Source organism: Palleronia aestuarii, from assembly GCF_003253995.1.
In the GTDB taxonomy this organism is placed as follows: Bacteria; Pseudomonadota; Alphaproteobacteria; order Rhodobacterales; family Rhodobacteraceae; genus Palleronia; species Palleronia aestuarii.
In genome coordinates, this window is record NZ_QKZL01000015.1 from 3,915 (window position 1) to 60,946 (window position 57,032).

Annotated in this window: 55 protein-coding genes and 2 pseudogenes; 24 read left to right on the forward strand and 33 right to left on the reverse strand. The window is 63.5% G+C overall.

Going from position 1 to position 57,032, the window contains the following annotated elements; all coding sequences use genetic code 11:
• Positions 1-381 precede the first annotated feature (381 nt).
• The 4 genes from LX81_RS14590 to LX81_RS14605 all read left to right on the forward strand — a co-directional run bounded on the left by LX81_RS14590 (position 382) and on the right by LX81_RS14605 (position 2,168).
• Positions 382-666 carry a hypothetical protein gene (locus LX81_RS14590; protein ID WP_111538065.1) on the forward strand — a complete coding sequence of 95 codons (285 nt, stop codon included), beginning with the start codon at positions 382-384 and terminating at the stop codon, positions 664-666.
• On the forward strand, positions 666-1,055 hold the full coding sequence (locus LX81_RS14595; protein ID WP_111538066.1) for a hypothetical protein: 390 nt from the start codon (positions 666-668) through the stop codon (positions 1,053-1,055). Before LX81_RS14590 ends, LX81_RS14595 begins: the two co-directional genes overlap by 1 nt.
• Positions 1,052-1,495: a hypothetical protein gene (locus tag LX81_RS14600; protein ID WP_111538067.1), complete on the forward strand. Its 444-nt coding sequence runs from the start codon at positions 1,052-1,054 to the stop codon at positions 1,493-1,495. Before LX81_RS14595 ends, LX81_RS14600 begins: the two co-directional genes overlap by 4 nt.
• A 100-nt stretch (positions 1,496-1,595) precedes the next feature.
• Positions 1,596-2,168, forward strand: coding sequence for a hypothetical protein (locus tag LX81_RS14605; RefSeq protein WP_211322782.1), 573 nt, complete (start codon positions 1,596-1,598; stop codon positions 2,166-2,168).
• Positions 2,169-2,377: 209 nt separating this feature from the next.
• Here LX81_RS14605 and LX81_RS21910 read toward each other — a convergent pair whose 3' ends face one another.
• Both LX81_RS21910 and LX81_RS14615 read right to left on the reverse strand, forming a co-directional pair.
• Entirely contained in the window at positions 2,378-3,166 is a 789-nt protein-coding gene (locus LX81_RS21910) for a hypothetical protein (RefSeq protein WP_146259439.1), read from the reverse strand.
• Positions 3,163-3,948, reverse strand: a complete 786-nt coding sequence (locus LX81_RS14615; protein WP_170133959.1) for a nucleotide-binding protein — start codon at positions 3,946-3,948, stop codon at positions 3,163-3,165. Before LX81_RS14615 ends, LX81_RS21910 begins: the two co-directional genes overlap by 4 nt.
• Positions 3,949-4,480: 532 nt before the next feature.
• Between LX81_RS14615 and LX81_RS14620 the strand changes: the two genes are divergently transcribed.
• The 3 genes from LX81_RS14620 (at position 4,481) to LX81_RS14630 (ending at position 9,110) form a co-directional block, all read left to right on the forward strand.
• Positions 4,481-5,065: a DNA mobilization endonuclease VirD1/MobC family subunit gene (locus tag LX81_RS14620; RefSeq protein WP_234822625.1), complete on the forward strand. Its 585-nt coding sequence runs from the start codon at positions 4,481-4,483 to the stop codon at positions 5,063-5,065.
• Positions 5,066-5,349: 284 nt separating this feature from the next.
• Positions 5,350-6,858: a relaxase/mobilization nuclease domain-containing protein gene (locus LX81_RS14625; RefSeq protein WP_170133960.1), complete on the forward strand. Its 1,509-nt coding sequence runs from the start codon at positions 5,350-5,352 to the stop codon at positions 6,856-6,858.
• 17 nt (positions 6,859-6,875) lie between these two features.
• Positions 6,876-9,110, forward strand: coding sequence for a type IV secretory system conjugative DNA transfer family protein (locus LX81_RS14630; RefSeq protein WP_111538071.1), 2,235 nt, complete (start codon positions 6,876-6,878; stop codon positions 9,108-9,110).
• Here the strand turns inward: LX81_RS14630 and virB11 are convergent.
• From virB11 to LX81_RS14705, 16 genes are all read right to left on the reverse strand, one after another.
• A complete protein-coding gene (virB11, locus tag LX81_RS14635) occupies positions 9,095-10,054 on the reverse strand; it encodes a P-type DNA transfer ATPase VirB11 (RefSeq protein WP_234822626.1) in 960 nt (319 codons plus the stop codon). The genes LX81_RS14630 and virB11 overlap by 16 nt on opposite strands.
• Before the next feature lie 65 nt (positions 10,055-10,119).
• On the reverse strand, positions 10,120-11,424 hold the full coding sequence (locus LX81_RS14640) for a TraB/TrbI/VirB10 family type IV secretion system protein (protein ID WP_111538072.1): 1,305 nt from the start codon (positions 11,422-11,424) through the stop codon (positions 10,120-10,122).
• A complete protein-coding gene (locus tag LX81_RS14645) occupies positions 11,421-12,218 on the reverse strand; it encodes a TrbG/VirB9 family P-type conjugative transfer protein (protein ID WP_111538073.1) in 798 nt (265 codons plus the stop codon). The genes LX81_RS14640 and LX81_RS14645 overlap by 4 nt, the downstream gene beginning before the upstream one ends.
• Before the next feature lie 3 nt (positions 12,219-12,221).
• A complete protein-coding gene (locus LX81_RS14650) occupies positions 12,222-12,896 on the reverse strand; it encodes a VirB8 family type IV secretion system protein (RefSeq protein WP_111538074.1) in 675 nt (224 codons plus the stop codon).
• A gap of 75 nt (positions 12,897-12,971) precedes the next feature.
• The gene (locus LX81_RS14655) at positions 12,972-14,129 is read right to left on the reverse strand and encodes a TrbL/VirB6 family protein (RefSeq protein ID WP_111538075.1); all 1,158 of its coding nucleotides are present in this window, start codon (positions 14,127-14,129) and stop codon (positions 12,972-12,974) included.
• Positions 14,130-14,144: 15 nt separating this feature from the next.
• Positions 14,145-14,561 carry a hypothetical protein gene (locus tag LX81_RS14660; RefSeq protein WP_111538076.1) on the reverse strand — a complete coding sequence of 139 codons (417 nt, stop codon included), beginning with the start codon at positions 14,559-14,561 and terminating at the stop codon, positions 14,145-14,147.
• Complete coding sequence (locus LX81_RS14665) at positions 14,558-15,259, reverse strand: type IV secretion system protein (RefSeq protein WP_170133961.1); 702 nt, start codon at positions 15,257-15,259, stop codon at positions 14,558-14,560. The genes LX81_RS14660 and LX81_RS14665 overlap by 4 nt, the downstream gene beginning before the upstream one ends.
• Positions 15,256-15,384, reverse strand: a complete 129-nt coding sequence (locus LX81_RS23165) for a hypothetical protein (RefSeq protein WP_272939490.1) — start codon at positions 15,382-15,384, stop codon at positions 15,256-15,258. Before LX81_RS23165 ends, LX81_RS14665 begins: the two co-directional genes overlap by 4 nt.
• A complete protein-coding gene (locus tag LX81_RS14670) occupies positions 15,384-17,744 on the reverse strand; it encodes a VirB4 family type IV secretion/conjugal transfer ATPase (protein WP_111538078.1) in 2,361 nt (786 codons plus the stop codon). The genes LX81_RS23165 and LX81_RS14670 overlap by 1 nt, the downstream gene beginning before the upstream one ends.
• On the reverse strand, positions 17,737-18,012 hold the full coding sequence (locus tag LX81_RS14675; RefSeq protein WP_111538079.1) for a VirB3 family type IV secretion system protein: 276 nt from the start codon (positions 18,010-18,012) through the stop codon (positions 17,737-17,739). The genes LX81_RS14670 and LX81_RS14675 overlap by 8 nt, the downstream gene beginning before the upstream one ends.
• A 3-nt stretch (positions 18,013-18,015) precedes the next feature.
• Positions 18,016-18,315: a TrbC/VirB2 family protein gene (locus tag LX81_RS14680; RefSeq protein ID WP_111538080.1), complete on the reverse strand. Its 300-nt coding sequence runs from the start codon at positions 18,313-18,315 to the stop codon at positions 18,016-18,018.
• A complete protein-coding gene (locus tag LX81_RS22535) occupies positions 18,303-18,971 on the reverse strand; it encodes a lytic transglycosylase domain-containing protein (RefSeq protein ID WP_373280286.1) in 669 nt (222 codons plus the stop codon). The genes LX81_RS14680 and LX81_RS22535 overlap by 13 nt, the downstream gene beginning before the upstream one ends.
• Entirely contained in the window at positions 18,968-19,474 is a 507-nt protein-coding gene (locus LX81_RS22540) for a hypothetical protein (protein ID WP_146259441.1), read from the reverse strand. Before LX81_RS22540 ends, LX81_RS22535 begins: the two co-directional genes overlap by 4 nt.
• Positions 19,458-19,787: a hypothetical protein gene (locus LX81_RS14695; RefSeq protein ID WP_111538082.1), complete on the reverse strand. Its 330-nt coding sequence runs from the start codon at positions 19,785-19,787 to the stop codon at positions 19,458-19,460. The genes LX81_RS22540 and LX81_RS14695 overlap by 17 nt, the downstream gene beginning before the upstream one ends.
• Positions 19,788-20,307: 520 nt before the next feature.
• Positions 20,308-21,315, reverse strand: coding sequence for an alpha/beta hydrolase family protein (locus LX81_RS14700; RefSeq protein ID WP_111538083.1), 1,008 nt, complete (start codon positions 21,313-21,315; stop codon positions 20,308-20,310).
• Positions 21,305-22,918, reverse strand: coding sequence for an RcgA family putative transporter (locus tag LX81_RS14705; protein ID WP_111538084.1), 1,614 nt, complete (start codon positions 22,916-22,918; stop codon positions 21,305-21,307). The genes LX81_RS14700 and LX81_RS14705 overlap by 11 nt, the downstream gene beginning before the upstream one ends.
• Before the next feature lie 728 nt (positions 22,919-23,646).
• Between LX81_RS14705 and repC the strand changes: the two genes are divergently transcribed.
• The 5 genes from repC (at position 23,647) to LX81_RS14730 (ending at position 30,222) form a co-directional block, all read left to right on the forward strand.
• A complete protein-coding gene (gene repC / locus LX81_RS14710; RefSeq protein ID WP_170133963.1) occupies positions 23,647-24,840 on the forward strand; it encodes a replication initiation protein RepC in 1,194 nt (397 codons plus the stop codon).
• A gap of 41 nt (positions 24,841-24,881) precedes the next feature.
• Positions 24,882-25,370, forward strand: a complete 489-nt coding sequence (locus LX81_RS14715) for a thermonuclease family protein (protein WP_170133964.1) — start codon at positions 24,882-24,884, stop codon at positions 25,368-25,370.
• The gene (locus LX81_RS14720; protein WP_211322783.1) at positions 25,371-27,839 is read left to right on the forward strand and encodes a tetratricopeptide repeat protein; all 2,469 of its coding nucleotides are present in this window, start codon (positions 25,371-25,373) and stop codon (positions 27,837-27,839) included.
• Between the two features lie 121 nt (positions 27,840-27,960).
• The gene (locus LX81_RS14725) at positions 27,961-28,566 is read left to right on the forward strand and encodes a recombinase family protein (RefSeq protein ID WP_111538087.1); all 606 of its coding nucleotides are present in this window, start codon (positions 27,961-27,963) and stop codon (positions 28,564-28,566) included.
• A gap of 66 nt (positions 28,567-28,632) precedes the next feature.
• Positions 28,633-30,222 carry a GAF domain-containing protein gene (locus tag LX81_RS14730; RefSeq protein WP_170133965.1) on the forward strand — a complete coding sequence of 530 codons (1,590 nt, stop codon included), beginning with the start codon at positions 28,633-28,635 and terminating at the stop codon, positions 30,220-30,222.
• Positions 30,223-30,438: 216 nt separating this feature from the next.
• On the opposite strand, the gene LX81_RS14735 is transcribed toward LX81_RS14730, so the two are convergent.
• The 6 genes from LX81_RS14735 to LX81_RS14760 form a co-directional block, all read right to left on the reverse strand.
• The gene (locus tag LX81_RS14735; protein ID WP_111538089.1) at positions 30,439-30,843 is read right to left on the reverse strand and encodes a type II toxin-antitoxin system VapC family toxin; all 405 of its coding nucleotides are present in this window, start codon (positions 30,841-30,843) and stop codon (positions 30,439-30,441) included.
• A gap of 7 nt (positions 30,844-30,850) precedes the next feature.
• The gene (locus LX81_RS14740; protein WP_111538141.1) at positions 30,851-31,090 is read right to left on the reverse strand and encodes a type II toxin-antitoxin system Phd/YefM family antitoxin; all 240 of its coding nucleotides are present in this window, start codon (positions 31,088-31,090) and stop codon (positions 30,851-30,853) included.
• 802 nt (positions 31,091-31,892) lie between these two features.
• Positions 31,893-32,768, reverse strand: coding sequence for a YsnF/AvaK domain-containing protein (locus LX81_RS14745; RefSeq protein WP_111538090.1), 876 nt, complete (start codon positions 32,766-32,768; stop codon positions 31,893-31,895).
• A 25-nt stretch (positions 32,769-32,793) separates the two neighbouring features.
• A complete protein-coding gene (locus LX81_RS14750; protein ID WP_111538091.1) occupies positions 32,794-33,198 on the reverse strand; it encodes a DUF2382 domain-containing protein in 405 nt (134 codons plus the stop codon).
• Positions 33,199-33,223: 25 nt separating this feature from the next.
• Positions 33,224-34,060: a PhnA-like protein gene (locus LX81_RS14755; RefSeq protein WP_170133973.1), complete on the reverse strand. Its 837-nt coding sequence runs from the start codon at positions 34,058-34,060 to the stop codon at positions 33,224-33,226.
• 368 nt (positions 34,061-34,428) lie between these two features.
• Entirely contained in the window at positions 34,429-35,940 is a 1,512-nt protein-coding gene (locus LX81_RS14760; RefSeq protein WP_111538093.1) for a PAS domain S-box protein, read from the reverse strand.
• A gap of 255 nt (positions 35,941-36,195) precedes the next feature.
• Between LX81_RS14760 and LX81_RS22275 the strand changes: the two genes are divergently transcribed.
• The 3 genes from LX81_RS22275 (at position 36,196) to LX81_RS14770 (ending at position 37,881) form a co-directional block, all read left to right on the forward strand.
• Positions 36,196-36,333, forward strand: a complete 138-nt coding sequence (locus tag LX81_RS22275) for a hypothetical protein (protein WP_170133966.1) — start codon at positions 36,196-36,198, stop codon at positions 36,331-36,333.
• A gap of 361 nt (positions 36,334-36,694) precedes the next feature.
• Positions 36,695-37,192, forward strand: a complete 498-nt coding sequence (locus LX81_RS14765) for an RNA polymerase sigma factor (protein ID WP_111538094.1) — start codon at positions 36,695-36,697, stop codon at positions 37,190-37,192.
• Positions 37,189-37,881 carry a hypothetical protein gene (locus LX81_RS14770; protein ID WP_111538095.1) on the forward strand — a complete coding sequence of 231 codons (693 nt, stop codon included), beginning with the start codon at positions 37,189-37,191 and terminating at the stop codon, positions 37,879-37,881. Before LX81_RS14765 ends, LX81_RS14770 begins: the two co-directional genes overlap by 4 nt.
• A 12-nt stretch (positions 37,882-37,893) precedes the next feature.
• Here the strand turns inward: LX81_RS14770 and sorU are convergent, their stop codons facing one another.
• The 3 genes from sorU to LX81_RS14785 all read right to left on the reverse strand — a co-directional run bounded on the left by sorU (position 37,894) and on the right by LX81_RS14785 (position 40,389).
• Entirely contained in the window at positions 37,894-38,256 is a 363-nt protein-coding gene (gene sorU, locus LX81_RS14775; RefSeq protein ID WP_111538096.1) for a SorU family sulfite dehydrogenase c-type cytochrome subunit, read from the reverse strand.
• A gap of 10 nt (positions 38,257-38,266) precedes the next feature.
• Entirely contained in the window at positions 38,267-39,448 is a 1,182-nt protein-coding gene (sorT, locus tag LX81_RS14780; protein WP_111538097.1) for a SorT family sulfite dehydrogenase catalytic subunit, read from the reverse strand.
• A gap of 119 nt (positions 39,449-39,567) precedes the next feature.
• Positions 39,568-40,389, reverse strand: coding sequence for a substrate-binding domain-containing protein (locus LX81_RS14785; protein ID WP_111538098.1), 822 nt, complete (start codon positions 40,387-40,389; stop codon positions 39,568-39,570).
• A 226-nt stretch (positions 40,390-40,615) separates the two neighbouring features.
• On the opposite strand from LX81_RS14785, the gene LX81_RS14790 reads away from it, so the two are divergent.
• Together LX81_RS14790 and LX81_RS14795 are read left to right on the forward strand one after the other, a co-directional pair.
• Positions 40,616-41,632 (forward strand): YeiH family protein, encoded by a 1,017-nt coding sequence (locus tag LX81_RS14790; RefSeq protein ID WP_111538099.1) that lies wholly within the window; start codon positions 40,616-40,618, stop codon positions 41,630-41,632.
• 62 nt (positions 41,633-41,694) lie between these two features.
• Positions 41,695-42,231 carry a uracil-DNA glycosylase gene (locus tag LX81_RS14795; protein ID WP_111538100.1) on the forward strand — a complete coding sequence of 179 codons (537 nt, stop codon included), beginning with the start codon at positions 41,695-41,697 and terminating at the stop codon, positions 42,229-42,231.
• Between the two features lie 88 nt (positions 42,232-42,319).
• On the opposite strand, the gene LX81_RS14800 is transcribed toward LX81_RS14795, so the two are convergent.
• On the reverse strand, positions 42,320-45,205 hold the full coding sequence (locus tag LX81_RS14800; protein ID WP_111538101.1) for a Tn3 family transposase: 2,886 nt from the start codon (positions 45,203-45,205) through the stop codon (positions 42,320-42,322).
• A gap of 120 nt (positions 45,206-45,325) precedes the next feature.
• On the opposite strand from LX81_RS14800, the gene LX81_RS14805 reads away from it, so the two are divergent.
• Positions 45,326-45,937 (forward strand): recombinase family protein, encoded by a 612-nt coding sequence (locus LX81_RS14805; protein ID WP_111538102.1) that lies wholly within the window; start codon positions 45,326-45,328, stop codon positions 45,935-45,937.
• Positions 45,938-45,969: 32 nt separating this feature from the next.
• A complete protein-coding gene (locus LX81_RS14810; RefSeq protein ID WP_036182093.1) occupies positions 45,970-46,212 on the forward strand; it encodes a DUF6429 family protein in 243 nt (80 codons plus the stop codon).
• A gap of 277 nt (positions 46,213-46,489) precedes the next feature.
• Here LX81_RS14810 and LX81_RS14815 read toward each other — a convergent pair whose 3' ends face one another.
• Together LX81_RS14815 and LX81_RS14820 are read right to left on the reverse strand one after the other, a co-directional pair.
• Positions 46,490-48,805, reverse strand: a complete 2,316-nt coding sequence (locus LX81_RS14815; RefSeq protein WP_111538103.1) for an nSTAND3 domain-containing NTPase — start codon at positions 48,803-48,805, stop codon at positions 46,490-46,492.
• Between the two features lie 69 nt (positions 48,806-48,874).
• A complete protein-coding gene (locus LX81_RS14820; protein WP_170133967.1) occupies positions 48,875-50,647 on the reverse strand; it encodes an ATP-dependent nuclease in 1,773 nt (590 codons plus the stop codon).
• A 175-nt stretch (positions 50,648-50,822) separates the two neighbouring features.
• Here LX81_RS14820 and LX81_RS14825 point away from each other — a divergent pair, with 175 nt between their 5' ends.
• Positions 50,823-51,998: an IS5 family transposase gene (locus LX81_RS14825; RefSeq protein WP_111538105.1), complete on the forward strand. Its 1,176-nt coding sequence runs from the start codon at positions 50,823-50,825 to the stop codon at positions 51,996-51,998.
• 528 nt (positions 51,999-52,526) lie between these two features.
• Here the strand turns inward: LX81_RS14825 and LX81_RS14830 are convergent.
• Positions 52,527-53,560, reverse strand: a pseudogene (locus LX81_RS14830) (IS110 family RNA-guided transposase).
• Positions 53,561-53,599: 39 nt separating this feature from the next.
• Here LX81_RS14830 and LX81_RS14835 point away from each other — a divergent pair.
• Positions 53,600-54,280, forward strand: coding sequence for an SOS response-associated peptidase (locus LX81_RS14835; RefSeq protein WP_234822627.1), 681 nt, complete (start codon positions 53,600-53,602; stop codon positions 54,278-54,280).
• A 103-nt stretch (positions 54,281-54,383) separates the two neighbouring features.
• Here the strand turns inward: LX81_RS14835 and LX81_RS14840 are convergent, their stop codons facing one another.
• On the reverse strand, positions 54,384-54,803 hold the full coding sequence (locus LX81_RS14840) for a GNAT family N-acetyltransferase (RefSeq protein WP_111538106.1): 420 nt from the start codon (positions 54,801-54,803) through the stop codon (positions 54,384-54,386).
• A 213-nt stretch (positions 54,804-55,016) separates the two neighbouring features.
• Between LX81_RS14840 and LX81_RS14845 the strand changes: the two genes are divergently transcribed.
• Both LX81_RS14845 and LX81_RS14850 read left to right on the forward strand, forming a co-directional pair.
• On the forward strand, positions 55,017-55,604 hold the full coding sequence (locus LX81_RS14845) for a hypothetical protein (RefSeq protein ID WP_146259442.1): 588 nt from the start codon (positions 55,017-55,019) through the stop codon (positions 55,602-55,604).
• Positions 55,601-55,897, forward strand: coding sequence for a hypothetical protein (locus LX81_RS14850; protein ID WP_111538108.1), 297 nt, complete (start codon positions 55,601-55,603; stop codon positions 55,895-55,897). The genes LX81_RS14845 and LX81_RS14850 overlap by 4 nt, the downstream gene beginning before the upstream one ends.
• A gap of 410 nt (positions 55,898-56,307) precedes the next feature.
• On the opposite strand, the gene LX81_RS14855 is transcribed toward LX81_RS14850, so the two are convergent.
• The gene (locus tag LX81_RS14855) at positions 56,308-56,544 is read right to left on the reverse strand and encodes an FG-GAP repeat protein (protein ID WP_111538143.1); all 237 of its coding nucleotides are present in this window, start codon (positions 56,542-56,544) and stop codon (positions 56,308-56,310) included.
• Here LX81_RS14855 and LX81_RS14860 point away from each other — a divergent pair.
• Positions 56,468-56,740, forward strand: a pseudogene (locus LX81_RS14860) (transposase); the annotation flags it as partial. The gene LX81_RS14855 and the pseudogene LX81_RS14860 overlap by 77 nt on opposite strands.
• Positions 56,741-57,032 lie beyond the last annotated feature (292 nt).

Here is a 57,032-nt window from a genome sequence, read left to right on the forward strand (position 1 = left end):
CTCTGCGCTTCGCCCGGGCGGGTTCCACCAAGCGGCAGCCGTCGACCTCGCCCTCGCGCTGCGCGCTCCGGCGAGGGTGCGGGCCTTCGGCCCGCTGCGGCGTCGGCTGTCTCCTCCGGAGCCATCCGACGCCGCGACCGGATGATCGGTCGGCGGCCCAGGTCTCAGCCCTTCGGGTGACGGTCCCCGGTGCGTTCCGGACCTGACCACAGGCCGCTCGTCTGCCTTCGCTATGTGATGGCGCGTCCGACTCGCGGCCTATGGACAGCTCCGTTCACACGGCCCTTCGGGCCGGACAGGGAGAGCCGGGAGAGAGTGAAAGACGGCTTCGCTTGGGAGTGATCCGGACAGGATCAGAGAAACCCCCACACGGAGACGACGATGCCCCTTCATTCCACCGCCATCGAGGACGTGGACCGCTACGAGCTGGCCGCCATCCTCGCCGGTCTGCGCCTCTTGCAACTGACCCCTGCCCTGCCCCCGGAGGTCGAGGAGATCGCGACCGACTGCAACGAGTTCACGCCCCTCGACGCCGAGCAGATCGACGCGCTTTGCGAACGCATCAACGCCGTCTCGGAGTACCCGTGGCGGGACGTGACCGAGGACGATGACGAAACCCGGGCGTTGAACGCTCGCGTGGCCGCTCTCTTCGAGGAGATCGTCTGATGCTCCGCCAGTATAACCCCCAGCGTCATCGCCGCGTCGAGATCGGCGGGCGCATCCGTCAGGTCGGCACCGTGGCGGTCGGCACCATCGCCCTGATCCAAGGCCGCAAGGTGCAGGTCATGGCATGGCTCCCCCGCGATTACACCGCCGTCGAGCGTGGGCGGTTCGTCATCAAGCGGATCGCGGGCGGGCATCTCGCCCAGGTTCGTGACCTGGCCACCGGGCGGATCGGCCACCTGTCCGATGCGTGGCTCGTCGATGCCGTGACGATCCGCACCGACGAGCCGAATGGCCGCGCGCTCCTGCGGCTTTCCGCGCTGCGTGCCGAGCGCGCGATCGCCGCCGTGGCCGCGGCCGAGGACACCCGCGAGCTGGAGGACGCCCAATGATCCATTCCATCCATCTTCTGTCTGTCTTTCCGAAGCGGTTCGTCTGTCATGCCGATACCGGGCGGGCTGCACAGATCACCGCCCGGCTTCTGGCCGAGCGCCATCCCGGCATGACGTTCGGCTATGACGAAGGCCCCGATTGCCGGCACGACGACTGCCACCCCTCGATCCGGGACAGCGCGTTGTCGTTCGAGGTGCAGCACCTCGTCGCGGCCGAGATGATCCTCGAGGCAGCGGCGAACCCGATGGGCCTGCCGAAATGGTGCGCCTTCCAGTACCGCAACGGCGGCGTGGAGGCCCATCCCGACCACGACCTGCGGGCGGTGGAGATGTGCCGGCGGGACTTCGACGTGGTGGGCGAGCGGGCGATCTTCGCGCGGCAGCCGACCCCGGCCGAGGTGCTGGACCGCTTCCGCGACGCGGCCGGCACGACGGCCTGAATTGGGGCGAGAAATCGCCTCAACCCCCTTATTTCTTTGGCCTATTGCGGCCCCCATGATAGGATCGGGACACGGACAGACCCGATGGAAAGGTCCCCCAATGAACGCTCTTAGCCCCATCACGTCGGCCTGGAAGTCGGCGCAGCTCCTCATCGCCTTTCACCGCAACAAGGACGGGCGGACGCGCAGCGACCCCCGGCTCTGGAGCCCGAAGAACGGCGTGGCCGGCGTCACCGACGATCCGAAGGCCAAGGAGTCCTTCCTTGTCGTGCGCGGCCACGGAGATGCGGGCGATGTGCAGATCAAGCTCCACCCCGACAAGATCATCGTGCGCCGCGATCCCGACGCGATCGGATGGTCGGGCATCCAGGTCGATCACTACGGCGTCCGCGTCCTGGTCGGCGATGTCTGGATCACGGTCCAGCATGACGGCTCGATCAAGCGGGAGGTCGAAGGCCGGGACAACGATACGAGCTGGCTGGAGGCGGACGGCGAGTTCCTGCGCCTGACGCCGGACATGGAGATCAATGTTTCGGGCGACGGTGCGAAGATGACCCGGCGTACGAACGAAGGGTTTGCCGCGATCGTCGGTGACGTGCCCCTCAGCACGGAGCGGGCCGAACCCGAGCGCCCGCTTGCCTACGAGAACAGGCCGCGTCTCGCCAGGGACTGACCCCCCTGCCCTACCATGTGAAGCCCCGCCTCCGGCGGGGCTTTTCGCGTTTGGCCACGGGCGCCGCGGCAGGTCCGTCCCGGGTTTTCCACCCCGGGCCGGAACGACCTTGGGAGTGGAGGTTCGGGGCGAAGCAGGCCCGAGCGAGACCAAAGGTATCGAGCGAGGGCCTGTGGTAAACCCGGGACGGACCGGCGGTCCGGGTGGCGTCAGTTCTTCTTGCCGTCGTTCCTCATGTGCCAGGCCATCGCCATTTCGAGGACGCGGGTGCCGAGGGTGCCGTGCGGGAGAAGACCCATCGGGTCGATCATTTCCCGAACATGGTCGACGACATCGAGAGGAACGTGCCGTGTGGCCTGTACCTTGTCCGGCATCGACGGGTAATCAGGTCGAAGGTTCTTCGTCGGTCCCTTCCCTGCCCGGACAGCCTCGACGAACCCCTCGATGGCCTTATCCAGAAAATGCTTCGTAGCGAACTTGAGGCCATAGGCGTCGTGAATGGCGTCGAAGCTCGACGACACGCCAAGAGCAGGAAATGGCAGATAGCCTCTCAGCCTACTTTTTTCGGGCGATGGCGCGGGTGCGGATTTTGGCTTGCGTGAAGGCGGAGTTTCATCTGCGCGCTTCGGCAACCCGGTTGGCGCCTGGTCCATCGGTCCTGCGACCAGATCGGAGGTTTCATCTGGTTTCGACCCCTCGGTTTGCGATCCCCTATCTGCATTGGGGACTTGCGGAGTTTTGTCGACCGCTACGGGTTTCCGGCCAAGATCGGTCTTGTCCGCCTCTACCGCCGACAATTCATCCGCACGATCCGGTTCGATCGCGTGCTGATCCGAGCGAACGGCTTGCAGGGGAACAGGCTTGTTGTCCGGCGCTTCGGATCGCGGCGTGTCGTCCGATCGGGCCGCCTTGCTCGCTCCTTCGTCGTTCGCGTCGTTGAGCGAGAAGACTTCCTTGTAGCTAAGCCCATCTGGGCGTTTCCTGAGCTTACGTGTCATGCCTGCGCCTCCTTCGCCTCGGGTTCGAGCAGCGACAGCACTTCGTCGGTCAGGGTATCGGCGTCTTTGATGGCCTTCCGGACCTCCGGAGCCATGACGCGCCTGTCGGGGTGTTTGCGGCAATACTCGAAATACTTGTGCAGGATACCGCCTTGCGGAAGGTCCGAGAACACTTGGCGCCGCGGCAGGCGCGACGTCATGACCGGCATCTCGGCGTCGACCAGGGCCTTCAATCCGACCTTGTTCGTCGCCGCCAGTGCGGAATCCCGGGTCGGTGTCCTGTTGAGGAGGATCTGAACGGACACCTCGTCCTCATACCCCTCGATGGCGTCGACGAGGTAGTTGCACGTCCTGAAGAGGGCCTTCATCTCGTTGATGTCGAGAGCTGTCGGCACGATGACAAGCTGCGAGTTCAGGATGATCGTCTGGTTGAGGTCCGAGCCTCCCCCCTTCGTGTCGATGAAGACGAAATCGGCGCCGGCCTCGTCCGCCTTCCGGAGTGCGACACCAAGATCATCTGCATCCTCGATGGTGTAGATCAGGATTTCCTCGTCCCACGTCCCTTTCTCCAGCCCATCGGCTCTCCATGCGGTGATCGGCCTCATCTCGTCGGCTTCGAGAATGGCGACCTTCTTGCCTCGCGCCGACAGCGCCGACACGATCGTCATGAGACTGATCGTCTTCCCGGCCCCGCCCTTGCCGCTCATGAATGTCAGGATCGGAGCCCGCACTTCGTTGTCGGGGGCCGCCGCCGTTTCCATCACCTTCGCTGCTTCCGCCATTCTGATTTCTCCCGGCTCTGCTGCCTGCATGTCCTCAAGTGCGACGGTTCCCAAGGCCCTACGGTCCTGCGGCCGCCAGTTCCCAAGTCCGTCGTTCCATAAGTACGACGGTGCCGAAGGTACCAAGTTCGTGCAATCCCAAGTGCGGATGCGCCCATGACCTTCTAATCATAGATACCTAGGCGCCACAGTCCGCAGGACCGCGGTTCCCCATGTGCCGATGATCCGATGGGCACAGTTCCCTATATACGAATGATCATAAGGACACACATGCTTATCGGCACAAGTTCCCAAGTGTCTAAGTGCACAAGTGCGAATGGTCATATAGCTGCATGTGCCTAAGAACGAATGATCCCAGATACTCCCGATTTTGCGCTCAGAGGCCGCCAGACGGACACATCACCCTAGTTGGCACCACCCCCCCCTCAGGAGTTCGATTTGGCGCTCTGGCGGCCCTGCCAGGCTCTCCTCGGCGGCAATCAAGGTTTGGGGCACGACCCTCCGGAGATGCAATCCAGACCCTCAGAAGGCCTTGACCGATGAAGAAAGAAAACGGAAGGTTCATTGTGGTGAATGGCAGGATATATTCAAATGTATAACATTTGAAACTAGAAGAGCCAAGACCTCCGAAGTGGGACCGATGACGACCGACAACGACCAGACGCCAGGATGGAAGAACCGCCAGATGAAGGGTGGTGATTGGGTTGATCCCAATGCTTCGAAACCTGCCCAGCGGGCGGATCGCACCATCGCCGTGCGGGTGACGGAAGCCGAGCTGGCGGAGTTCGACACGCAGATCGCTCGGCTTGGGATCAAGCGGAACCGCGCGCTCCGGATCGCCATGCGGCGGATTGGGGGGTTCGTGGAGGCCGATCCGATGCAGGTCGAAGCACTTCGCGACGTCGCGCGGCAGCTCGTCGGCGTGGCGCGGAACATCAACCAGATCGCAAAATCCGCGAACCGGACCCGCGATCCGGACTACCGGGCCTTCATGGAAGAACGGGCGGCACTCGGAAAAGTCCTCGTTCAAGTGCAAGGGCAGACGCAGACGATCCTCGACCTGGCTGCGCGACGCGAGGACGGGCTGGCGCGACTCGACCGTGAGGTCGACGAATGAGTTACGAGGTCGCCACGTTCCTGAAGCGAGGCAGGGCAGCCAAGTCCGGCGTCTCCGCACTCGATGCCGTCATGGGAGAAGACTGGGCGATCATCGAGCCGGGCCGGGCACGACGGGCGCGCGAGGCGCGACTTGGCCTGCAAATGGCTCATCGAGCGAATGTCGAACGGATGCGAGGCGGAGGAGGGGGCGGGGGCGTCAGCCTTCCGGGGCGCAAGCCGCAAGCCGTCATCAAGATGATCCGCAATGGAGGGGCGTCCGACCTGCGCGGTCTCCGAGCACAGATGACCTACCTGTCGCGAGAGGGCTCTCAGCCCTTACAGCGATCGGAGGCCATGATGGGCCTTCCGGTCGATGCCGAGCAGGCGGATGCCATCGAGAAGGATTGGCGGATGCCGCCCGAGGGCTCCGGTCATGCTGACCGGACGTCGCATTTCATCGCCAGCTTTCCGGAGAACACCGATCCCCAGGCCGCCGAACGGGCAGGGCGGGCCTGGGCGGAGGAGATGTTCGGGTCGGGACAGTACGGCGGGGACAGCTACGACTACTACACCGCGTTCCACACCGACCGGGCACATCCACACATGCATGTCGTCGTCTACCGCCGGGGGCTGGAGAACGGCGAATGGCTCAAGGTCTCGCAGCGCGGCGACATGAACTACGATCGGATGCGCGAGGTCCTGGTGAACGTCGCCGGCCGCGAGGGAATCGAGTTGGAAGCGACACCGCGCCTGGCGCGAGGACTTCACGACCGACCGGTGCCGGACGCGGAATACCGTAGGGCGGGCGAAGAAGGCCGTGAACCGATTCCGCCTTCGCATACACGGACGACTGCCATTCTCGCGGCGGCGGCGCTCCTGCATCAATCCCGCCGCTTCGCGACCGAGGCGCAACTGGTCGAAGGCAAGTCGCCCGAGACCGCACGGATTCTCTATGCGGCCTCCGCAGCCGCATCCGAGGGGAAGGCTCTTGCGGAGATCACAGCGACTATCAGCAATCGGCAGGAGGCCGACATGAGCGAACGTGTCAATGCGGTGAAAACCGAGATCCGGGACAGCATCGACAAGATGGACCGGGGCGTGGAGAAAGTTGGCGACAATGCCACCCGAATGAGGCTGGCCCGCGAGATCGCCAGTCTGAAAGCGGAGACGGCTCCGCTTCTCGCCAATCCGCGCGACCTGGCCCCCTTCACGCAACCGGGCGAAAGTGGGCGTTACCGGGGTCTCGAGCAGAACAATCCCAGCGAGCTCGCAGCGAAGAGCGTCGTGGAAGAGCGCGTAAAAGCCGTGGCAACCCGGTACGGCGTCGATCCCGAGGCGACGGTAGAGCGGTATTCCGGCTCGACGCCATCCAAAGGTCTTGAACGCCAATTCCAAAGCGCCGAGGTCGAAGAGCGCGGCAGGACACGGGTTGCGCGCGGCGAAGGTCCGGAGGACGTGCAGGCGCGTGACGTCGCATTGTCTAGGATGCATCAGGAGATCGGATTGATCTACGATGCCGCCCGCGAGCGCAGTCGCGATGCCCGACCGGCGGCGATGCCTCGCGGCCTGGGAGGCGACGAGGGCAGGACTGATGCTGCCACACCCGATGCACGCCGTCAGGACCAAGCTCATCAAGCACAAACGGAAGCACAGCAACGCGACCGGGCCATCGACCCGATCGCACAGCGCATCGTCGACGAGCAGGCGGCGGAAAAGCGCGCCGCTGCGGCTCGCGAGGCGGCTCGGGAGCAGCGCGACCGGGAACTCGACGAGCGCGCCAAGCGCGATCGCGACAACGGCCGCGGCCTCTGACAGAAACGAGGAACAGAATGTCCCCTTCGAAATCCATCCTGCCGCTCGCACTCGGCGGCCTTCTGATTGGGCTCCTGCTCGGCTCGATCGTCGCCGGCGCCTATGCCTCGTGGGTCGTCGGTCGCGATCCCACGAATGTCGGCTTCACAACAATCTTCGACTTCATGCCCCTGTCGCTACAGGACATCCCGAAGCTGGAACCGATCCGTACGGCCTTGATGATCTGGGCGGCAATCGCGGTTGTCGCCGCGATCGCGATCCCGGCTATCGGTCGCCCGCGCCAGCTCACCAGCCACGGTTCGGCTCGCTGGGCCACCCAACAGGAATTGAAGAAAGCTGGCCTGTCGACGCAAATCAGGACCCTGAACGGACCCATCTATGCCAAGTTCGGCCCGCCGAACTCGAATGCGGATTTTTTTTCCTCGCGGGAAATCCCGCATTGCATGGCGATCGCCCCGACCGGATCGGGCAAGACGCGCGGCATCACGATCCCGACGGTGCTGACCTATCCCGGTTCGATCTTTGCCCTCGATATGAAGGGTGAGCTGTTCGCGAAGACAAGCCGGCGACGGATGACTTTCGGCGACAAGGTGTTCAAGTTCGCACCTCTCGACGACAACGATCGGACGCATCGCTACAATCCGCTTCAGGTCGTGCTGGACGCACATCCTCGGCGGCAGTTCACGGAGGCCAAGCGTGTCGCGTCCTCCTTCATTATCGCGCATGGGAACGGGCAAGGTTTCCTAGAAGGCGCCCGTGAGATTTTCACGGCCGCTGCCATCCACGTCATCGAGAAGGGCACACCGACGATCGGTGCGATCCTCGACGCGCTTTCCCAGCCCGGTGAAAGCTCGAAACTGATGTGGAACCTCGGCGACGAGACGAAATCCGAGGACGCCAGGAAGATCTTCTACAAGATGTCGGGCATGGAATCCCGCATCCTCAGCTCGTACCTGTCGGTTCTCGGAGACGGTGGTTTGAGCCTATGGAACAACCCCGCAATCCGTGCGGCCACCTCGAAATCCGATTTCACCTTTGCCAACCTGCGGTCCGAACCTGCCACGATCTACTTCGTCGTCTCGGACAACGATCTGAGCGATCTGGCGCCGCTCGTTCGACTGATGTTCCAGCAGGCCATCAAGATTCTGAAAAGGGCCGAGCCGGACCCCGAGAAGGGCGAGAAATACACTGTCCTCTTCTGTCTCGACGAGTTCGCGTCCCTTGGAAGAATGGACGCTTTGATGGATGGGATTGCCACGCTCCGCAGCTTCGGCGGCCGAGTGATGATCATCCTCCAGACGCTTGGCCAGTTGCGGAAGCATTACGACAAGGATGGCGAAACCATCTTCCTGTCGAACTGCCGCATACAGCTCTTCATGTCCGCAGCGGACGAGGAGACTCCCCGCTACGTCAGCGAGGCGGTCGGCGACTTCACCCGCAAGTCGCGGTCGAAATCTTGGAAGGGCGGTCAACTGACGACCTCTTATCAGGAGCGCGAAGATGGCGCCCGGCTGATCCGGCCCGAGCAGGTGCGAATGCTTGGCAAGAACACGATCCTCGCGCTGGTCGAGGACTCCTACCCGGTCATCGCCAGCAAGGTAATCTACTACGAGGACAAGATCCTCAAACCAATCTTCGACGACCAGACTGGTCCTCTACCGGAGCCTCCGGTGCTGCCGGACGATCCGATCAGTGAGACAGCCCAGCCCTTGGCACCTGCACAATCGAGCAATGGGAGCAATGGCGCGGATAATCCGCTTGCTGCGCTACGGCCTGCCACGGTCTCGTCGACTCCCGCGGTCGATCCGGATCGAGCCAAGGATGGTGCAGCGTCAGAGGCCCCTGTTCCAGACAAGGCTGCCGTAAGCGAACCGACTGTCGCCGGTCCGAACGCGACCGATGTCGGGGATGCAGAACCCGACGATTCCCAGGAAGCAGCGGAGCTGGCCGCGCTCTATCCCGTAAGAGACAAATGCCGGCGACTGGATGCCGCTCTGACCCTCGCGCAAGAAATGTATGCGGTAGGGATGCGATCCGAGGAAAAGAATGATGCGGCCCCGGCGCAATCTGCGCCCGAGGACGTCACCAACGAAGGCGATGAAGCAAGTAAGGTCGGCAATGTTGACGAAACGTCTTCGCAGCGCCCGAAAGGCTTGCGAAGGGCGAACCTGTCGCAAGCGCAAGCAAACATATTCCCCAATAAGGACGAAACAGGTCAGGATCGGCCCGAACCAGATCAGCCTGGCGCCTGATCCTCCAACGCCGGCATGAACACCTGCAGGACGCCACGACGCCCCTCGTGGCGTCCTGTCTGTATCACGAGGTCGATGGTGGCGCGGGCGTAGTCGAGGATGTCGCCCCGGCCGAGGTCGAGGCCTGCGCGCAGCACCATCATCGCCATGCGTTCGAGCGCGAGCTGCGGGCTGTCGGCATGGATGGTGCTGATCGAGCCGGGGTGCCCGGTGTTGATCGCCTCGAGGAAGTTGAACGCCTCCGCGCCACGGATTTCGCCCAGGATCAGCCGGTCGGGCCGCATCCGGAGCGCGCTCTCCAGAAGGCGGGCAGGGGAGCGTTCCGAGTCCGTCCGCCGGTCGGCGACGAGCGCCACATTGTTCGGATGCGGCAGGTGCAGCTCGGGCGCGTCCTCGATCGTCACCATGCGCTCGCCCCGGTCGGCCATCGACATGATCGCGCGGGCGAGGGTGGTCTTGCCCGAGGAGGTACCGCCGGAGACGAGGATGTTCAGCTTCTCGGTGACGGCCCGGTGCATGAGATTGGCGAGATCGCCGGCCTCGGCCAACGCGCGCAGCTCCTCCAGCCGGTCGAGACGCTGCCGCTCGACATCGACCTCGGCCCCCATGAGGAATCCCACCTCGTGCAGCTCCAGGATGCGCGAGACGTACTTGCGGATCGACACCGACACGCCGGCCTCGATCGCGGGCGGCACGATGACCTGCACGCGCATCGACTGGCCGAAGACATGGACGCGGCCCGAGACGATGGGGTGGTGGCGGCCGAGCTGCGTCCTGGCCTCGCCGGCGAGATGCGCGCCGAGCGCGTTCAGGCGTTCGGGCGGGATCGCGCCCTCCCACCGCTCCATGTGGCCGCGCTGCGCGTACTCGACCCAGACGCTGCGGTCGGGGTTGATGACCACCTCGTTGACGCCTTCGTCGATGAGAAGGTCGCGCAGCGGCAATAGCCCTTGCTCAGCATAGCTGGCAGGGCTGGCGGTCGAGCCAACTATGCTATCAACCCGTTGCACTAGAACACTAAATCCCTGTTGACGAACACGGTCATGTAGACGCCCTGGTCGATGTAGATGACCGGGCCGGCGTTCAGGTAATCCGCCATTACGCCCTGCGTGGCCGTGGCCATGTCGTCGCCCACGTCCTGCATCGCGTCTGCCGCATCGCCCCTTGTATCGTCCTTGATGACCACATCCGGACCGGCGCCGATGAGCGAGATCAGCGCGGCCGAGCCGAACCGCTGGCGGAACCGGGTATCCACCTGTCCCGCCTGTCCCGACATCCCGAGCGCGTCGGCGCCGTAGCCGCCCAGCTCGACGCTGACGCCCTCGGGCGTCACCGCCCGGTTCCAGGCGATCTGCACGCGGTCCTGAATGACCGAGACGTCCGAGTTGTACGACCCGATCAGACGCGAGCCGCGCGGGATCAGGACGTTCATGCCATCGTAGCTCATCACGTCGTCGGTCACGACGGCGCGGATCGCGCCGGGCAACTCGGTCGAGATCGCGGTCTCCAGCACGGCGTTGAGCGTCGTGCCCTGCACGATGGTCCGGCTCGGATTGGCGATCCGGGTGGCGCGCACGGTGTCGTAACTTTGCGTGCTGGCGTCCTGGATGAACTGCTCGTTCGAGGTCAGGGTGCGCCCCGAGGCATCGCCCGCGCCGGACGCGCCCCCCTGGCTGCCGCCGGTCTTGGCGCCGGCCGCGTCGAGGACGATGCCGTTCGACATGATCTGCGCCTCGGCGATCGCCGCCCGGCGCTGGCGCTCCTCTTCGAGACGCCGACGCGCCTCGCGTTCGTCCTCGCTCATGCCGGTATCGCCGCCCCCGGCGTTCTGGGCCATCTGCGCGAGGAGCGCCTGGTAGCGCGCATCCGCGTCTTCCCGTTCCCGTTCGAGCTTCGTCTGCATGTCGTCGAGGGCCGCTTGCAGGGCCTCGTCGCCGCCCTGCGACTGGCGCAGGGATTCGAGCTGCGCTTCGAGATCGGCGATGCGCTTGCGGTCCTCCTCACGGCCATCGTCGACTGGCGGCGGTGTCATCGGCGTCATCACGGCGGGGATGGGCGTCGTGTCGGGCTGATCCACGGGTTGACCGGCCGGCATTCCGGTATCCACCCCCGGCGCCGTTTCTTCTCTCTGCATCTCCTGGGTCTGCGACGTGTCGGGACCGCTTGTATCCACGGCCTCCGGACTCAAAATGAAGTAGGCGACGACACCCACGGCCCCGAGGAAAGCAACAGCAGCGATTGTTCGACCGCGGCCGGACCCTTCCGAGCCACCCTCGATCATCTGGTCGCGCGTGTTCGTACCCTGATCGCTCATTTTATTACCACGCTGCCCCGAATTTCGGGATCATAGACGGCGTAACCCTGGCCGAGCTGCGGCGCGCGCCGCCCGCCCGGCACCGAGCGGATCACGTCGCCATGCGCCACGCAGATCTCCTCGTCGCCGATGCGGATGGTCCAGCGGTCCGACACGCGATCGACGATGCTGGCGTTCTCGGCATGACGGACATTGACGATGCTCTCGCGCCCGTCCGGCCCGACGAGGAAGATACCCGGCCGCCGGGCGTTCTCGGGAAAGACGAAGATGGTGCGCTTGCCGTCGTCGTAGACCTGAAGCGGCTTGATCGAGGTCGCATCGCCGGCGGCGTAGTAGTCGAAGTCCTTCGGCCGTTCGGCCCGCTCGATCGCCGCGCTGCGGGCCTGCGCCTCGACGCCGGGATAGCGGAAGCTGACGCGGTAGTTCAGGTTGGGCGCTCCGACCTGGCCCGCCCGCGCCCGCAGTTCGAACGTGTAGGGGCGCTGGTTCGTGTAGACCGTCATGTTGGTGTAGGCGCCCTCGATCAGCGGCTTCACCGACAGCACGTCACCGCGGTCGAGACGGACGATCTGCCAGCTTTCGCTGTCGCCCACCTGAACGGACTCGATGTTCTCGCCCGGCTCGAACTCGATCGAGGTGATGAAGCGCATATAGGTGTCGAGCCGGTAGACCTCGTGCTCGTCGTAGGTGAACGACCGGATGCGGCTGTCCTGCGGGAAGGGCCGCGGCGTCGTCTCGGCCGTGGCAAGGCCGGTCATGGCAAGGAGCGCGATGAGGGGGAGAGCGTGCTTCATGGGTCAGCCTCTCGGATCGAGGGTTTCCGCGTCGATGCGGTAGCCGGTGACGGTGAAGCCGAGCGGATTGCGCCAGACCTGATCCAGTGTGCGTTCGGTGCGGGGCTCGAAGGCGTAGCCGACCACGGCCACGAAGTCGCGCTCGACGGCGGTTTGGCCCTCCTTCTCCATGCGGCGCACGAAGCGGACCTGCGCGGTGTCGTCGTCGAGGATCGAGACCGAGCGGACGCGCGTGGTGATGACGGTATCGCCGCCATAGAGCGTCGGTGGATACTGTTCGGAGCTGCTGTTCCAGATCGCGCGGAGCGACGACTGCGCCTGTCCCTGAGACATGCCGTCGACGAGCGGGATGCGCTGCGGATTGTCGTTCGGATCGTAGGTCTCGCGGTTGGTGACGTAGCGGACCAACTCGGCCTCGAGGACCGCGCGCTGGTCGTCGAGCGAGGTCGGACGGACCGAGACCACCTGCTCGGACTCGCCCGTGGCACGGTCCACCATGACGACGTAGGGCCGTGTCTCCTTGAGCGGCACCGTCAGCGCGAGCGTCACCACCGAGGCCAGCCCGATCCCCATGCCAAGGGCACCCACGACCCAGCCGATGTTGCGTTGCCGGCGCAGCGAGAAGAACACCTCGTTCTCGAAGGCTTCGGCGGTCTCATCTGGGGTTTTCTTCGCCATCGGGGCAGATTCCTTCCGGGCCGCGTCGCGAAGGACGCGGAGTGTTCACACATCGCAGGCTGGCAGACCTGCGTGTCAGTCTTCCTTGGTCTCGTCGGTGCGTCTGTTTCTGCGGCTTCGCCGGTTCTCGTACCGCTGTCCCGCATTGGCCGCGCGGTAGCGGTCGACGCTGCTCGCTTGGCCTCCGCGCATGGCGGCGTGCGACGCATTGAGGTCGGCGTACTTGTTGCGGATTTCCTTCTGCCGCGCGAACTCGATCTGCTTGCCTTCCCAGTAGTTGCTGCCGGATTTCTCGGCGGCGACCCCGGCCCGGTGTCCCTCGATTTGAGCGCCGCCGATGCGTGCGATCTCTCGGCCACCGGCTGTCGCAATCTTGCCGGCGACCGCCGAGGCGCCGACCGCAGCGGTCGCGCCGCCGATCGCCATCGCCACGCCGTTGGCGGTCGCGGTGATCGTGCCAGACAGGCCGTTGACCAGCGTGGGCACCATCGCAGTCATGAAGATCGCGCCGACACCGACGATGATGAAGCCGCCGGCATCTTCGAGTGTGATTGCCGCATCCGCTTCAGCAATAAGACTCTGACCAATCCCGACGATCGCTCCGACGACGCCGGCCATGACTAGCGGGATCAGTGCGAAGCCGAGGGTGAACCGCACCCAGCTTTCGAACAGGTTCGAGGTCGCTTTGAACATCAGCGCCGGAATGAAGATCGGCGCGAGCGCGATGGCCATTCCGAGCCCGATCTTGCCCAGCGAGATGACGATGATTGCGGCTGCCGCCATGAGCGAACCAATGATCCAGACGACGATCGCCGCAAAGCTGATGCCGAAAGGAAGGCTCGCGTTCTCCGACAGCGTATCGGAGAAATTGAACATCGTTGAGATAATCTCGTCGAACGCGGTGTTCAGGTTAGGCGCATCGACAATGCCCATCAGCTTGGCGCCAAGCTCCTGAGGTGTGTTGGTGACGATGTCGTAGATCGGCTCGAACTGCGCCCAGGTCGTCGCGACGGCGGTGATGATGATGTAGCGGACGCCCCACTTGAAGTATTCGCTCGTGCGGATCGGCACCCATTGCGTCAGCGCATTAAGCGCGATGAAGGCCAGACCGACGAGACCCATCGCCTGGCATATGGTTGCGATCGGTCCAGCGAACGCGGTGAAGCTGCTCTCAGCGTAGTTGCCGATCGCGTTGTCCACTTGGTTCAAGGTATTCTCAACGTAGCTCGCCATCGGTCCGGTCTTCCGTTACTCGATCGCGCCGACGTCGCGGCAATAGCTTATCATTGCGAGGTTTTGTTCGCGATTGCTCTCCATCGCACGGGAATGTGGGTGCAAGGCATCGTTCGACATACCGAAGTATTCCTCGGGCACCATCGCCTTGATCGCGTCCCAGTCACGCCGGTCGTTCAGGCAGGAAATGTCGTAGGGTCGTCCTTCTGCGTATGCTTCACATTGCGCCATACGATAGGCGGTGTCCCAGCGTTCGCGGTATTTCATCAATATATTGTAGAGGGCATTGTTCGAGCCCGAGATCGCACGGGCCTCATCGCTATCCATGTCCATCTGGTTCTCACAAATCCACGAGCCGCCGGTGGCGTGCGCCATCGGCGTCGCGAGGATCAGGGCAGCGGCCGCAGCCGCCAGGGTCGAGTTCAGCGTCATCCGTCATCTCCCACGCGCATGAAGGTCCGGGACGCCGCCTGTTCACGCGCTGCCAGAAGGGCGTCCGTGCCGGTGGCGTTGGCCTGCGCCGCCTGGAGCCGCAAGCTCTCGTTCAGAAGCACCGCGATCTCGCCCAGCATCCGGGTGTTGTAATCCACCGACGCCTTGAGATCGGCGTTGCCGTCGATCTGCCCGATGAGCTGGTTCACCCGGCCCATTGACGTATTGGCCCGCGCGTAGGTGTCCTCGGCCGTCGCCACCGCCGCGAGGCCCGCGCCCGCCTGCGTGGCGAGCGCCCGGTCCTGCGGCGTGTCCGATGTCAGGAACCCGTTGAGATCGGGCAACGCGAACGTGGTCTTCAGTTCGTTCATCCGCGCGGTCAGCGCCGAGGCGTTGCCGGGGATCGCCGCGCCCGTCATCCCGCCCGACATGATCGCGGACAGGCTGCCGGCCGATTCCCGCGCCGCGATCTCGGGCGCGGAGTTCAGGATGCCGGCGATCGCCTTGTCGCCGGTCATGCTCTGAAGCTGCTGGAGCTGGTTGGCGTAGTCCTGCCGCATCTGTTCGAGCTGTGCGATGGCCTGCGCCACCGAGGCCGCGTCGAAGGTCGGCACGCCCTGGGCGTGCGCCGGGGCCGACGCAAGTGCGCCGGCGGTGATCGCCGCCAGTGCGGCCGCGTTGCGAAGTCTCCGGATCATACCGTGGCCTCTCCCGTGGTGTTGATGGATTCCCAGTTGCAGACGCAGGGCGACGTCTTCTCGGTGTAGGTCACGCAGCCCCCCAGCAGGGCGGCGAGCGCGAGCGCGGCGATGATGCGGACCATCAGACGGCCTCCTTGAAGGGCAGGGGTTCGTTGTCCTTGTCGTCGTCCCCGGAATCGTCCGCGACACGGCCTGCGCCGAGCGCCCGGAGCATCGGCCCGAGGACCGACAGGTCAAGGTCCACGATCGTGCTGGCATCGTTCGCCCGCACCAGCGCCGTGCGCGCACCCGCCGCCGAGGTGCAGAGGAACTCCTCTTCCCGGTCGGTCAGGTTCAGCGGTGCCAGTTCCCGGCTCGTGTTCTTCGAGCTCGGGAACAGGATTTGCGTCACGCAGCTCTCGAAGATCGAGCCGCCGGCGGCGCTCTCGGCGATGTGGCTGACGCGCTGCGTCAGCATGACCACGACGACGTTCTTCTTCCGCATCGTCAGCATCCAGTCCTTCAGGCGGGCCTGGAAGTACGGATCGTCGAGCATCTTCCAGGCTTCGTCGAGCACGATGATCGTCGGCCGCCCGTCCTCGACCGTCCGCTCGATGCGCCGGAACACGTAGGAGAGCCACGCGGTCCGCACCGCCGGGCTGTCGAAGATCTCCGTCAGGTCGAACGCGGTGATCCGGTTCGAGAAGCGCAGCGGATCGCCTTCCTTGCCGGAGAACAGCCAGTGATACTTGCCGTCATCCCACTGACCCATTCGCGTATGCAGATCGCCGCCGTCATCCACCGAGACGAGCTGGCTGCGGAAGGCGCTCAGCGTTTGCAGGTAGGGGTCGCTATCGGCGTTGGCGCGCACGGCGTTCGACAGGGCCTCCTCCTGTGCCGCCGTGAGCGGCGGGGCGTCGGCGGTCAGCAGCGCGCCGAGCCAGTCCGTGAGCCAGCCGACCCCGCGCAGGTCCGCCTCGGAGCGGAACGGGTTGAACCCGGTCGGCACGCCCATCTGGACGGCCGAGTAGCTGCCCCCGAGCCCGCGGATCGCGCTCTCCAGGCCCCGGTCCTTGTCGAAGGCGATGATGCGCGGGCCGAGCCGCTGCGCCTGCGCCAGAAGGAACGCGGTGCCGAGCGTCTTGCCCGAGCCGGTCCGCCCGATGACGAGCGTATGGCCCACCGTGCGGTCGCCCGGCTCGCCGGGCTGGTGGAAGCTGAAGCGGTAGGGCTCGCCGCCGAGCGTCGGCAGGATGGTGATCGGGGCGCCCCAGGGCTCGGTGCCCGGTTCGAGCCCGCGGCCCGTGGTATGCAGCGCGGCGAAGTCCGCGAAGCAGGCCGACGAGATCATCGCGTCGCGCGCCCGGAAGGTGAAGTTCCCGGGATGTTGCGCGAAGTACGCCGTGCGCGCGCCGATGTCCTCGCGCACCGCGACCGCGAGGGCGCGCTGCGATTGCGTGCGGATCTCCGAGGCGAGGTCGTTCAATTCCTCGGGCGAGCGGGCCACGGCCATGATCGAGACCTGATGCTGGCCGAAGCTGATCCGCCCGGACGCGAGATCGTCGGCGGCATCGACGAGCTGCGCCTGCGCCGAGCGCGCCGCATCGTCGGCCGCGCTCATCTGCCGGATCGTGCGCTGCACGCGCCCGAGTGCGGGCACGAGGTCGATCGGCGTGAAGGAGTGCGTGACGATGGTATCGCCGGGCAGGTCGAGCCGGTCGAGGAAGCCCGGTGCGGTCTCGGTCGGGTACTTCTTGAAGGTGAACATCGCGCCGAAGCGCATGTCGTCCTCGTCGCTGCCCAGCACGACGAAACTGTCGCCCCGGAAGTCCACGCGGCTGTCGACGAGGAGATTGCCGATCGGCGTGAAGGCCACGCCGGGGGTCAGGGGCGCGTACTTGCCGGTCACGGCGGTCCGCAGAAGCCCGAGCCAGCGGCCGTCCGCGAGCGTCAGCCGCTCGGGCCGCGTGGGCGTCACGGCCTGCATCAGATTGGTGGTAACTTCGTTCAACACCGCGATGCGGCGGGTGCGCTCGGCGCGGAGGTCGCGTTTGGAGCCACCCGTGATCCGGGCCAGGAGCCCGGCCAGCTTTCGGGCGCGCACGACGACGGAGACCATCGAGACGCGCTCGCGCAGGCCCCCGCCGGAGATCAGGCCTTGCCATTGCGCGTCGATCCGCGCCGCGAGCCCGTCGCCCTCGACGGGCAGCAGGATCGGGGCGGTCTCGTGGGAGATACGATGGACGTAGAACGCGATGTCGGGCCGGGCCTGCGCGACGGTCGAGCCGAAGGCCCGTGCCACGTCCGCGACGAACGTCGCGTCGGCGGTGTCGGCCTCGATGCCCGAGACGAGGAACGACGCCATGACGTCACCGTCGCGCAGCATGAGGACGTCCTCCCCCACGCCCGTGACGTAGGGGAGGTAGGAGGCGAGCATGTGCTCGCGCTTGAGGCCCGGCGGATCGACGGCGCGGCGCCCGAGGCCCTGCTTCACATCAAGCACGGTAGATCATCCCCTTGCCCTTGAACCAGCTCGGCGGCGGAGGCGTCTTCCCGAGGCTGGTGAAGATCACGTCGAGCAGCCGGGGGTCGTAGTTGGCGAGCGCCCGGAGGGCGGCGTAGCCGAGGCCCGCGCTTCCCAGCAGCCACAGCACCGAGAGCGTCGCGATGTAGCCGCCGACGACCACGAGAAAGAGGATCACGAGGTAGGTCATCGGCAGGCCGGCCATCGAGACGGGCCGTGTGAGCGCCAGGAAGCACGGGTTCCGCATAGCTCAAGTGCTTGCGCCGAAACCGCTGAGGATTGTCGCCGCGCTGAACAGGATGACGAGCCCGAGGCAGACCGAGCCGGCGAACATCCAGTTCATCCGGCCCATCAGGAACAAGATGCCGACCGCTGCCAACGCGACGAGGCCGAGGGCCTTGCCGGTCGTGCCGGTCAGCGCCGCGCCGAGCGTCGAGAAGAACGTGTTGATGGGCGAGAGGTCCTGCGCGAAGACCGGCGACGCCGCGCAGACCGCGAGCGCGAGCGCCACGGTCGCGATGCGACCGGTGGAGGGGGTCAGTATTGCCATACCGAAGAGTCCTTCTGACTTTTGGTGGAGTGAACGGTCTGTCCCGTTCGGGGGGGTACGGGCGCGGGATTCACGTTTTGTACTGAAGCCACCGCGGCCGTGATCTTGGCGACGTAGGCGCGCGTCTCCCGAAAGGGGGGCACGCCGCCATACTGGGTGACGCGGTGCGGCCCGGCATTGTAGGCCGCGAGCGCAAGATGCACGTCGCCGAATTGGTCGAGCTGCGCCGCGAGGTAGCGTGCCGCGCCGTCGAGGTTCTGTTCCGGGTCCCACGGATCGCGCACGCCGAGCGCCCGCGCCGTGTCCGGCATGAGTTGGCCAAGGCCCTGCGCCCCCTTGGGCGACAGCGCCCTCGGGTTGAAGCCGCTCTCGGCCCGGACCAGTTCGACGAAGACCAGTGCGAAGGTCAGGGCGTCGAGGCCGGCGCGACGCGGACCCGCCCCGCCCGCATGGCGCAGGGCCACCTGTTCGGCCATATCGCGATAGACGGCCCGGGATGCTGCGACCCGCGCCGGGCGAGGCGCTTGCGGCTGAGCTTGTGTGCCGAGCGAGTCCTTCACGACGACGCGGCCGTCCCGCGTGTATTCGTAGACGGTGGCGTGGCTCGGAACGGCGAGTACGAAGCTCAGGAGGGACAGGGCGGCTGCACGGATCACCAGCTCAGCCCCCCCGTCGTCCAGTAGATCGCAATAGCCAGGACGGAAATCAGAACCGCCAGGGTTATCCAGACCGGCGGCGCCGTCACGAAGAACGACCCGAACAGTGTGAGGAGAACCGTCAATGCCTGCGGATAGACCGGCACGGCGATGACGAGCCCCACAACAGTCATGAACGAGAGGACTGGCGCAACAGCCGCGACGAAATACCCGGCGATCGCAAGAATGGGTCCGACCCCCATCCAGAGCAGCGCCCATCCGATCGTCCACGGAGTTGCAATCAGATCGTCGTAGGTGCCAACCGCCCAGACCGCGACCAGGTAGGGCGGCATGAGAAGGGCGAAGAATGCATAGCGAAGAGCGCGGGGCGTCCGGCTATGTGAAAGGCGAGGATACTTCTCGTCCAGTTGTGCGCGCCAGATTTCTAGCTCGAGCAGTGGGGGTAGGTCGTCCAGTTGTATCCGGACCGGCTTCGAACGTGACTTCTTAGTCGTCTTCGACATCCGCAGAGACTGCATTTGCTGGTCTGAAGTAGGGAACCTCCAGAGTAGGTCCGTCGGGATAGAGGCTCTTGTGATAGTTGAAGAGCGCATCGGCGGTTCGGATGCGCTTCGGCATGTCTGTCGAGAGAATGTAGACCTGCTTTTCGACCCCATCGTAGCGAAGCAGGAAGACTTCCCACTCGATCCGGCCGGAACCAGCATCGACGGGTTTGTAGATGACCTTCCCGCCATCTGATTCCACGTATCCGCGAACGTGCGCGCCATAGAGTCTCTTCTCGTCTTCTTGGCCTGCCATCTCGTGCACGTCCCTCATGGTTTTGCCTCCATACCAGGGACGATTAGCGCATAGCTGCCTGCTGCCTCAATCGCGATCATACGTTCCATCTATCTGAATACAAGTCAACCTGTAGGATATGTGGGACGTATATTTTTATCACGTCTGTAATTTTTGGATGCGGCTGTGTATGCCTACAAGCCTTGTATTTCCATACAGCAGATAATTTTGAGAACAGCAGTTTTGTTCAGCAAAATGCTGAAGTCTGGCTTGGTGAGCCTCATCGCGCTGAAACCAACAACCCAACCGCGGCCAGCGAATGGCCGACCCTGCCCATCACAACGGGACAGTCCCTTGGTGATGGATGCGCCCCGTTTGGCGGGAAGGGCCAGTTCTGTAGCGAACGCATACGAAACGAGACGAAACGAAACGTGCTACTATACTGTTTTAACTAAATATTAATATTTTGATGAAGCGGATTTTGTGTGGAACCGGACCAGCGGCTTGCGTCGCAGCAGGCAAGTGCCTCCTGCGAACCCGCTCCCGGTTCGGACCGCTTTCAGACTTTACTATGGAGGAGGCGTGAGCCAGCGAGGCCGGCGGGCAGGATATAAGGTGGCAGCGACAAGGAGTAGTGCCCGCAATTCAGGCGCAGCACTCTCGGCGTCGCACCGACGCGGTTCAGGGTCTCGATCAACTGGTCCGAAACCTGCGGCAGTACCACGGTGTCTCTCTTGGCCAAGACGAGCTGCAAGGCGAGACCCGGTCGAGCCAGTCGATCGGCATAACTTTCGAGGTTGAGTGGAGACCAAGCTTGGCGAAGCTGGGATAACTCGATTTTTCCTTCGAGGCTTGCTCGAATATGGCGCGTAGCACGCCCCGTCCACACCATATCGGCAAGGTTTCCCGCCGTCAGGAGCAACACCGCCTTCCCGATCGTAGGCTCGTGGCTCGCCACCAGACCAGCCACCCAGGAACCCAGGCTCATTCCAAGGACAGAAACCTTCTCGTAGCCCGCATCTTTCAAGACGCCGACCATCTTGCGTCCGTCCAGTACCGCTTGTCGCATCGACTGGATCGTACGCCCGAGGTTCGGACTAAGCATGTAATCAGCGTGAGAAGAACCAGGGCGACTGCGCTCTAGGTGATACGGCATAGCGATCTCGACCACCGTAATCCCTTGCCAAGCGAAGAATTGGGCGAGTTGAGGTTTGCGCGACGGGGCATTCCAGTGATGGAAGACCACAAGGGCGTGGTCCGAAGACCTGCCTTGTGTCACCTTTGCCCGGACAGTGTTGTTCTCGGAGATGTCGGTCTTGAGGGTCGAAGGAAAGGTTATCCACCCATCCTCCCAAACCGAGTCAGAAGTTTTTCCGTCCCACCCATAGAAGCTCGCTGAGTTGGCTACAGCCCGCTCCGCGTGAGTGCAAAACTCCGCGATGCCGGCCATGCTCTCCGCAGCGGGAAACGCAAGATCTGCATCGAGGATTGGGTCGGCCACTTTCTTGTCTGCGTCGGCACGACACGCGCGGCGCTCGTCCCGCTCGTCAAGCCACTTATGAAACATTCCGTACGCCCTTTGCCGCAACCTGACTGGTTCCGAAACCGGGATCGAACAAGCCGTAGGTGGCAAGCAGTATCCCAAGGACAAGAAGAACCGAGAAGCCGCTGAAGGCGCCCATCGACAGGTAAGCTAAAACCTCTAGCACCACGACGACCATCATCTTCCTCAAAGCAGCGCGGTAAGGTCCACTAAGCCCAATTCGAACGCAGCCGTACAGGAAAACAGTGCATGCCGAGAGCGCGACCACCAAGCTCGTGTAGTTCGTAGGGGTGGCATAATCGCCCCAGCCAATCGTCCCACTGATACCAGGCACGAGTGAAAGCCCGTCTATCAGCAACCAGCGCGGCACGTTTGACGCCGTGGTCGTAACGTACAACGCCTGTAGCTTCATGGTGATCGCGATGAGCAAGCCCAGGATTGTGCAGCGGAATATTCCCTGCATGATCCTTAGTTCGATCTTGCTGACCCGAGACGGATCGACATCTACCTTGCTGCCTCGCCGATGCACGATTTCCGAGAAATCGTGTACCAAGGTGTAGAGCAGAATGAGGCCCGTGAAGAAGAGATAGAAGCAGATGCACATATAGAAGTAGGCAAGACCGGTGAATACGATCTCCTGAGACACACTGATTGCGTCCGGGTCCACGAGAGCCAGTGAGCCCCAATCTACTGCATGGTCATTCTTACCAGTCAGAAGGGGAAGCAATCTGACGTCAACCCATTGGAAAATACCAGCAAAACCAATGTTGACCAGAAACGCCGCCCAGAAAGTATAGGAGGACGCATCGACCTTCTGCTCCCATCCCTTGAGAACTCCACTTGGACTTACCGGACCAGATATTTCCGCACGTCCCTCCCTTCGCCAGAACACCAACAGATCAACGACGAAGGCCAGGAACAATGGCAGGAAGATGATGAAAAGGATCGTCCAGTTGGGTGCCCAAAGAAACCCAACCTGCTTGATGATGCCGTCATCGCGCATGTACGTGACGCTGCTAATGCCGAGAAACAGGGATATGAACTGCAACGAGACTGCCCCAGCGAACACGCTCACCGGGAGATTCAGGGGCGATCCCTGACTGAAAAGCGCCTCCGACGCGCGAGCGAGGCCAGTACCTTCCGCACCGGTCACGACAGTTTGGTCTTCCGCCATTGTCCGATCTGGCGGTTCGACGCCTTCGGCATCAACTAGCTGATTGGTATCTGGCTGCTGGGGAGCGGTCTGCTCGTCACGCCCGCGTCGACGCATATCTCGACGCTTGGCCGTAAGTCTTGCTTGAGCTGCGCTGAGTTCTGCCTGCCAGGCGCTCGTCGCTTCGGGATCATCGCATCCAAAGACCCGGGCCAACCATCGGATATTATCGGTGCTGATGCCCTTCTCGTTGTCTTGGAACCATAGCTGGACAGTCCGCAACTCGATGCCGGCGCGATTGGCCTCGATCTGAGAAATCGCTTCCGCAAGGGCATCAGGGGTCCATGACCCTTGCGGAAAACCCTCGTCGTCTACGGGCCTTCCTGCACCAGCACTTACTGTGCGCTTGAAGAGCGCCTTAAAATCGTACTCGCCATCACCTGGCGGTACAAAATATTTTCCATTTTTTATCAATGACCTACGGGATTTCGTTTCGTGCCGTTTCGTATGACTTCGTAATAGGACGTGATCTAGCCAGCGATCACAACGCATCCAGCAGCTATAAAGCGCGATGACGCTGGGGCACCTACACCGTCAGGTTGTAGACCTCCTATTTTCTGTAACGCTTTCACGGCGAGGAGGAACACTCACATGCATACAGAGGGCACCTATACAGATACAGGCTATCTTGTTGGACATAGCCTATGTATCTTGCCAGAAGCAAGTTTTAGGGTAACAGTGCAACCAGAAGCATTGCGCGCGGGTTCGTAGCGCGGCCAAGCTTCTACGCCCCATGTGAAGACCCATGAAAGAAGAGGACAGCCGAAAGCACATAGATCCCTGAGCCGCAGACGAGGGCGGGATGGACGAGCAAAAGAACAGCGTCGTTTAGGCGGAGGAGCGTCGGCGGTTAACGCCAGAATTGCTCCAATATGCTTGACCGGCTATGCCTTGGAACGGACAACACAAGAATCAAGAGCAGGAAGAAAGAACACCCAGAAAAGCGAACCCCCCGCAAGGCGGCCACCAAGCGAGGGGGGTTCAAGAACCAGGGAATTGGCGTTCCCGACGGTCCACAAATCAAGTGTTGGATTGGTTCTAGACCCCCCCGACAATCGAGGCAAGAAAAAAGCGCATCCGTGCGAACGGGAAAGCCATGCCTCGGCCGCCTTGTCCAATCAGTTGTTGACAGGACAAGAGCAGTGAAAACCCAATCCAACGAATACCTTGCAAGCCGGCGATGCCCTCCGAGCCCTGCTTGTCAGCGTGGCATCGGAGCCACGGCAACCTCACGTCAGCGCAAGGACAAGCCTGAAGACACCGACCAGATTGACGTCCGGCCGATCCTCTACAAAGCCGTCCGGGACGCCGAGTACGTCGAGAAGATTTCGGCAAGGCTGAAAAGCCTTCTGGAAAACCTGATCAGGCATGTCCCGCACGATGCGCCCAGTCCCATCAGCCCTGCATCCGTTGAGGCCCTCGTCGATAAGCTCGGCTGCAAGGACCGGGCGCTCCGCTACAAGATCGCCACGCTGGTCGAACTCGGCCTCGTCGAGAACCGCTGCCTCGGCAACGGCCGCCGGCATGTCCAACGCAACCGGCGCGGCGTAATCGTCCACATCGCCGGGATCGACTTGTCGCCCTTGCTGGAGCAGGCCGACGACCTCGCCCTCAAAGCTGCGGCGAAGCAGGACAACTACACCCTGCGCGCACAGCTTCGCTACGAAATCTCCTCGAAGCGCGCGCACTTGAAGCGGATGTTGCACACGGAGACGCTTCCGGATGACCTGATGCGGCGCTGGACCGACTTGCCCCCCGACCTCGCAAAACTCGACCTCGATGAGCTGCGTACGGTTGGGGATAAGGTCGATCGCCTATTCGACGACATCACGGCTTACCGGCAATTTGGTGCCGGTCGACCGGCAATTTCCGACCCGGCATACATTACAGATCATATACCTTCAGAATCCTGTAATCGGACGATACCCGCAGAGAAGAAGGGGAAACCGGAGAACCGGCAGCCCACCGGACCCGCCACCTGTGGCTTGGAGAACGTAAGCCTCCAACAAGTGCTGCAAGCAGCACCACAGGATTGGCAGGTGGAGATGGCCCTTCACGGGCAGCCGTCGTGGCAGACCTTTGCCGGGGTCGCGTCCGAGCGGGCCAGATGGCTCGGGATCGACCCGACCGCCTGGTCCATCGCGCAGGCCGCCATCGGTGCGCCCGGCGCCGCCGTCATCGTCATGCTGGGAGATGCCCAGAGCCTCGAACGGGGTGGAAAGGTCCGATCCGTAGGTGGATGGGTCCGGCGAATGGCGGAACGGGCCGAGAATGGCACCGCGCACCTGAACCGCACCCTGTTCGGGTTGCTCAACAAGGAAACCGAGCTGTGCTGAGGGTTCTTGACCTTATGTCCAGTGGGTTCGGCGCTTTGATCTTGTTTCTCGCGCTAGCCACCAGCGTCGGATGGCAGTGGACGTCCGACCGAGCCGACACCGAGCGCCCCCTCACAATCTACGAGGGCGTCCCCACGATCCGCGACGGCGACAACGTGAAGATCGACGGCGAGAACATCCGCCTGCTCGGCATCGACGCCTGCGAGCTGGGCCAGCCCGCGCGGTTCGCCGGGGCAGAGATCGACTGCGGGATCTGGGCGCGGGACAGCTTCCGCGAACTGGTCGGGCCGCGCTCCGTGCGCTGCGAAAGCACCGGGCGCGATGTCTACGACCGGCCGCTGGCGATCTGCTATACCGGCGAGCGCGAGCTCAACCGTGCCCTCGTCGAGAACGGGATTGCGTTCCCCTATGCCCGCGAATCCGATTACCGTGCGGAGGCCAGGGCGGCGCAGGCGGCGGGACGCGGCCTCTGGCTCTTCGAGGACGTGGAAGAGCCGTCCGATTATCGGCGACGAAAGAGGAACGAGTGAATGAGCCGGGCCCCGGACGTGGCGGAGAAGTCCGCTGAGATCTGTTTCGCGGCCATGACCTTTGCAACCGCCGCCGCGGCCGGGATCGCGCCCTTCGTCGTTCCCCTTGCGGTTCTTGCGACCATCGCTCTGCAGTGGCGCAACGGCAAGCGTGCCGCCTGTGCCAACGCGGCGCGCGACAATGCGCTAGCGGCGTTGTCAGCCAGCCGGGACTTTAGCGACGCGGACCTGGCCCGGGCCGCGGTTCTGCTGGAGGACCTCAGCCGGACAATCCGCCTCGAGCCGGCCGCCATGATCGCGGCCGCTAGGCCTGGCGGCGCGGCGACGTTCGAGACGGATCTTGCCCACCACCTCATGCGCGGCCTGAAATTCGACGGGGGGGAGGAGGCTGTCCATCGCGCCATCGAGATCGCCTTCGTCACGGCGATCGGCACCTGCCGACGGCACCCCGACATCGACCGCGACCTGACGCAGACCTTCCTCATCGAGAGCGCCCGGGACCAGTCCGTCATGTTGGCGCGGCTGGAAGCGATGAATGCGAAGGTCGACGAGATCCTGCATCGCCTGCGGCAGAGCGGGGCGTTGCAACAGGCCGAAGTAGCCGGGATCACCGGCTTCGCCATCCAGGCGCTGGCCAAGCGCATCACCCCCGAGGTCGCGGATACCGAGCAGGCCCTTCGTGAACTTGAACACGCGGTCGAGATCGCGGTGCGGGTCCGCGAGGAGGGGCGGCACGGCTCCAACCTCGGGGATTTCGTCGACGAGGTGCTGCGCCGGTCGGCGGACTTGGCGGGCGAGGGCGATTACGACGCTGCGGATGATGAGATCGAGAAGGCGCTGCGTCACGAGGCGGAGAAGTCGAAGGCGCGCAAGCTTCGTCTGCTGGAGCGGGGCGTCGACACCGCGCTGCTGCGACGCGATGCGGAAACGGCGGCGCAGCGTATCGCCCGCCAGGAGGAGCTGGAGCTGCCGGAGGGTGCAGACCTCTGTTCTGCCCTCTTCAGCATTTGCTGCACATGGTACGAACGAGAACAAAACAAGGGCGTGAACCTCGATCTGGAGGTGGCGATCCAATTGGCGAAGATCGCACGGCAAGCAGCCGTGGGTCCAGACCAGAGTGGTTCTTGCCTCAACCTCCGTGGAGTCGCGCTTGCGACCCTCGGCAAACGGGAGAGCGTGACGGCACGGCTGGAGGAAGCCGCGTTGACCTTTCAGGCAGCATTGAAGGAGTTTACCCGCAGTCGCGCACCGCTCGAATGGGCCGGGACACAGAACAACCTCGGCAACGTGCTTCAAATTCTCGGTGAAAGGGAGAGCGGAACGGCGCGTCTGGAGGAGGCGGTGTTGGCCCACCGGGCGGCGCTGGAGGAACAGACCCGCGATCGGGTGCCGCTCGACTGGGCGATGACACAGATGAACCTTGGCAACGCGCTTCAGGCCCTCGGTAAACGGGAGAGCGGGACGGCGCGTCTGGAAGAGGCCGTGTTGGCCCACCGGGCGGCGCTGGAGGAGCGGACCCGCGAGCGGGTGCCGCTCGATTGGGCGATGACGCAGAACAACCTTGGCAGATCGCTCGCGGCCCTCGGCGCTCGGGAAAGCGGTACGGGGCATCTGGAGGAGGCCGTGTCGGCCTACCGGGCGGCACTGGAGGAACAGACCCGCGAGCGGGTGCCATTAGAATGGGCTATAGCACAGATGAACCTCGGCAACGTACTTACTGCCCTCGGTGCACGGGAGAGCGGGACGGCGCGTCTGGAGGAGGCAGTGTCGGCCTGCCAGGCGGCGCTGGAAGAGCGGACCCGCGATCGGATGCCGCTACAATGGGCCGCGACGCAGATGAGCCTCGGCAACGCGCTCGCGACCTTAGGCGAACGGGAGAGCGGGACGGCGCGTCTGGAGGAGGCAGTGTCGGCCTACCAGTCGGCGCTGGAAGAGCGGACCCGCGATCGGGTGCCGCTCGACTGGGCAGATACGCAGACCAACCTAGGCGCTGCCCTCCGGTCCCTCGGCGAGCGGGAAAGCGGGACGACGCAGCTGGAGGAATCGGTTGTGGCATACAGAGCGGCATTGGAGGAACAGACCCGCGATCGGGTGCCGCTCGCTTGGGCCACAACACAGAACAACCTTGGCAACGTGCTTCAGACCCTCGGTGCGCGCGAGAGCGGGACGACGCGTCTGGAGGAGGCGGTATCGGCCTTTCAGGCGGCACTGGAGGAACGGACCCGCGATCGGGTGCCGCTCGATTGGGCGATGACGCAGATGAACCTTGGCAATGCGCTTGTGATCCTCGGCGCGCGGGAGATCGGGACGACGCGTTTGGAGGAGGCGGTGTCGGCCTACCAGTCGGCGCTGGAAGAGCTGACGCGCGATCGGGTGCCGCTCCAATGGGAGAAAACCCAGGCCAACCTGAAGATCGCCCTCGATCTGATCGCAGATCGCAATGCCTGCTCGGAATTGCCCGGATGGTAGCAGCCCCTTTTCGGCGACTGCCCGGAATCGACCGATTTAGAACACCCCACGTGAACACTGTTCAAAACCCTCATTTGCGTGGTTACGATCATGTTCAGAAAGAACAGGGGATTTTGACGCCGTGGCCCGCACCTTCGCCTATCTCCGCGTGTCGACCGCCGGCCAGACCACCGAGACCCAGAAACGGCAGATCGCGGCGGCCGGGATCGAGGTCGAGGACTACCGTATCATTGCCGAGACCGTCTCGGGCAGCGTCGAGGCGACGAAGCGTCCGGGCTTCGCGCGGCTCGTCGACCGGCTCGAGCCCGGCGACCTGCTGGTCGTCACGAAGATGGACCGGCTGGGGCGCAACGCGGTGGACGTGATGACGACGATCAAGCAGCTGGGAAAGATGTCGGTCCGGGTGAAGAGCCTCGACCTCGGCGACGCGGACCTGACCAGCGCCGCGGGGCGGATGGTCACGCAGATCCTGAACGTGGTGGCGCAGTTCGAGCGCGAGCTGATCGTCGAGCGGACGCAGGCCGGCGTCGACCGCGCCCGCGCCCAGGGCAAGCGGCTCGGCCGGCCGCCGGCCCTCGATCCGGAACGCCGCGCCGAGATCGCGGCCGGGCTGCGGAAAGGCGAGGCGATCTCCGCCCTGGCGCGACGGTTCGGCACCAGCCGCATGACGGTGCAGCGCATCCGCGACGGGTATGGCAAGGTGAACGCTATAGTCGAGGTAACCTGAGCCAGCTGCATCTTGTTGTCCGGCCGAAGGGGTGCACTCCAATCTGTGTCGATGAAGAGGAGTTCTATGGAAGCAGACCATAAAGTAGGATCGGTCGATCGGCGGATAGAAGGCGATGGCTCGCACGAAATCCTCGCGCCCGATCTGATGCACGCGATTCGGCAGATCGAGCGTCTTCGACCCGAGGAGGGCGATCCGGGCGGGATCATGGGGGCGGGGCGTCTGCGGGTCCTGCAGGATACCGGTCTTCTCAACGACACCGTCGAAGACATCTTCGAGCGTGCGGTGACCTTCGCTCGGCGGATTACCGGATCGAAGGTCTCCCTGTTCTCCCTCGTGGATGCCGACCGTCAGATCAACAAGGCTCAGGAGGGCCTGAAGGCGCCGCCGGAATTGAAGCGGCAGATGCCGCTCACTCATTCCTTCTGCAAGCATGTGGTGACCAGCCGGTCCACCCTGGTCATTCCCGATGCCCGGACCGATCCGCGCGTTCAGGAAAACCCCTCCATTCGGGATCTGGGGATCGTCGGCTATCTCGGCGTGCCGATCGCGGCCCCAGGGGGTGAAGTCCTCGGAGCGCTCTGCGCGATCGAGCCTGAGCCCCGGGACTGGACCGATGCCGACGTGCAATCGATGCAGGACATCGCCGTCGGCATCGAGAGCGAGATCGCCTTACGGCTCGAATCCTCGATACGCCGCGAACTCTACGCCCGCGTCCTGTCCGAGCAGAGGCGCTTGAAAACCGTCCTGGAGAGCACCAGCGACAGCGTCTTCCAGATCGATCGCGAGTGGATCGTCACCTACGCCAATTCAAGGACGAAGGATCTGGTGAAGGACGAACCCCGCTTTGTCGGCGTGGACCTGCGGGACTTCCTGAAAGGCGAAGGAGATGCGTTCCTCGACGCGTACCGCACGGCTTTCAGGACACGGAAAGCAGGCGCGATCGTTTCGTTCTATGCGCCCTACGATGCTTGGTACGAAGCGCGATATTTTCCGATCGACGACGGCATGATCATCTTTTTCCGGAATTTTTCCGATCAGAAGGCCGAGGAAACGACACGACTGGTGATGTTCCGCGAACTGCATCACCGCATCCGCAATAATTTCACGCTGTTGAATGGGATGGTATCCCTGACCGCGCGATCCAGCACGAGCCTCGCAGAAATGCGTCAGGCGCTCCTGGGACGGATCGCCTCGATGGCGCGGACCCACGAACTGATCTCCCCCGATCTTGAAACATCCGAAGACAGGCAGATCCCCTTCGAGGCCATCTTGCGCGCTGAAATCGAGCCGTTCGACGGACCTGAACATTCACGGACCAGTCTGACCGGTGCAGCCTTCTCTGTCGGGCCCGAGACGGCGAAATGCTTTTCCCTGATCCTCCATGAATGGGCGACGAACGCCTCGAAGTACGGGGCGTTCTCCAGTTCCAGTGGCAAGCTCGAGGTCGACTGGTCCCAGACGGATGAACGACTGGAACTGAGTTGGTCGGAATCGGGCCTCGCAAACATACAGATCCCGACGCGCGAAGGATTTGGATCGACATTGACCCGGACGATCGTCGTCTCGAACCTGGACGGTACTTTGGATCGCAATTGGCAAGGTGATGGTCTGAAGATGATTGTCTCGATGCCGATCGACCCCCTCATTAACTAGTGCTTTTGTCAATCGAGCCCGGGGCTTGCAGGATGCGCAGTGGCCATGATCGACCGACGAAATGGCATGAGTTCCGACAACCGCGCCGCAACCGACGCTCTCCTGAATTGGGTTCCTCCCGTCCAAGCGGATGCCGCCGCGTGTCTCGCCGCAGTCAGACGATCGCGCAGCGCCGGTCAATCGTGAGTTCGGCTCGGGCACTTGGAGGCCTGAGCATCAGGCCAGATCGACATCAGCAGCTTCCGCGGCCGATACGAGCGCGCGATCCGCGGTCGCGAGAGCAACGCCGCGCTCATGAGCCAGGAGAAGATACGCTGCATCGTAGGCCGTGAGACGGTATCGCTCGGCAAGATCAATCAGGCGGGCATCGGCGAAGCCCCCGACATTCACCGTTTCAATGGGAAGACGACGGAGGCGCAGAAGGCTTGGCACAACCTCCGGAAGCGGTATTCGGCCTCGACGCGCGGCCACCAACAAGATGTTCCGCAATTCGTGCCAAAGAAGTTCCGGGGCCAATGCGCCTTCTGACGCCACACGCCGCAGAACTGCGTCGGCCTTGTCCGAGCTTTCATCTGGTAGAACCCAAGCGGCGGCTACGGACGCATCGACGACAATCGCCATCAGAACCTTAGCGCCGACCGGCGTCGCGCCAGGAGATCAGCTCCTCGGAACTCGTCGTCGACAAGGCCGATCTGGCCATCAGAATGTCGGCAACAGCACTATCGGCATCGCTATGGCGCTTCACCGAGATGAGGCGGGCAACGGGAGTGTCACCGCGGGCGATGGTGACTTCTTCGCCAGCCTCGACGAGCGCGATGAGTTCGGAGAGCCGCGTTTTGGCTTCGCCGGTTTTTATCACGAAGCTCATCTCGATCATTCCGCGTTGGTTTATACCTCTACGCCTAGCCAATAAGCCCAATCCTATGCTTGGTCAAGTCTTGACCAAGAACGTCGTATAATTTGGTTTATGTTGTGTTGGCAATCTGATCCTAGCCTTATTCGTCCTATCGAGTTCTTGACGCCTTTTCTGTGCGACGGTCAGTAGCGAAGTCCTGCGCGGCGGCCTGCTGCTGGACCTGTTGGTACTCCTTTCGGCAGCGTCCGAGTTGGGCCTGCGCGGCGATACTTCCGAGCTTGCTTGAAATTGAACCCGCCCGACCTGGAACGATGGCGCCGATCAATCCCACGCCCTGGCTGGTGCCATTGTAATCTGCCTCGCAGCGGCGATCGTGGTCGGCAAGGGTACGTCGCACCTGCTCCTCGCTGGTGGATATTGGAGCCTTCACAACCTTTGCCGAGCTTGACGGCAAGGCAGTCGCGGATGTTTCGGCGCATCCTCCGATACAGGCCACGGCGATGATGGCAGACAATGGTTTCACGGCTGAGCCTCTTTTCCGGAGAATGCTGCAGGGGAGCTCGTTCACAGGTCTGAGCCTCGATGCCGACGCAAGCCGGATCCAAGAGGGCCGGATCCGAGACAAGCCATGGAGAGCTCAGTCCGGATGTCGTCCAGTCTTCCAAGTCCAAGTTCGCTTCAATCAGGTGCCGATCCGGGACTTGACGGCGTTGCCGATAAGATCAGCCCGGATCGTCTCGGAAGTCGGTCAGTCGTCGTCCGGCAGGTCTTCTCCGGCCGGAAGAAACCGGAGAAGGACCGGGTCAGGGGAGCTTTACCGGGTCGGTTCGGTCCGGTCGGTTCGATCGTCCTCAATCTCGACTTCCGTATGCCGCACCGTATCGCTGACGGTCTCGGTGTGCTCTTCGACATCCTTGTTCAGCGTGATCTCTTCGACCACGCGGGCCTCCTTCGAGACGACCGCGACCTCGTCCGTCTCCGTGGCCTCGAGGGTTTGCTCGGCGAACGCGGCTTCGCCGTCGCTCAGGGCGCGGTCGACGGGCCGTCGTTCGACGTGGACGTTCTCCTCGCGAAGCGAAACCTGCTCTTCGACCGGTGTCTCGACGATATAAGAGCGGACACGGACGCGCCCGTGATCCATCTGCCGCTTGCCGACGCGCAGCTTCTCCTCGACGACGTCGATCGTTCCGTCGACCATCTCGCCGGAAGCGCCATCCGGCCGGTACGCAGTTTCACCGGCGATTTCGTCCGACATCAGCGGGGTTTCAGCGCCGCCTGTCGCCATGGCGGGCTGCTCGTAACCGGTCTGGCGACCCTCCCAGCCCTCGGAGCGCCAGCTCTCCTCGCGGGCATCCATGTCGACCGTGCCCTCGTCGTCGAGGATGTCGAGGATCCGGTCGCGGTTCGCGTCCGTGGTGTTGAGAGAGACGAGGTAGCCGCCGCGGGACAGGCCCTCGGCATAGGCGTGGCGGTCCTCGTCGGGCATGAAGAAGTCGCCAAGGGCCTCGAAGAAGCCCTTGTCCTCCTTGTAGGACGTCTCCTTCGCGGTATCGTCTCCGGCGACGACACGGATATCGCTGCGCGAGACCCCTTCGGCGACGATGCGCTCGACGGCCGCGTCGGCATCGCTCTGGCTGTCGAAGAAGGCGGTGACGTATTGATCATGTTGCGTGGCATTGTAGTCGGACATTCTGTCCTCCGGGGCTGCGAGCGTGTCAGTCTTCCGACGTCGATCGCTCGATGGTTGCGACCTGCCTGCGCAGGGTCACGGGGATTTCGACCTCATCGGTCGTTTCGTACTGCGTGATGTGCAGTTCTTCCTTCAGCACGATCCGCGTCTCGGTCACGACGACCTCCTCGTAGATCGGGATGATCGTCACGGCGCCTTCGGTGCGGGCGACCGCCGGCGCCTCGCCGGGCTCCAGCATCCGGTCTATGGGCACCCGCTCCATCTCGACGCGCGTCCCGTGCAATTCCCGGCGCAGAACCTCGTCGCGGAGTTCCGTCTGGGTGGCGACCCGGACCCGGCCGGTAATGACCTTGCGAATCTCGAGGCTCGCCGTCTCCTCGACCAGCTCGATGCTCGCGCGTGGATCGGAGGCGATATCATCGGACGTCATTGCGAGTCTCCACCGAACCCTGCGGTCAAACCACCCGGTGCCGGGTAATCGTCGGATCGACAGCGCCCATGCGGCCGCCGAACCACGCGGCCACGGCGCCGAGGATCAGGCCCAAGGCGCCCAGAAGCGCGCTGGTCGAGACCGCCGCGGATGCGGTGTCAGCGGTCTGCTTGGCCTGTTCGACGGTCTCCGTGTACTGCGCCTGGAACTGGTCGAACTGCGCCTGCGCTTCCTGCTGCGGGATTCCCTGGGCTTCGGCGATCGCCCGGACCGCTTGGGCCTCGGCCTGCTCGGCGCCTTCCGCATCGCCGGTGAGCGCACTGCGGACCGAAGCGATGGCCGCGTCGCGCATTGCCGCGGGATCCGCATCCTCGGGGATCGCCGACTGGAAGGTCTGTTCGATTGCCGAGAACGGATTGGGACCGGCCGCCTCGACCGCGGTGCCCGCCGCGCCGGCGACATTGCCGACGGCGCTCGTCAGGGTGCTGTAGGCGCCACCCACGATGCCGCCGATGCTGGAACTCACCAGGTAGACGACGACAAGTGTCGCCAAGGCCCAGGAGGTGAGCCCGTGCCAGCTCGCCGTCGACTCCTTGGCCTTACCCGAAAGGCGGCCTGCCGTGAAGCCACCGGCCAGGGCACCGAGGATGCCCGAGATTGCGAACCAGATGCCCGCGCCGATGGAGAAGCCCGCGACGCCCGGATTGTCGCCGGTGCCGGGATCGAGTGTCGCTGCGCCGATGCCGACGCCGATCATGTTGATGATCACCTGCGCCACGAGACCCACCACGACGCCGGCGAACACGGCGCCCCAAGAGACATTGTTGATCATGATCGAGCGCGCGTCCTCGGCCGGCGTCACCGGGCTCGTATGGGGCGCATCTCTGTCACCGCGCTGGCGGGGCGTGTCGCCGGTGGATTCGTAGAAAGTGTCGGTCATGTCATTTTCTTTCCCGGCCTCTGCCGTTTCGTGCCGACGGGCTTGTGAGCTTCGACCTCGGAGGTCTGTGCCGGGTCTTTGGCGAATTTTGCGATGGCGCTACGGATGGCGTCCGTGGCCGTCTCCAGGGCGGTGTCCTTGCTAGCCTTCGGCACGATGGCCTCCTCTGCGCGCCGGGTTCTCCGGCGGCGATTGCGCGGCTGCGGCGAATGGACGCCCGACCTGTTAATGAATTTGCGATCTTCGCGGAGCGTTCCAAGGCAGGAACCAGCTAGCGGAACTGGCAGGTTCTAACCTTTTTTGCCGCCGGATGCTTTGGGTGTCCGCTTCCCATGAACGATCCCGCAGTCGCGGGCCCAAGCGATCGCGGCCGCACGTCGTTTGACGCCGATCTTGCGGTAGAGGGAGGTCAGGTGATTGCGGATGGTGTGTGGCGACAGGCAAAGCGTCGCCGCCATCTCCGCGTCCGATTGGCCCTCGCAAACGAGGTCGAGAACGTCCCGTTCGCGGTTCGTGAGCGATGCTGTCTCGGCGCTGGGGATGTTACGTCTCGATGTCTGCCTCAGCGTCCCGAGTTTCTCGACGATCCCGCGGCTGAACCAGGACGTGTCCGCCATCACCGCTTCGATCGCGGCGACGAGCTCGGCCTCGGTGCGCTTCTGCTCGCCGATGTCCTGGATCACCAGCAATACGCAAGACTGGTCGTTCAGGGTGATCGTGTCCGCCGCGATCAGGCAATCGACCGGCGCGCCGTCCGCCGTCGAAAGACCGACGTCGAGCCCAACGATATTTCCGTCGGCCTTCAGGGCGTCGAGCATGGTCTTCTGGGTGTCGGCCTCGGCCCACAGCTTCAGATCACGCGGGTTGCGGGCGATGACCTGTTCCTCGGCATAGCCCGTCAAGCGCGCGAAGGCGGCATTCACGTTGAGGAAGTCGAGCCGGTCGAAATTGCAGATTGCCAGAGCCACGGGGGACAGATCGAACGCCTTCGAGAAACGTTCCTCGCTGTGCCGACTGGCACGTTCCGCCCGGTTTCTCGGGTCGAGATCGACGAAGGTGAAGAGCATGCAGGGCTCGTCCGAGACCTCGATGGGCTGCCCGGCGACGATCACCGATTTGCGGCGCCCATCCGGCAGCGTCAGCGTGGCTTCTCTCTGGGGAATGGTGCGCCCCTCCCTCAGGCAGTTCAAGGCCGTCTCCCGGTCGCCGCGATCCGCCAGGATGTCGAAGGCATAGATCGACTGGCCGACGAGGTCCTCGTTCCGGCATCCGGTCAATTCCAGAAAGCCGCGATTGACCCGCACGAAGCAAAGATCGGCCAGACGGCAGATGATGGCTGGGGCCGGATTGGCGTTGAATGCACTCTCGAAACGACCTTCCGCCTCGAAGCGCGCCGTTTCGTCCCGCAGGACCAGGACGAGGTAGTCCGGTACATTCTCTTTGTCGGTGATGACGAAGCAGCGGATCGTCTGCGTCCACTCGGTCTCGGGCGCATCAGCCGGCGAAACCTCGACCGTGATCTCTCCGGATGCCTCGCCGGCGATCACCTTCTCGACCGGGAACGTCCCTTCCTTGATCGGGTGGTTGTTGCGATAAGTCAGTCGGAAACGCTCGCGGTACTCGGACATGTCCTTTCCCAGGTCCGTCAAGGCCTCGACGCCGTGCATGGCGAGTGCGGCCTCGTTGGCCCAAAGAATTGTCTCGTCGAGATCGACGAGGACGATCCCTTCCCCCAACCCGGAGATCAGCTGCTGCAGCTGTCCGTGATCCCTCGCGGCGCGCGGCGCTTTGGTCTTTGCCATGGTGCGTAGCCTGCCTTGGATGCTTGGGGCGCGACGACATCGCCGCGCCAGGGACCGATCCTGGCATCGAGATAGCGCGAACCAGGCCGCAGGCGCGCAATCGAGATGGACATTGCCGACCATAACGGTACGGAGCGGAAGTGGCAGGATACTCAGCAGCTATTCTGGGCAGACGCGGTTCGGCCGTTCCCGCCCGGATGGATGTCATCGCGACATCCGCATGTAAATAGTCCCTCTTCTCGACAGGATCCCGCCTTGAGAGCCAACGCCCAGGAGGCGGCCCCGGAGACCCTCGACCAGGCCGTCGATGTCGATCCGTCCTTCATGCTGTCGAAGCTCGAGGGCTTGATCGTCGGCTTCCAGAACTATTGCCCAACATCGCCGTCGCCCTGATCGTCATCGCGCTCTTCTACGCGATCGGCTGGCGTTGATCTGAGCCACCGGACCGCCAATCCCGTACGGGCAACATCGAACAGTTTCCGAGCAGCGAGTGAGGCGCCCGGCAAAAGGGTGTCTGGGGTCGTTTGCAGGAGAGTGCGAAATCCTACGCTAAGCCGAGGCGGTCGTTCGGGTAGAGCGCGCGAGCGGCCGGAGAGAGCCCACTTCTTTGGTTGCTGCGGTCGACGTGAATGACCGAAGCGACTTTAGCAGCCTCTGCGTTCCGGTTGCAGGCGATAGCTAAGGCAACCACACAACGCTATGAATGAGCATGGATAGACGCGGATACTCAAACCATGTGGCCTGACTTGCCGGGATGAGCCGACGGCGGCATATCGAGCGGCTTCTGCCGGAGCTGAAGGCCTATGCCTACGCGATCAGTGATCGGCGCGAGGACGGGGACGACCTCGTGCAGGACGCCGTGGCAAGGGCTCTGCGCGCGGAGGCGCCGCCCCGGCGTCTCGGCGAGTTCAAGCCCTGGATGTTCAGGACGATTCGCAATCTGAACACCGACGAATTGCGCAAGCGCCGCGTCCGCAGGGAATATCTTGCGCGCGAGACACGTCTGTCCGGTGAGACATCCGATGATCCGAAACACGAGCGGGACATGCACGTCCGCGCGGCTTTTGCGACCTTATCGAGCGAGATGCAGGAAATATTGACCCTGATCGACATTCTAGGCCTCAAGTACGACGAGGCGGCGTGCGTCATCGACGTGCCGCGTGGAACGGTGATGAGCCGGATCAGTCGCGCACGACGCGCGCTTCGCGACCGGATCATCGGCGGCGATAGCGATAAACGGAGCACTTCGTGACTGATCCCTGCGACGTGGACTGGGAGACCCTGAACGCTTATCTCGACGGCGAGCTTCGGGGGGCCGAACGCCGCGCCTTTGCCAGGCGGCTGGCCCGTGAACCGGACCTGGCCGCCGCCGCGGCAGAGCTGCAAGCCCAATCCGAAAGCCTGGCGCGGATGCGTCCCTTCGCCGATGCGGGATCGACCGTCCGGGTGCGTCCCGTCGCCTGGGGCGGAGCGATCGCGGCCACCCTGGCCATAGTCGCATTTCTCGCGATGCCCGGGGCGGACCGAACGGACTTGACCTCGATCCACGAGACCTTCCTCAAGCAAAGCTTTCCGACCTCGGATGACGCCCTCGCCGAAGCAGGCCTCAGCGGGGGCGGTCCACTTCCCGACTTGTCCCCGGCCGGATTGGCACTCGTGGCCGTGCGCGAGGTCGAGGGTGGCATCGCCGGCCACTACGCCGGACGCAACGCCTGCCGTCTGACGCTTCTGAGGCTGGAGGACGGGACTGCGGATGGCCCCGATGCGCCGGATCTTTGGGCCGTCGGCGGACAGCGCTACGCGATCCTGGCCGAGGGGATGAAACCCGACCGCCTCGCGGCGATCGAGACTTTTCTCAAGGCCGTAACCGATCCAAGTGATGGAAACGTTGACCGATTGGCCTTCTCGCGTCAGGTCTCGGAGACCGAGACCTGCGCCTGACGGGCGGTGGGTTCAGCCCCCGCTGCCCGCGACTTCTGCGACGTAGGTCGAGACCGTCTCGATTTCTTCCTCGCTCAAGGTGCCCTCGAAGGCGGGCATGACCCCCACTCCGCTCGTGACGGCCGCACGAACTTGGTCCACGCTGGGCTGTAGCTCGTCCAGGTTCGGCCCCACCTTCCCCTCGGCGTCCGCGTCGGCGAGGACATGGCAAAGCGCGCATTGGGGCTGCGCGGCTTTGGTGAAGATCGTCCGGCCGGCCTCGGGATCGGCCTCCTGCGCGGCGAGCGGTACCGCAAGAAAGGCAAGGAGAACGGCCGAAAGACCTGTCGGACTTCCGTGGGAGGTCAATCGGAGTCCCGTAGGGGTGATTTTCATCGTCTCTTCCTTATCCGACCGTCACGTCGACAGCATGGCCGCGCCAACCGTTATGCCCGTAGCCGCGTTCGTTGGGCTCGAACGTCTCGGGTTGCGTATCGCCGTTGCCGTTGGTGGCGCGGCTCGCGAGCGTGTGGGTCCCAGCGTCCAGATCCGCGACGAGGACGAAGGGCCGCCAGGCATAGGGACCCATGTCGGGGCCGAGGAACTGGGCCTCCTGCCAGCTCTCGCCACCGTCGGTGGAGACCTCCACCCCCGTCACAGCGCTGGTGCCACCCATGGCGAGACCTTCGATCCTGACCTCGCCCGTTTCGGCATCCTCAAGCGGGCCGGTGATCCAGGACTTGACGCTCATCTCGTACATCGAGGGCTGGGACGGGTCGCCCGAGACGCCCACGGGACGGACGCGGTAGCCGGTCTGCTGGATCGCGGCGGGGCTCTCCTCGGCGGTGAAGGCGAGCCGTTTGAGATATTTGACGTTGTTGACGCCGTAATAGCCCGGAACGATCAACCGCAGGGGGCCGCCATGGGCCAGCGGTACCGGCTCGCCGTTCATGTCCCAGGCCAGGATCGCCTGCTCCATCGCCTCCACGGGCACGGAGCGTTCGACCTGGATGCTCTCGGGTGGCAGGCCCTCGGGGATCTCCTCACCCCCGGTGCCGGTCAGGAAAACCATGTCGGCCGCAACGCCGCCCAGGGCTTCAGCCACGGCGCGGACCGGAACCCCCGTCCAGATCACGTTGCCGGCCGCGCCGGTCGCCCATTGCGACCCGCTCGCCTCGTGATCGAAGAACGCCCGCCCGTTGCCCGAGCATTGCAGAACCGCGACCACGGTTTCCGACCCGAGCAACTTCAACTCGCCGAGCGTCATCGAGCCGGGCTCGGCGACGCCTTCGATCGACACTTCCCAGGCGTCGCGGTCGGCGACGATTTCCTCGGAGGGTGCCGGCAGGTTGTTGCGGATGTAGAGGTCGCTCGACGGCGTCACGAGCGCGTCGCCTTGCGCGGCGCGCATGGTCTCCAGCGTCTCGTCGGTGTGGACGATCATGTCGCCCGCGTCCTTCCAGGCGACATAGGCGGGCAGTTTACCGCCTTCCTGCGCGATTGCCGGCAAGCCTGTCACGGCTGCGCCGGCAAGGCCGGCCGAGCCGATCAGGAACTGGCGGCGTTTCACCGGATATACAGTGGTCATGATGTCCTCCCTTCGTGTTCTGAGCCACACTGTGCTCGACGGAAAGACGGCCGGCCCGCATGAATTATTCCCTCGCGACGAAAAGTCTCCGTCGCGAGGTCCCGGCCGGGGGGGAGCGCCTACCTCTGCCAGCCTTCGGTGGCCATGAGTTCCTGCGCCTCATCGGTCACGAGAAAGTCCAGAAAGTCCTGCGCCGCCGGGTCCGCGTTTGGGGAGATCACGACGTTCACGTCGCGCCAGATTTTCCGGGCGTCGTCGAGTTCCACCATTTCAAGCACGTCCTGATGGGTCAGCGGCCAGTTCGGCCAGGTTATCCACGCATCGGCATCCTGGTCCTGGAACTCTTGGAAGCTCGCTCCGGAGCCGAGAGCGTAGGCGACGATGTTCTTTCGAAACGCCGCGATGTCGTCGAGCCGCCCGAGACGGCCCGCCACGTCCTCCCAGGTTCCCGTGCCGGAAGTGTTGTAGACTCCCGCTCCTTCGGTCACGACGATGCTGATATCTTCATCGAGGAGATCGTCGAAGCCCTCGATACCCTTTGGGTTACCCGCCTTCACGGCGATGACGACGGGACGGATGTAGATCGGCTCGACCTCGGCATGATCAAAGGCCGGATAGGTCAGCAGGAACGCAGTCATCGATTGCTCCGACGTGCCCCAAAGGATGTCGGCATCGGCCTGGGCGTCAGCACTCCAGTCCGCTTCAGGCCCGGCAACGATCTCGACTTCCGTACCGGTCTCTTCCTGCCAGACATCGGCGACCTTCTGGAACGCGGTATGCGGGCCGCCTGCGCCATAGAGCTTGACGATGCCGTCCTCAGGCGCGTGGGTGATGGCGGGATCCGCGAGATCCGTCTCGCCGACACGGTCGGAGAAGACATCGGCGGCCACCGGCAGAGCCGCGACTGTCGTGGTGGCGATGAGCATGGTTAGACGATTCATGGAACTTCCCTTGGCGTGTATTGCGACGGTGAATTGGATCCGTCATTCGAACTGACGTTCCAAGGGCGCGGCCCATTCCCGGACAGACACTCACAGTCGCGTCATCAGAGGGCGCGAAAAGAGATACAGAAAGCTGCGGGAATACTTGGCCCGGGTCGCACGTCTGTCGGGTACGTGTCCCCGAGGGGGACGTGTGGATATTCCGACAATCGGACGAAAGCCTTCAATGACAGACACCACCGCCGATGCGGGTCAGAGCAGCTCGATCTGGCCCGGCCTCGCCCTCACCGCCCTGATCGCCGCCGCCGCCTTCGGGCTGCGCCGCGTCCCCGGGGTAAACGCGTTCTCGCCGCTGATCCTGTCGATCCTGCTCGGCATGGCACTGCACAACACCATCGGCACGCCGGGCGCGGCGAAGCCCGGCGTCACCGTCTCGCTGAAGGTCATTCTGAAGGCCGGGATCGTGCTACTGGGCCTGCAGCTCACCGTTGGCCAGGTCATCGAGGTCGGCCTACGTGGCGTGGGTATTATCGCGGCCGCGCTCATCGCGACGTTCCTCTTTACCAAGTGGCTCGGGCGGCAACTCGGGGTAGGCGCCAAGCTCACCGAGCTGATCGCCGCCGGCACCTCGATCTGCGGCGCCTCCGCCGTGATCGCCACCAACACCGTCACACGGGCCTCCGACGAGGACGTGGCCTATGCGGTGGCCTGCGTGACTGTATTCGGTTCGCTGTCGATGGTGTTGATCCCGGTGGTCGAGGCGACGGTGCTTCATCTCGGCCCCGATGCCTACGGGCTTTGGACCGGTGCAGTCATCCACGAGGTGGCCCAGGTGGTCGCCGCCGCCTTCCAGCAGGGCGACGCGGCCGGGCATACGGGGACGATCGCCAAGCTCACCCGGGTGATGATGCTGGCGCCTCTGGTCCTGACGCTCGGCCTTCTGGCCAGGCGGCGAAACGAGGGAGCCTCGGGTGCCGGCGCCCCGATTCCGTGGTTCGTTCTTGGCTTCGTCGCCATGGTGGGGATCGCCTCGTTGGGGATCGTGCCAACGGCTGCGGAGCCCTGGCACAAGGGCCTGACCCAGTTCCTCCTGGCCATGGCGCTCGCGGCGATGGGGCTCGAGACGGACATTCGCAAGCTCGCGGCCGAGGGCGCGCGGCCCGCGCTCCTCGGGGCGACGTCGTGGCTCTTCATCGTCGCGCTCGGGCTTGGTCTCGTTCTTCTTCTCGGGCCGAACGGGTGACGGAGGAGCTTGCAAACGCCGCCTCCCGGTCCCGGCGCCTTGCAGCATTGGATGCGCCGCACATGGCCGCGCTCAACGGCTATGCGGAGGGCCTGCGCACGGACGGCCGCGGCGTGCCGTGGTTCGATCCGCACGATGGCGGCGCGGCGGCACAGTGCCTGATCCTTCTGGAACGGCCCGCGCGGCTTGGGGAGACGCCCCGGTTCGTCTCGTGTGACAACCCTGTACCGGCGCAGCGCAACCTACGCCGGTTCCTGGCGGAGGCGGGGCTGACCCGTCGGCGGATCGTGATCTGGAACGCCGTGCCCTGGCTGCCGCCTGCGGACGCAGTGCGCAACGCAGCACCCCGCGCTGCCGAAATTCGTGAGGGGCTGACCCGTCTCCCGGCGCTACTGAAGCTGCTGCCCGCGCTGCAGGTGGTCGTGCTGGCCGGACGGGTCCCGGGACGCGCCGCGTCCCTGTGCACGGTCCCTGTCGTACAGGTTCCGCACCCGTCGCCGGTCAACGTGAACGCCAACCCATCAGCGCGAGGTCGAATCGTGGCTGGGCTTTCTCAAGCCGCATCGAAAACAGAATGTCCGACGACTGGCCGTCACTAGAGCACGGCACTGGTAGACTATGTGGCTCCGCCAATCAGTTCCTTGGGACGGACGTACATACACGGCGCAGCGAATGTCGGCTCCCGCTTTATCCCTTGGGCCATTTGTACTCCCCGGTCAGCAAGATGTGCCCCCAGCCGAGGGGCGAGGTATGCGCCAGGAGGTCGGGCGGGACTGGCAGTCCTGCGCGCCGGCGCCGAATGACGGCCTCTCCCAGCCGGGCCGTGTTCCAGTAGATCACGATGGCGGTCAGCAGGTTGAGCGCAGCCATCCGGTAATGCTGTCCTTCGGCCGTGCGGTCGCGGATCTCGCCCTGGCGGCCGATCCTGAGCGCGTTCTTCAACGCATGATGCGCCTCGCCCTTGTTGAGGCCGATCTGGGCGCGGCGTTGCATGTCGGTGTCCAGCACCCATTCGATCATGAAGAGCGTCCGCTCGACGCGACCCACCTCGCGGAGCGCCGTAGCCAGGTCGTTCTGCCGGGGATAGGAGGCGAGCTTTCGCAGGATCTGGCTGGGCGCGATGGTTCCGGCCGTCATGGTCGCGGCCACCCTCAGGATATCCGGCCAGTTGGCGGCAATCAGGTTCTCGCGGATCATGCCACCGGACAGACCCCTTAAGTTCGATGGCATGGCTTTCGGATCGAAGACGTGGAGACGCCTGGATGGCAGGTCGCGGATGCGCGGAATGAACCGGTGACCGAGGATCGCGGTGACGGCGAAGACGTGATCAGTGAAGCCGCCGGTATCGGCATATTGCTCCCGGATCCGCTTGCCGGTTTCGGTGTTCAGCAGTCCATCCAGAATATACGGCGCCTCGCTGACCGTGGCCGGAATGGTCTGGGACGCGAAGGGCGCGAACTGGTCGGACACATGGGTATAGACCTTCAGGCCCGGCTCGGGCCCGTATCTCGCGTTGACGAGGTTCATCGCCTCGCCCTGCCGGGTGGTGGGGAAGAACTGGCCATCACTGGAGGCGGTTGTGCCCAGGCCCCAGACGTGGGCCATCGGCAGATTGGCCTGCGCCTCGACCACGCCGGCCAGCGCGCGGGCGTAGGCGTCGCTTTCCAGGTGCCAGCGGGAGAGCCGCAGCAATTCCCAGAAGCCGTGGGAATTGCTCGCCTCGGCCATCTTGCTCAGACCAAGGTTCAGCCCCTCGGCCAGGAGCAAGTTCAGCAAGCCGATCCGGTCCTTTGGCGGGGCGCCGGTCCGCAGATGCGGGAAGTGTTCGGTGAACCTGGTCTCCCGGTCCACGTCCAGCAGGATGTCGGTGATCCGCGTCTCCGGGATCCGGCGGTAGAGATCGACCAGGAGGTCGTCGGCCCCGGGCGGTACCGATGTCGGCAATCGGCTGAGCTGCAGAACACCATTCTCGATCGATCCGCTTGGGATCGCGCCCGACCGTGCGGCACGGCCCAGTCGTTCGAGGCCGAGGTCCATCCGAGCCCGGCGATCGCTCAACCAGTCGTCGGGATCGAGGGGAACGGCGAGACACGGGCTTTCCTTCGCTGCTTGGGCTGGCACCAATACCTGTTTCATGTCGCCGTAGCGCCGGGAGTCCGCCAGCCAGATGTCGCCCGAGCGGAACGCATCGCGCAGGTGGAACATGACCGCGACCTCCCAGAGCCGATCGTCCCCGGCCACCTGGTCTTTCAGGTGCCGGTGCCACTTCGACGTGCGCCGCAGGAACTGCGTCGGCTGGCTGTGAGCCTTGCTGGACCGGATCACGTCCGCGACTGCGAGGAGAGGTCTGGCCACCTCCGCCCCGTCGATCTCGAGGAGACGCAGCATGCGGGGGGCGTAACGGCGGAACCTCCGGTGCCCTTGCCCGACATGGGAGATCGGGTCCGACGACAGCGTGTCCGTCAATCGGGCCGCAACGGCCACGAGCGATTGCAGGTCCGTCCATCCCGGGCTGAACGAGATCGCCCCGTCGAGGGACGCGCCGTCGGTCTTCGCCTCGAGAAGCGCCGTGCCCATGTCACGGAACGCGCGCAGGGTCTTTCGGACCGCCGGTTGCGCCCCGTCCAGCTCCGCATCGCTTAACCGGGCCGCGTCCCGCCACGTCCTGCCGACGATCCGGTCGTGGGTCTCGACCACGGCATCCGCGATCGCGCGCCGCCACTCCGCCACGCAGACGACGAGGATTGCGTGGCGCCGATCGTCCGGGAGATCGCGAAGTCCATCCGCATAGTAGCGCTCGCCCTGGCGGCGAAGCCGGGTGATGCGATGCTCGGGAACGCCTCGCAAGGCCTCAGCCGGGAGTTCGAAGCGTTGCAGGACATCCAGCCGATCCAGCAGCCGACGCGCCCCGGCCGAGTTGCTCCCAACCTCGAACTGGCGCAACCAGACGAACCGGGTTAGCCGATCCTCCATCATGTCCCTCAGCAAGGCGTCGAGAGCCCTGCGGAGATCGTCGCTCAGGCGATTGGCGATCCGCGCCTCGATCCGGCGCTCGGCCACGACGAGGGCGTCGGCACAAAGCCGTTCGATGGTGGAGATGGCCGGCAGGATCGTCCGGGTCCGGCGACATTCCTCGATGAAACGGTGGGCGATATCCTCGTTCGAAATGGCGAGTTCGGCCTGATCCTCGAGCCAGGTCTGCATGTGCCGGACTCCCAGGCCCGAGAGGGACCGGTAGCCGTAGATCTTCCGCAGCGCCGCCATGTGCTCATGTCGCGTTTCCTCCCGCGCGGCGTAGTCGTCGAGATCGGCGTCCCTCAGACCGAGCTGGGCGGCGAGGAAGCGGGTGATCTCGGCCGGGATGAGTTCTTCCGGCAAGAGAGCGCGTCCGGGGTAGCGCAGCGCACAGAGCTGCAGGGCGAAGCCCAACCGGTTCCGCGGCCGGCGGCGCTGGTTGGTATTTGCGAGGTCCTCGTCCGAGAGCGTGTAGTGCTTCAGTAGCCGCGCGTTGTCCGTGGGGAGACCGAACAACACGTCCCTTTGCTTCGATGTCAGGATGGTCCTGCGGGCCATGTTCCTTTTGCTCCCTTAGAAGCCTTTGCGTATCGTTGATTACGATACGGTTTGAGGAACGCCAGACATGCCAGGACATGCGGGTCTCCAAGATCTGTCCCAAACGATCGTTTGCGACGCATGCTGATCGGCTACGCGCGGGTCTCGAAGGCCGACGGAAGCCAGTCCCTCGACCTGCAGCGGGACGCCCTGATCGCCGCGGGCGTCGGCGAGGACCAGATCTACTCGGACAGGGCCTCTGGGAAGATAGACGCCCGGCCCGGCCTCGAAGCTTGTCTGAAGGCCCTCCGAAACGGCGACGTGCTGGTGATCTGGAAGCTTGACCGGATGGGGCGCAGCCTGCATCACCTGGTGAAGACGGTCGCCGGTCTCTCCGAGCGCGGTGTCGGACTGAAGGTACTGACCGGCCAGGGCGCGCAGATCGACACGACCACGGCGCACGGGCGGCTTTCCTTCGGCATCTTCGCCTCCCTCGCCGAGTTCGAAAGCGAGCTGATCCGGGAACGGACCATGGCCGGGCTTGCCGCCGCACGGGCCCGAGGGCGGAAGGGAGGTCGCAAGTTCGCGCTGACCAAGGCCCAGCTACGCATGGCGCAGGCGGCGATGGCCAACCGCGATACCTCCGTGTCCGAACTCTGCAGGGAGCTGAAGATCAGGCCGGTGACGCTCTACCGATATGTGGATCCAGAGGGAAACCTGCGCGAGAACGGAAAGCGGCTTCTGGGGGTATGACGTCTGAAGGACTTCAGAGAGGAACGTCCGCCATGGATCTCGACGACGACAAGATCGATGCGGCCGTGCTGGCCCTCCTGCGCCTGACCCTCCACGACGGCCGGCGCACCTGGAAGGGGTTCGACTGGGACAGCATGGACCGGTTGCACCGGAAGGGCTGGATCACCGATCCGGTGGGAAAGGCGAAATCGGTCGCCTTCACCGACGAAGGCTTGGAGCGATCCGAGCGCCTCCTGCAGCAGTTGTTTGGCAAGGGGGCCGAACCGGAGGCGTGAGCGAACTCAAGGCGAGCCGCCTCGGCCTTAGCGTAGGATTTCGCGCTCTCCTGCAAACGACCCGTCACAGCAAGGCGTCTGTCGGAAGTGTCAAGGTCCGTTTCGAGCCCATAATTACCACGGCGTGCAGCTCCTGTTCACATGTGCAGCGAGGCGCGCCTCGTCGCGCCGGCCCTTCGCCGCCGTTCCGGTAACATCCTTGGTTTCCCCAAAGTTGCCGTTCGTGCTTACTGCCGCGACAACCCGGCCTGCACGGGAGTTTTCTTCTGCGCTGTTTTCACCAAGGCGAGTTTCCATCTGAACTCGAACCTTCGTGCGCGACAAGCGGTGCGAAAAGATTCTTTAGGTCCCGATCATCAAAACGGTCGGCGGCATGACGATCCTCGCCTGTCACCGACAATTCTTCGTCACTTACGGCCTGCTCAATGACTTTCTCGATTCGAAGCTGGATCGCCTGTTTCGCGGCATCGACGGCGCTTGGATTGTATCCGACCCGTTGGGCCAGCCTTTCGACCGCGTGAACATAATCGTTCAGTGTGGAATCGGACTCGACATGGTCCAGATTCTCGCCAACATTCTCGATTAGTCGCGGAATGGCGGTTGCAATGTCCGCACGGAACAATGCGCCAAGAACGCTGTCATGCGCATCGATGGCGTTCAACAAGCGATCCAGATCGTCAGGATCAAGATCCTGTTCGAACATGCCATGGATTGCCTCTTCTATTGAAGTGGCGAGCGCTTCGGTCTGATCGCGCTCATCGTCCGGAGCGGAAAGGAGGCTCTCAAGGAGGTCGGGTAATGCATTTGCATCTTGCCATGGCGAGAACCCACCAAGCGGACTGCGCGCGATCGCCGTCGCAGCTTCGATAAAGATAGGTAGGGCACAGACACGCCACCATCCGAGCAGCAATCCGATGCGCCGTCCATTTCCCATGTCCGACAAAGAAAAAGTCCCGGGACGTTCGGGATTTGGTCGCCAGAATGGAATGCTTTTCAGTCGCGCACTAAGGTCAGCGAAATTCTCCAGGAGGACCCGCAAGTCGGTGGCGCTCACCTGCGGAATGCTCTGAAATTGCTCGAATATCCGTTTCGCACCGTTGGCACTCACTGCACCGCTCGCCATAATCATCAACGGCCCTTTGTCGCAGAGATAACGGTTCAAGTAGTCCCGCACTGAAGGGTTGATGAAGCATACTGTCCTGTTGACGATGACGATAAAGCTGCCCTCAAGCGTCTTCAAGCTTTCCTCAAAATCCTTGATGTCATGGGCAAGTTGAAAGGCGGCGCAAAGCCGTGGATGAATGCCATCGAAGACCTCGTGCAGTTCGTCGATATCCGCGCCATACTCGGATGCGAAATAAAGAGCGAAAAGAAGGTGCTGACAGCGCCGTGGAATGTGGTTGCGAAACGGCTTCTCCCATATTCGCTCGGGATTATCGAGCGCCTTAAGAAAGCCGTCGGCGTAGCGCCCTGCCGGGACGCGCTCGATGTGGCCTGCGTCAGTCATCCATTCGACGATGCGCGGGTTGAAATGTTTATGGTCGACGATATCCCTAATCGCCCCGCTCTCGACGAGCGCACGGATATGCCCAACGGGAACACCGGCGACGACGAGATGGTTGTAGATGATACGCGCCCGGATGCGTCTTGTATATACCCCGACATCAAGCACGTAGCGCGCGACCTGTAGCCGCTGGTCGGACAAAGATTCCGAGGCAAGGCGCGCCTGCTCATAAATGTAGGCGCGGGTAGTCAGGACGAAGCGGGCAGTAGGCGTGCGAGCAACGCGTGCGAGGAAGCGCGCAAAATCGGAGTCCTTGTTCGATAGAGCACGCTCGTCGAGCGCAATTCGACCGAGGAAGTCATCGAAAAAGAATATCTGCCTACGGCTGTCATTGATTCTGGCGAAACCATCTTCCAGAGACCGTATTGCGACCAGTTCCCATTCTTCGCCGATGTAGGCGTAACACAGCATCTCCGCGAGCGTTGTCTTACCGACGCCAGGCGGCCCCGAGACGATAAGGATGCGCTCGGATTCCAGGGTGCGTCGTCCCTCGGCGAAGCTCGGATTTTGGGCATAGACCTTGAGTTTCGCTGTGATGTCTGCGCGGGTGATCGTAGTAAAATTATGCGAGGCCGCGTGAAGCACGCGCTCAAGCACGGCGGTATCCGATAGCCAAAGTTTGACGTGAGCCTTGGCGACGTCGTCGTGCTCGCGCAGCAGGCCATTCAGGTCCTCAAACCCACGCAAATCGTCGAGGCTATTGAGGCTAGGACCGATTATCTCAGCGAGCGCCCGCTTGTTGGCCGGGGTGAGCGAAACAGATGTCGCTAGGATATAGCGGTTGAGCGCGAGCTGATCGATAGTGGCGCGTTCGTGGCGCATCTGCCGACTCAGGCCCGTAAACCCGGAGCCCCGATAGTGCTTGGCTTGGAGGATGATCGTATCGTCAGAACCTGCATGCCGTCCGTCGATACCGCCATCTGGCCCAGGCCCGAACGCTTCAAACCGGCAGGACAGCGCGCGGCCTATGAGGTCGCGGACGAGGTCCTCAAAGTCGGCGGGCGAAAGGGATGAAAAACTATAGGCCACAGTCCGCTCTGAATGTCGTCTGCGATTCTTCGAGCTGCCTTATAAGGGTTTGACTGCATCGATAGCGGATCAGGCGCGCAGCCATGCCATCGCATCCCTTACCGACTGATAGTCAGGGATCGCGGCCCTATAGTCGTCATCTGCAAGACCATCCATAAACGCTCTTTGTGCCGCACCCGTCTTCGCTATGCCGAGGTGAGCCTCAATCGCACCCTTTGTCCACATCCAAACACCAAGCGCCTTCAGTTCCTCATGCAACCGCACTATGCAGGGCATTGCTGCATGATGCATTGCAAGCAGTTCGAACGCGGCGGCAGCGGGGGCACCATTGTGCTTCATCGGAAGCCCTTCAGCATCAAGTCCGATATGTCCGTCGTCTCTTAGTTCGGCGAGAACCACCTTACATGAGGCAAGGTCCGCATGTTCTCGATCAAGAAGAGCTTTGATCGGAGCAATTCTGAACGCGAAGTCGAGATCGACGATCGCCTTGCAAGGCACACCCATCGCATTGAGAACTTTCATCGTATCCGGGATGTTGGGTGTGCCTCCGATATCTACCAACCCAATTTTATCCTCGTCAGGCGTGAGCCCGAACTCTTCTTGAAAGATCGCAGGCAAAATGGTGCGCTCGGTCTTGCCCTCTGTGATCCCAACACGCTCCGAGAACAGGATTTTGCTCGAGTTAGAAAGGGCGAAAAGCGCGTCCGACTGATGATCAGCATCATGGATCGCATTCTTCACCGCATCCTTGATCCGAGCGTTACACTTCGTTCCGTCTGCAGCCGTCCTGCGGATTAGGAGTGCGCTTGGTGCATCTGAGCGCGAAATCATATTCGCCGAGTGCGTCGTGATGACAACCTGATAGCCGTCTCCCGCAAGGCGGCTCAGGGCAGCGCGCACGACTTCTACGGCTTGGGGGTGCAGGTAAAGCTCGGGTTCATCGATTAAGAGGAGCGTTGTTCTACCAGCGTTTCCGCCGCCCGCCCTTCGAACCTCGGCGAGGCACTTGACAAGCGCAATCTGAATAGAGCGCTGAGCGCCGTGCCCGAATGACGAAGCATCCCGACCGTCCGGATTCTCGTATCCTTCCTCGAATATCCGGATCGTAGCTAACTTCATAAAATCAGCAAACTCTGGCACCGGTATGTGGGTCTTTGCCGAGACGCCCGGGAAGAGCTTTGACAACTCACCCTGGATGCGTCCGTCGAGATCGACTAGGGTTTCATCTTTTTCGGCGGCATTCGCGGATAACCTTTGCTCGATATCCTGGAGTGCCGCAGCAACAGCTGGCGAGTGTCTGTCTATGACCGGCGTCATGATCTCTTTTAAGAGTTTGCCGATTGTAGTGCCGCTACCGAACTTCGCCACGTCCTCTGTCGCGTTCTCCATCGCCCCGATGAAAATGGGATCCGGAAACAAGGCGCCTATTGCGGGGTCGATGCCCGCTGGGTTCACCGCCCATTCGTTTTGGCCGTTTTCGCGCCTGAGCACTTCGAAGCGTATCGCCGCGGCCGTCTGCCCCGGTGTCGTTTGGATGCGCCTAATACGTATGCGATCGTCGACCACTAGCGGCTCAATGCGTCCCCGATGCGCGTCCCCGATGGCATTAAGGACCTCGCCGGTGATCCCGGATATCTCCGCCTCGACGACGACGGGCTGATCTGCCCGGTGAAAATCTTCGGCAGAAAGACTGGATCGTTTGATGATCCAGCCGACAGCCCGAATGATGTTCGTCTTGCCAACATTATTGTAACCAACCAAGGGCGTATAATGTGAAAGCGGGAAAAATCCGTCAGATATGGACTTAAAATTCTGAATTCGAACCTCTGAAATGTGATGCACGCAACCCTCCCCCGCCGGTTGCACAGATCATCACAGTTGCGCTCAAAATAATCCACCCATTTTCCGCTTTTTCGCGTTAGCACGTGCCACTAACAGCCTGCTGGAAAAGGCCGGTCTCGACGCAGTTTCGAGAAGATGATTCACCTTCGTCACGGCAGTGGCGGAGAGGGCGACGATGCGCGGGACGGACGAAGCGAGCGGATCGCTGTTCAGCTATGTGGACCTTGAGGAACGGGTTCCGTCGGGTCATCCGCTTCGCAAGATCCGGCAGATCGTGAACGACGCGCTGGCAAGTCTCGATGCCGAGTTCGGTGCGCTCTACACCGACTTCGGCCGCCCCTCCATCGCGCCGGAGCGGCTGATCCGGGCGAGCGTTCTCCAAATCCTGTTCTCGATCCGGTCCGAGCGGCAATTGATGGAGCAGATGGATTACAACCTGCTGTTCCGGTGGTTCGTCGGACTCGGCATCGACGACCCGGTCTGGGTCCCCACGGTGTTCAGCAAGAACCGCGATCGGCTGCTGACCACGGAGATGTCGCGCAAGGTGATGGCGGCGATCCTGGCACATCCGGAGGTCCGACCGCTGCTCTCGGATGAACACTTCTCGGTGGACGGCACGCTGGTCAAGGCGTGGGCGTCTATGAAGAGCTTTCAGCCGAAGGACAGCGCACCGCCGGATCGCGACGACGATCCAGGCGATCCGCTGCCACCGGCCGAGGAGAGCTCCTCAGACACCAGCCAGCCCCAGCAGACCGAGACGCCGCCGATGTTCGACACACCCCGCCAGACCCGCAACGCCGAAGTGAACTTCCGGGGCGAGAAGCGCTCGAACGCAACCCATGCGTCTGTGACGGACCCGGATGCCCGCCTCTACAAGAAGGCGCCGGGTGCCGCGGCGATGCTGTGCTTCATGGGGCATACGCTGATGGAGAACCGAAACGGGCTGGTTGTGCAGGCGGAGCTGAGCCACGCCGATGGCCATGGCGAGCGCAAGGCAGCGCTCGAGATGATCAATCGCCACTCCCCCGGCTCGACCCGGCGCCTGACGCTGGGAGCAGACAAAGGATACGACAATGCCAACTTCATTGCCGCGCTCAGGCGCCGGGTCGTGACACCGCATGTCGCGCAGAAGGCCCGGCATTCAGCCATCGACGGCCGGACTACCCGGCATCTCGGCTACGCCGTGTCCCAACGGCGCCGGAAGAAGATCGAGGAACCCTTCGGCTGGGCCAAGACAGTGGGCGGCATGGCGCAGACGCTCCACCGCGGCCTCGACAGGGTCCGCGCCAAATTTACGATGACCATGGCCGCCTGCAACCTGGCGAGGCTGCCGAAACTCCTTGCCGCCTGACGAGCGGAGCACCCCGGAAACCCGGCCTTCGCAGCCGCCAAGCCCCCGCCTTCAGATCGCGCCAGCAGGAACAGCTTCCCTCCAGCCCGACTTCTTCAGCAGCCTGTTAAACGGTCCACTATCCTGTCCTTCATGACAGCATCTCGTAGGCGGGTAATTGGACGGGATGAACCACCGTTCCCACCGGATGTTTCGTGGGCCATGCCGAACCTGCGGCAGTCACCTTTCCGCCGTCCTTCCAGACAGCCTTGGCCGGTGCGGCAGAAATCGAGCAAGTGCAGCGTAAGTCCGGAAGGTCCGCACACCGGACATCCGCCAGGGCGGTTCGGTTCCTTCGTTTTCGATCCGCGCGAGGTTCGCTCTTGTCTACGAGGTCGGCGCTGCGGCCGCCTCAGGATGGTGGTCCGAAGATCGGGAGCTGCCATCTATTCGCGGGCTCGCAATGGCACGCAGGTTACACCGCAGTCATCCCGACCTGGCCCTCGCGGGACCTCCGTCGACCTAAGGCATGATCCGTCGTGTCACGCGTCAGGTCGCCGTAGCCGATTGTCCCCACTCGTAGGTGTTTCCGTCCTTCCAGATCCGGTGCATCAGGATCGCCAGTTTCCGCCCGACGGCGACGATGGCGCGTCGCATCCCACGCCGCTTGGCGACCGCCATGCCCCAAGCCCGCAACTTGCTCCACCGCTGCGAGCGCGTCAGCAGCGCGAGCCCAGCTTGATACAGGACCGCCCGCATCCCGGCATCTCCGACCTTGGAGATCGGTCCGTTTCGATCGGTCTCGCCGGACGCGTACTTCCTCGGCGTCATTCCGAGATGAGCGCCAACGTCGCGGGATCGCCGGAACCGCGCGGGATCGTCGATGGTGGTGCGGAACGTCACGGCGGCGAGAGGTCCGACGCCAGGAATAGTCATGAGCCTCCGGCAGACCTCGTCCCGGCGCACGATGCGGTGGAGCTGGCGGTGCAGGATGGCGTATTGTTCTCGCATCGCCGCCCTTGCGCGGAGAAGGGGTTCTATAAGTTCGCCCTGCTCAGGGGCATCCGTGACCGCCTCCCGCACGCGCGCTTCGAAAGTGGCATGACTGATATGGCCGGAAATTTTATGCCGAACACCCGCAGCGTGCCGCGGATCGCGTTGTCGATGTCGATCTGCTTGTCCAAAAGCGTCTTGCGGTTGGTCAGCAGCATTCGCAGAAGCTGCGAGGCCTTGGACTTGATATGGACCTCGGAGTACCAGCCGACTCGCATCGCCGCCGCGATGGAGCGGGCGTCGTTCCGGTCCGTCTTCACCGGCATGATCTTCGTCAGGGCCCGGAGCCGCCGTGGGTCGATGCAGATCGCGTTCAACCCGCCCGCGCGCAGTCCCTCATGGAGCCAACGGGAAATACCGCCGATCTCGAGGCCCGCCCGTTCGATCGGACACTTCCTTCGGTCGAGCCAAGTCAGGATGCTATCGGGATCGGATGGCACCGCGCCCTCAGCGACGATCCTCCCCGTGGCATCTACTACACAGATCGCCGTCTCGTTCAGCGACACGTCCAATCCGGCATAATACGTCATGGCATTCTCCCTGATCCGCCCTGTCAGCCGATCCTCCGTTTGTATGGGGGCGACTGCAATCACCCCATCTATTCGCTGACCAAGGGCCAGGCGGCGATCCGCGAGATCGCCGGGGCCATGACCGATCATACCGGCAACCTGCCCTCGCTGCCGGCCATCTTCCCCGACCAGTCTGCCCCGGTCGTGCGCCAGGGCGAAGACGGCCGTGAGCTCGTCATGATGCGGTGGGGAATGCCCTCGCCCAAGTTCGCTCTGAAGAACCGCAAGACAGATCCCGGCGTCACCAACGTCCGCAATCTCGGCTCGTCGCACTGGCGGCGCTGGCTCGGGGTCGAGCATCGCTGCCTGGTCCCCTTCACCAGCTTCTCCGAGTACCGCGTCGAGACGGACAAGAGCCGCACGCCGGTCTGGTTCGCCCAGAACGAAGATCGCCCAATCACCTTCTTCGCCGGCATCTGGACCGAGTGGACCTCCGTACGGAAGGTGAAGGAGGGCGAGGTGACGGCCGAGCTCTACGGGTTCCTCACCACCAAGGCGAACGAGACCGTGGGCGCCATACACCCGAAGGCCATGCCGGTGATCCTCACCGAGCCCGAGGAGTGGGAGACGTGGCTGACGGCGCCGTTCGACGAGGCGAAGGCGCTGCAGCGGCCGTTACCGGACGACGTGCTGCTGATCGTGGCGGAGGGGGAGAGACGGGACGGTGACAGCGGTAGATAGGCACCGTTGCTCGGTATTGCGGCGAACGACACGAAGGGCGGAAAACAGTCATTCGCGGCGGCGGGTATGGAAGTCCGGTGTGCGGACGAAGCCGACTTTGTTTTTAGGCGAAGAGTTTCTTTAGGAAGTAGCGGCTTTGACCACGCGGATTGTCAGGAAGTTCTCCGAATACCTGGTAACCAAGCTTCTGGTAGAAGTCCGGTGCTTGAAACCCAAAGCTATCGAGCCAAACGCCGGTGCATTTACGGTTCCGCGCCAGCTCTTCGGTTTTCTCGACAAGGGTTCGACCGACTCCTGTGCCGCGCAGGTCTTGTGGCACAAAAAGCAGTTCTATGACGGCCCAATCATAGGCTGTTCGGCCCCAGAGTCCGCCAGAAGTTCGCCCTTCCGACGACTTTAGAACGAAAGCGAATTTTCTGAGGTCGGGATCAGGCCCTCGCTCGAGATTGTCTGCGACAAGGGGCTGTAGGATCGCCCGCCTCTCTTCATCGCATGGATCTTCAAGGTATGTGATAAGTGCCACCCAGCGCCTCCGAATTGAGCAAACGGAGCGACTGATTGGCAGTTTTGTCTTGTTGGTCAACAAGCAAAGTGGGCTCGAACCTGACCTTCGCTGCGATTTGCGCGAACGGCAGCTAAGGGCCGAAGCTGTTGCGAACTTTCAGAATTCACGGTTCGTTTCCTTGTGGTAGAATCCGGTCAGTTCCCCTCCGCCGCATCACACCCCGGAGACGACATGACCAGAATGGACCGGACCCGCTCCTCCGCCATCGCCCTGGCCGGCACGGCCGCCCTCGCCAGCTTCACCCCGTCCTCGGCGTCGGCCGCGGATTACGACATGGACTGCAAGCTGATCCTCTGCATGCCCGCGGGCTTCCCGTCCGGGTGCAGCGATGCCTTCGACCACATGATCGACCGCCTGCGCGACGGCAAATCGCCGATCGGGACCTGCGCCATGTCGAACGGGGCGGCGTACGATCGCTACGAGATCGCCTACGACATCAAGCCCGCCACGGACCCCGCGAGCTGGGACTGCCCGGCCGGCAAGACGCTCTACCACAGGGTTCGGAGCGACGACGATGCCGGGCATCGGCAGACCGTCAACACGTTCTGCTACGACACGGCCTACCGGCATGACGGCTGGACGCCGAGCGACGGCGACACGACCGTTACGACCTACACGAACATGAGCCTCCCCGAGCGCAAGGACTTCTGGGTGAACCTGACCGTCGAGCCGGACACCGAGGCGGCCTATTCGCCCGGCTGGCAAAAGTTCGACGCCGGCCTCCACCGCGGAACGACGACCATCCGTTACCGCGATTGATCCGGACGGGCGCGACGCTTCTCTGCCTCGCGATGGCGCCGGCCCCGGCCACGGCCCAGGTCGGCTGCCTGCCGCCGGAGGAACCCTTCGCCTACGAGCCGCCCGACGACGACCCCGAACTGCGGGCGCTGATCGACGAGCAGTACCAAGCCTACATCAACGGTACCGAGAGCTACCTGAACTGCCTGAACGACGAGGCGGTGCGGGCGCGGGCCGAGTTCCAGACGATCCTGAACCGCTACCTCCGGTATTTCGGGGACGAGGCCGGGGTGGAGTTCGACGTGCCGGGCTGAGCGTGTAGCATGAGGTCGTCAGACAATGCTGCCATTCGTCGACGCCGCAGCGATCGGCGGCTTGGAGTCCACTTTACCTGATGCTGCGCGAACCACGAATGGCGGCTTCTGTGGACCTTGCCACGATTGCAGCATGTTGTTCTGTATAGCCCTAGACCTTCCTCTGCGTGCGTTCCGAAAGCCGAAGGGGATGCTATAGCAACGGCTGGTCTGTTCCATTCGCACGTTGCAGATAGCTGCACACCGCGCCGGCAAAGCAAGGTCGGGTGGCCTCCCATTCGTGGGATCACACACGCTCGGCTGGTGAGCGCTGCTGGCCGCCGGTCCGCATCGCGCAGCGGCCGGGTGAGGCCCGTGCGCTCGATGGGTCGCACGCTCCGACAGGCCGGCGACTGGAAGCAGCTTTTGGATCAGGGCTCGAGGCCGTCGGACAAACCTGGCGATCCTCCTCCGAAGAAGCGGATGGCGACGAAGCCCCGGCCGGTGCCGTCGGGCATGGACTGAGCTTTCGGCGCGCCGATGGCGAGCTCTTCGAGGCCGTCCCCATCCACGTCCAAAGACACGATCGCATTGCCGAAGCCGTGCATACCGCGCTCGTCCAGATCGATCTGGCAGGCTGAGACCCGCGTCGATGCCGAGGCCGCCATGACGACCTTTGCTACGACGTACGGCGCCAAGTACGCCCACGCCGTCACCTGCCTGACGAAGGACCGGGAGGCGCTGCTCGCCTTCTTCGACTTCCCCGCCCAGCATTGGGACCATCTCCGCACCGCCAACCCGATCGAGAGCGTGTTCGCCACCGTCCGGCATCGGACCGTGCGCACGAAGGGCGCGCTGTCGCAGGGTTGAGGAGACCGTGGCCGCAGTCCGGCCGCGCAAGCCCCGAAACGGCGAAGCTCATGGTCTTCACCCTGATCCGTGCCGCCTAGAAGTCTTGGCGCCGTCTGTCGGGCGCAAATCAGTTGCCTCCGGTCGGATCCGATCGATCCCGGCAAACGCTCTCAAGATGTCCGGGCGACAAGCGGCGGACACATGCATTCCAATTGTTGTTGCCTCCCTTGGCGCAACGTCGCAATCTTGAATTGTAGGCAAAGGGGACGCGCATTTGGCGTGATACAGCCGCGTTCCGTCAGCG

Bases quoted from the DNA above. Each gene is read 5' to 3' on its own strand.
- LX81_RS14590 (WP_111538065.1), top strand. From the start codon at position 382: ATGCCCCTTCATTCCACCGCCATCGAGGACGTGGACCGCTACGAGCTG.
- LX81_RS14595 (WP_111538066.1), top strand. From the start codon at position 666: ATGCTCCGCCAGTATAACCCCCAGCGTCATCGCCGCGTCGAGATCGGC.
- LX81_RS14600 (WP_111538067.1), top strand. From the start codon at position 1,052: ATGATCCATTCCATCCATCTTCTGTCTGTCTTTCCGAAGCGGTTCGTC.
- LX81_RS14605 (WP_211322782.1), top strand. From the start codon at position 1,596: ATGAACGCTCTTAGCCCCATCACGTCGGCCTGGAAGTCGGCGCAGCTC.
- LX81_RS21910 (WP_146259439.1), bottom strand. From the start codon at position 3,166: ATGACACGTAAGCTCAGGAAACGCCCAGATGGGCTTAGCTACAAGGAA.
- LX81_RS14615 (WP_170133959.1), bottom strand. From the start codon at position 3,948: ATGGCGGAAGCAGCGAAGGTGATGGAAACGGCGGCGGCCCCCGACAAC.
- LX81_RS14625 (WP_170133960.1), top strand. From the start codon at position 5,350: ATGACCTACCTGTCGCGAGAGGGCTCTCAGCCCTTACAGCGATCGGAG.
- LX81_RS14630 (WP_111538071.1), top strand. From the start codon at position 6,876: ATGTCCCCTTCGAAATCCATCCTGCCGCTCGCACTCGGCGGCCTTCTG.
- LX81_RS14640 (WP_111538072.1), bottom strand. From the start codon at position 11,424: ATGAGCGATCAGGGTACGAACACGCGCGACCAGATGATCGAGGGTGGC.
- LX81_RS14645 (WP_111538073.1), bottom strand. From the start codon at position 12,218: ATGAAGCACGCTCTCCCCCTCATCGCGCTCCTTGCCATGACCGGCCTT.
- LX81_RS14650 (WP_111538074.1), bottom strand. From the start codon at position 12,896: ATGGCGAAGAAAACCCCAGATGAGACCGCCGAAGCCTTCGAGAACGAG.
- LX81_RS14655 (WP_111538075.1), bottom strand. From the start codon at position 14,129: ATGGCGAGCTACGTTGAGAATACCTTGAACCAAGTGGACAACGCGATC.
- LX81_RS14660 (WP_111538076.1), bottom strand. From the start codon at position 14,561: ATGACGCTGAACTCGACCCTGGCGGCTGCGGCCGCTGCCCTGATCCTC.
- LX81_RS14665 (WP_170133961.1), bottom strand. From the start codon at position 15,259: ATGATCCGGAGACTTCGCAACGCGGCCGCACTGGCGGCGATCACCGCC.
- LX81_RS23165 (WP_272939490.1), bottom strand. From the start codon at position 15,384: ATGGTCCGCATCATCGCCGCGCTCGCGCTCGCCGCCCTGCTGGGGGGC.
- LX81_RS14675 (WP_111538079.1), bottom strand. From the start codon at position 18,012: ATGCGGAACCCGTGCTTCCTGGCGCTCACACGGCCCGTCTCGATGGCC.
- LX81_RS14680 (WP_111538080.1), bottom strand. From the start codon at position 18,315: ATGGCAATACTGACCCCCTCCACCGGTCGCATCGCGACCGTGGCGCTC.
- LX81_RS22540 (WP_146259441.1), bottom strand. From the start codon at position 19,474: ATGTCGAAGACGACTAAGAAGTCACGTTCGAAGCCGGTCCGGATACAA.
- LX81_RS14695 (WP_111538082.1), bottom strand. From the start codon at position 19,787: ATGAGGGACGTGCACGAGATGGCAGGCCAAGAAGACGAGAAGAGACTC.
- LX81_RS14700 (WP_111538083.1), bottom strand. From the start codon at position 21,315: ATGTTTCATAAGTGGCTTGACGAGCGGGACGAGCGCCGCGCGTGTCGT.
- LX81_RS14720 (WP_211322783.1), top strand. From the start codon at position 25,371: ATGAGCCGGGCCCCGGACGTGGCGGAGAAGTCCGCTGAGATCTGTTTC.
- LX81_RS14730 (WP_170133965.1), top strand. From the start codon at position 28,633: ATGGAAGCAGACCATAAAGTAGGATCGGTCGATCGGCGGATAGAAGGC.
- LX81_RS14735 (WP_111538089.1), bottom strand. From the start codon at position 30,843: ATGGCGATTGTCGTCGATGCGTCCGTAGCCGCCGCTTGGGTTCTACCA.
- LX81_RS14740 (WP_111538141.1), bottom strand. From the start codon at position 31,090: ATGAGCTTCGTGATAAAAACCGGCGAAGCCAAAACGCGGCTCTCCGAA.
- LX81_RS14745 (WP_111538090.1), bottom strand. From the start codon at position 32,768: ATGTCCGACTACAATGCCACGCAACATGATCAATACGTCACCGCCTTC.
- LX81_RS14750 (WP_111538091.1), bottom strand. From the start codon at position 33,198: ATGACGTCCGATGATATCGCCTCCGATCCACGCGCGAGCATCGAGCTG.
- LX81_RS14760 (WP_111538093.1), bottom strand. From the start codon at position 35,940: ATGGCAAAGACCAAAGCGCCGCGCGCCGCGAGGGATCACGGACAGCTG.
- LX81_RS14765 (WP_111538094.1), top strand. From the start codon at position 36,695: ATGAGCCGACGGCGGCATATCGAGCGGCTTCTGCCGGAGCTGAAGGCC.
- sorU (WP_111538096.1), bottom strand. From the start codon at position 38,256: ATGAAAATCACCCCTACGGGACTCCGATTGACCTCCCACGGAAGTCCG.
- sorT (WP_111538097.1), bottom strand. From the start codon at position 39,448: ATGACCACTGTATATCCGGTGAAACGCCGCCAGTTCCTGATCGGCTCG.
- LX81_RS14785 (WP_111538098.1), bottom strand. From the start codon at position 40,389: ATGAATCGTCTAACCATGCTCATCGCCACCACGACAGTCGCGGCTCTG.
- LX81_RS14790 (WP_111538099.1), top strand. From the start codon at position 40,616: ATGACAGACACCACCGCCGATGCGGGTCAGAGCAGCTCGATCTGGCCC.
- LX81_RS14795 (WP_111538100.1), top strand. From the start codon at position 41,695: ATGGCCGCGCTCAACGGCTATGCGGAGGGCCTGCGCACGGACGGCCGC.
- LX81_RS14800 (WP_111538101.1), bottom strand. From the start codon at position 45,205: ATGGCCCGCAGGACCATCCTGACATCGAAGCAAAGGGACGTGTTGTTC.
- LX81_RS14805 (WP_111538102.1), top strand. From the start codon at position 45,326: ATGCTGATCGGCTACGCGCGGGTCTCGAAGGCCGACGGAAGCCAGTCC.
- LX81_RS14810 (WP_036182093.1), top strand. From the start codon at position 45,970: ATGGATCTCGACGACGACAAGATCGATGCGGCCGTGCTGGCCCTCCTG.
- LX81_RS14825 (WP_111538105.1), top strand. From the start codon at position 50,823: ATGCGCGGGACGGACGAAGCGAGCGGATCGCTGTTCAGCTATGTGGAC.
- LX81_RS14845 (WP_146259442.1), top strand. From the start codon at position 55,017: ATGACCAGAATGGACCGGACCCGCTCCTCCGCCATCGCCCTGGCCGGC.
- LX81_RS14855 (WP_111538143.1), bottom strand. From the start codon at position 56,544: ATGGCGGCCTCGGCATCGACGCGGGTCTCAGCCTGCCAGATCGATCTG.